The 57162-nt window shown below is 67.8% G+C and carries 49 protein-coding genes and 1 pseudogene (1 of these 50 only partly in view); 25 read left to right on the plus strand and 25 right to left on the minus strand.

Translation table 11 applies throughout. The features are described 5' to 3' along the window. Positions 1-97: 97 nt before the first annotated feature. The 3 genes from AC3WRR_RS09075 to AC3WRR_RS09085 all read right to left on the minus strand — a co-directional run bounded on the left by AC3WRR_RS09075 (position 98) and on the right by AC3WRR_RS09085 (position 3718). Positions 98-502 (minus strand): nuclear transport factor 2 family protein, encoded by a 405-nt coding sequence (locus AC3WRR_RS09075; protein ID WP_010812866.1) that lies wholly within the window; start codon positions 500-502, stop codon positions 98-100. Between the two features lie 140 nt (positions 503-642). Continuing rightward, positions 643-2205, minus strand: coding sequence for a MocR-like pyridoxine biosynthesis transcription factor PdxR (gene pdxR, locus AC3WRR_RS09080; protein ID WP_011617530.1), 1563 nt, complete (start codon positions 2203-2205; stop codon positions 643-645). Between the two features lie 76 nt (positions 2206-2281). Next, positions 2282-3718, minus strand: a complete 1437-nt coding sequence (locus AC3WRR_RS09085) for an amino acid permease (protein ID WP_010812868.1) — start codon at positions 3716-3718, stop codon at positions 2282-2284. Between the two features lie 334 nt (positions 3719-4052). Here AC3WRR_RS09085 and AC3WRR_RS09090 point away from each other — a divergent pair, with 334 nt between their 5' ends. From AC3WRR_RS09090 to AC3WRR_RS09100, 3 genes are read left to right on the plus strand one after another with little or no spacing between them, the layout of a single operon-like run. Then, positions 4053-4883, plus strand: coding sequence for an IclR family transcriptional regulator (locus AC3WRR_RS09090; RefSeq protein ID WP_011617529.1), 831 nt, complete (start codon positions 4053-4055; stop codon positions 4881-4883). Between the two features lie 48 nt (positions 4884-4931). Beyond that, positions 4932-5948 (plus strand): AAA family ATPase, encoded by a 1017-nt coding sequence (locus AC3WRR_RS09095; protein WP_011617528.1) that lies wholly within the window; start codon positions 4932-4934, stop codon positions 5946-5948. Next, the gene (locus AC3WRR_RS09100) at positions 5945-7666 is read left to right on the plus strand and encodes a cobaltochelatase CobT-related protein (RefSeq protein WP_492296737.1); all 1722 of its coding nucleotides are present in this window, start codon (positions 5945-5947) and stop codon (positions 7664-7666) included. Before AC3WRR_RS09095 ends, AC3WRR_RS09100 begins: the two co-directional genes overlap by 4 nt. A 103-nt stretch (positions 7667-7769) precedes the next feature. Here AC3WRR_RS09100 and AC3WRR_RS09105 read toward each other — a convergent pair whose 3' ends face one another. The 8 genes from AC3WRR_RS09105 to AC3WRR_RS09140 form a co-directional block, all read right to left on the minus strand. Beyond that, positions 7770-8540 carry a TSUP family transporter gene (locus tag AC3WRR_RS09105; RefSeq protein WP_439669239.1) on the minus strand — a complete coding sequence of 257 codons (771 nt, stop codon included), beginning with the start codon at positions 8538-8540 and terminating at the stop codon, positions 7770-7772. Then, positions 8537-9571, minus strand: coding sequence for a phosphate acetyltransferase (pta, locus tag AC3WRR_RS09110; protein WP_011617519.1), 1035 nt, complete (start codon positions 9569-9571; stop codon positions 8537-8539). The genes AC3WRR_RS09105 and pta overlap by 4 nt, the downstream gene beginning before the upstream one ends. 122 nt (positions 9572-9693) lie before the next feature. Then, a complete protein-coding gene (gene xsc, locus AC3WRR_RS09115; protein ID WP_037023447.1) occupies positions 9694-11460 on the minus strand; it encodes a sulfoacetaldehyde acetyltransferase in 1767 nt (588 codons plus the stop codon). 403 nt (positions 11461-11863) lie between these two features. Next, the gene (locus AC3WRR_RS09120; RefSeq protein ID WP_439672008.1) at positions 11864-13039 is read right to left on the minus strand and encodes a c-type cytochrome; all 1176 of its coding nucleotides are present in this window, start codon (positions 13037-13039) and stop codon (positions 11864-11866) included. Between the two features lie 31 nt (positions 13040-13070). After that, positions 13071-13949 carry an ABC transporter ATP-binding protein gene (locus tag AC3WRR_RS09125; RefSeq protein WP_492296740.1) on the minus strand — a complete coding sequence of 293 codons (879 nt, stop codon included), beginning with the start codon at positions 13947-13949 and terminating at the stop codon, positions 13071-13073. Continuing rightward, positions 13943-15001 (minus strand): ABC transporter permease, encoded by a 1059-nt coding sequence (locus tag AC3WRR_RS09130; protein WP_492296742.1) that lies wholly within the window; start codon positions 14999-15001, stop codon positions 13943-13945. The genes AC3WRR_RS09125 and AC3WRR_RS09130 overlap by 7 nt, the downstream gene beginning before the upstream one ends. 4 nt (positions 15002-15005) lie before the next feature. Beyond that, complete coding sequence (locus tag AC3WRR_RS09135; RefSeq protein WP_010810346.1) at positions 15006-16022, minus strand: ABC transporter substrate-binding protein; 1017 nt, start codon at positions 16020-16022, stop codon at positions 15006-15008. A 41-nt stretch (positions 16023-16063) separates the two neighbouring features. Beyond that, entirely contained in the window at positions 16064-17161 is a 1098-nt protein-coding gene (locus AC3WRR_RS09140) for an LLM class flavin-dependent oxidoreductase (protein ID WP_439672005.1), read from the minus strand. A 228-nt stretch (positions 17162-17389) separates the two neighbouring features. Between AC3WRR_RS09140 and AC3WRR_RS09145 the strand changes: the two genes are divergently transcribed. The 3 genes from AC3WRR_RS09145 (at position 17390) to AC3WRR_RS09155 (ending at position 20951) form a co-directional block, all read left to right on the plus strand. After that, on the plus strand, positions 17390-18601 hold the full coding sequence (locus tag AC3WRR_RS09145; protein ID WP_492296744.1) for an acyl-CoA dehydrogenase family protein: 1212 nt from the start codon (positions 17390-17392) through the stop codon (positions 18599-18601). Positions 18602-18714: 113 nt separating this feature from the next. Continuing rightward, a complete protein-coding gene (locus tag AC3WRR_RS09150; RefSeq protein WP_454749679.1) occupies positions 18715-19332 on the plus strand; it encodes a cysteine dioxygenase family protein in 618 nt (205 codons plus the stop codon). Then, a complete protein-coding gene (locus AC3WRR_RS09155) occupies positions 19329-20951 on the plus strand; it encodes a rhodanese-related sulfurtransferase (protein ID WP_492296746.1) in 1623 nt (540 codons plus the stop codon). The genes AC3WRR_RS09150 and AC3WRR_RS09155 overlap by 4 nt, the downstream gene beginning before the upstream one ends. A gap of 139 nt (positions 20952-21090) precedes the next feature. On the opposite strand, the pseudogene AC3WRR_RS09160 reads toward AC3WRR_RS09155, so the two are convergent. After that, positions 21091-21446, minus strand: a pseudogene (locus AC3WRR_RS09160) (type II toxin-antitoxin system PemK/MazF family toxin). After that, on the minus strand, positions 21439-21669 hold the full coding sequence (locus AC3WRR_RS09165; RefSeq protein ID WP_492296748.1) for an antitoxin of toxin-antitoxin stability system: 231 nt from the start codon (positions 21667-21669) through the stop codon (positions 21439-21441). The pseudogene AC3WRR_RS09160 and the gene AC3WRR_RS09165 overlap by 8 nt, the downstream one beginning before the upstream one ends. Positions 21670-21824: 155 nt before the next feature. Between AC3WRR_RS09165 and AC3WRR_RS09170 the strand changes: the two genes are divergently transcribed. From AC3WRR_RS09170 to AC3WRR_RS09185, 4 genes are all read left to right on the plus strand, one after another. Further along, positions 21825-22229 (plus strand): hypothetical protein, encoded by a 405-nt coding sequence (locus AC3WRR_RS09170; protein ID WP_010810337.1) that lies wholly within the window; start codon positions 21825-21827, stop codon positions 22227-22229. Between the two features lie 215 nt (positions 22230-22444). Further along, positions 22445-23899 (plus strand): TolC family protein, encoded by a 1455-nt coding sequence (locus AC3WRR_RS09175; protein WP_058696509.1) that lies wholly within the window; start codon positions 22445-22447, stop codon positions 23897-23899. 2 nt (positions 23900-23901) lie between these two features. Continuing rightward, the gene (locus AC3WRR_RS09180; RefSeq protein ID WP_058696508.1) at positions 23902-25062 is read left to right on the plus strand and encodes an efflux RND transporter periplasmic adaptor subunit; all 1161 of its coding nucleotides are present in this window, start codon (positions 23902-23904) and stop codon (positions 25060-25062) included. Positions 25063-25068: 6 nt separating this feature from the next. Further along, positions 25069-28185: an efflux RND transporter permease subunit gene (locus tag AC3WRR_RS09185; RefSeq protein ID WP_439672001.1), complete on the plus strand. Its 3117-nt coding sequence runs from the start codon at positions 25069-25071 to the stop codon at positions 28183-28185. 161 nt (positions 28186-28346) lie between these two features. Here AC3WRR_RS09185 and AC3WRR_RS09190 read toward each other — a convergent pair whose 3' ends face one another. Beyond that, positions 28347-28715, minus strand: coding sequence for a hypothetical protein (locus tag AC3WRR_RS09190; protein WP_058696561.1), 369 nt, complete (start codon positions 28713-28715; stop codon positions 28347-28349). A 115-nt stretch (positions 28716-28830) separates the two neighbouring features. Then, positions 28831-31284 (minus strand): DUF3772 domain-containing protein, encoded by a 2454-nt coding sequence (locus AC3WRR_RS09195; protein ID WP_011617509.1) that lies wholly within the window; start codon positions 31282-31284, stop codon positions 28831-28833. Positions 31285-31730: 446 nt separating this feature from the next. On the opposite strand from AC3WRR_RS09195, the gene AC3WRR_RS09200 reads away from it, so the two are divergent. Further along, positions 31731-32399 (plus strand): alpha/beta hydrolase, encoded by a 669-nt coding sequence (locus AC3WRR_RS09200; RefSeq protein ID WP_492296750.1) that lies wholly within the window; start codon positions 31731-31733, stop codon positions 32397-32399. Between the two features lie 20 nt (positions 32400-32419). Here AC3WRR_RS09200 and AC3WRR_RS09205 read toward each other — a convergent pair whose 3' ends face one another. From AC3WRR_RS09205 to AC3WRR_RS09215, 3 genes are all read right to left on the minus strand, one after another. Next, positions 32420-33145, minus strand: a complete 726-nt coding sequence (locus AC3WRR_RS09205) for a GntR family transcriptional regulator (protein WP_454749674.1) — start codon at positions 33143-33145, stop codon at positions 32420-32422. Between the two features lie 68 nt (positions 33146-33213). Then, positions 33214-34542 carry an MFS transporter gene (locus AC3WRR_RS09210; RefSeq protein ID WP_011617506.1) on the minus strand — a complete coding sequence of 443 codons (1329 nt, stop codon included), beginning with the start codon at positions 34540-34542 and terminating at the stop codon, positions 33214-33216. Positions 34543-34671: 129 nt separating this feature from the next. Beyond that, positions 34672-36327, minus strand: coding sequence for a GMC family oxidoreductase (locus tag AC3WRR_RS09215; protein ID WP_010810328.1), 1656 nt, complete (start codon positions 36325-36327; stop codon positions 34672-34674). 130 nt (positions 36328-36457) lie between these two features. Between AC3WRR_RS09215 and AC3WRR_RS09220 the strand changes: the two genes are divergently transcribed. Further along, the gene (locus tag AC3WRR_RS09220; RefSeq protein ID WP_058696504.1) at positions 36458-37282 is read left to right on the plus strand and encodes an IclR family transcriptional regulator; all 825 of its coding nucleotides are present in this window, start codon (positions 36458-36460) and stop codon (positions 37280-37282) included. Positions 37283-37300: 18 nt separating this feature from the next. On the opposite strand, the gene AC3WRR_RS09225 is transcribed toward AC3WRR_RS09220, so the two are convergent. Then, positions 37301-38344, minus strand: coding sequence for a LysR family transcriptional regulator (locus AC3WRR_RS09225; RefSeq protein WP_234788061.1), 1044 nt, complete (start codon positions 38342-38344; stop codon positions 37301-37303). Positions 38345-38479: 135 nt separating this feature from the next. On the opposite strand from AC3WRR_RS09225, the gene AC3WRR_RS09230 reads away from it, so the two are divergent. The 3 genes from AC3WRR_RS09230 to AC3WRR_RS09240 are packed head-to-tail and all read left to right on the plus strand — an operon-like array spanning position 38480 to position 42021. Then, entirely contained in the window at positions 38480-39469 is a 990-nt protein-coding gene (locus AC3WRR_RS09230) for a Bug family tripartite tricarboxylate transporter substrate binding protein (RefSeq protein WP_010810325.1), read from the plus strand. A 26-nt stretch (positions 39470-39495) separates the two neighbouring features. Next, positions 39496-40995, plus strand: coding sequence for a M81 family metallopeptidase (locus AC3WRR_RS09235; protein ID WP_010810324.1), 1500 nt, complete (start codon positions 39496-39498; stop codon positions 40993-40995). 33 nt (positions 40996-41028) lie between these two features. Next, entirely contained in the window at positions 41029-42021 is a 993-nt protein-coding gene (locus AC3WRR_RS09240; RefSeq protein ID WP_492296752.1) for a tripartite tricarboxylate transporter substrate-binding protein, read from the plus strand. Positions 42022-42064: 43 nt separating this feature from the next. On the opposite strand, the gene AC3WRR_RS09245 is transcribed toward AC3WRR_RS09240, so the two are convergent. Continuing rightward, positions 42065-42682, minus strand: a complete 618-nt coding sequence (locus tag AC3WRR_RS09245) for a uracil-DNA glycosylase family protein (RefSeq protein ID WP_439671994.1) — start codon at positions 42680-42682, stop codon at positions 42065-42067. 13 nt (positions 42683-42695) lie between these two features. Then, complete coding sequence (locus tag AC3WRR_RS09250; RefSeq protein WP_010810321.1) at positions 42696-43454, minus strand: IclR family transcriptional regulator; 759 nt, start codon at positions 43452-43454, stop codon at positions 42696-42698. Positions 43455-43632: 178 nt separating this feature from the next. On the opposite strand from AC3WRR_RS09250, the gene AC3WRR_RS09255 reads away from it, so the two are divergent. The 10 genes from AC3WRR_RS09255 (at position 43633) to AC3WRR_RS09300 (ending at position 53622) form a co-directional block, all read left to right on the plus strand. After that, complete coding sequence (locus AC3WRR_RS09255) at positions 43633-44412, plus strand: enoyl-CoA hydratase/isomerase family protein (RefSeq protein ID WP_011617503.1); 780 nt, start codon at positions 43633-43635, stop codon at positions 44410-44412. Further along, positions 44409-46034, plus strand: coding sequence for an acyl-CoA mutase large subunit family protein (locus AC3WRR_RS09260; protein ID WP_010810319.1), 1626 nt, complete (start codon positions 44409-44411; stop codon positions 46032-46034). Before AC3WRR_RS09255 ends, AC3WRR_RS09260 begins: the two co-directional genes overlap by 4 nt. Continuing rightward, positions 46031-46447: a cobalamin B12-binding domain-containing protein gene (locus AC3WRR_RS09265; protein ID WP_010810318.1), complete on the plus strand. Its 417-nt coding sequence runs from the start codon at positions 46031-46033 to the stop codon at positions 46445-46447. Before AC3WRR_RS09260 ends, AC3WRR_RS09265 begins: the two co-directional genes overlap by 4 nt. Next, positions 46444-47571, plus strand: a complete 1128-nt coding sequence (locus AC3WRR_RS09270; protein WP_010810317.1) for a CaiB/BaiF CoA transferase family protein — start codon at positions 46444-46446, stop codon at positions 47569-47571. The genes AC3WRR_RS09265 and AC3WRR_RS09270 overlap by 4 nt, the downstream gene beginning before the upstream one ends. Beyond that, complete coding sequence (gene meaB, locus AC3WRR_RS09275; protein ID WP_010810316.1) at positions 47568-48470, plus strand: methylmalonyl Co-A mutase-associated GTPase MeaB; 903 nt, start codon at positions 47568-47570, stop codon at positions 48468-48470. Before AC3WRR_RS09270 ends, meaB begins: the two co-directional genes overlap by 4 nt. Before the next feature lie 37 nt (positions 48471-48507). Next, the gene (locus tag AC3WRR_RS09280) at positions 48508-48843 is read left to right on the plus strand and encodes a hypothetical protein (RefSeq protein ID WP_010810315.1); all 336 of its coding nucleotides are present in this window, start codon (positions 48508-48510) and stop codon (positions 48841-48843) included. 106 nt (positions 48844-48949) lie between these two features. Continuing rightward, the gene (locus AC3WRR_RS09285; RefSeq protein ID WP_037023437.1) at positions 48950-50122 is read left to right on the plus strand and encodes an ABC transporter substrate-binding protein; all 1173 of its coding nucleotides are present in this window, start codon (positions 48950-48952) and stop codon (positions 50120-50122) included. Positions 50123-50218: 96 nt separating this feature from the next. Continuing rightward, positions 50219-51319 carry an isopenicillin N synthase family dioxygenase gene (locus AC3WRR_RS09290; RefSeq protein ID WP_011617500.1) on the plus strand — a complete coding sequence of 367 codons (1101 nt, stop codon included), beginning with the start codon at positions 50219-50221 and terminating at the stop codon, positions 51317-51319. Between the two features lie 107 nt (positions 51320-51426). Continuing rightward, complete coding sequence (locus AC3WRR_RS09295; RefSeq protein WP_492296755.1) at positions 51427-52860, plus strand: aldehyde dehydrogenase family protein; 1434 nt, start codon at positions 51427-51429, stop codon at positions 52858-52860. A 9-nt stretch (positions 52861-52869) separates the two neighbouring features. Beyond that, on the plus strand, positions 52870-53622 hold the full coding sequence (locus AC3WRR_RS09300; RefSeq protein WP_010810311.1) for an SDR family oxidoreductase: 753 nt from the start codon (positions 52870-52872) through the stop codon (positions 53620-53622). Positions 53623-53650: 28 nt separating this feature from the next. Here AC3WRR_RS09300 and AC3WRR_RS09305 read toward each other — a convergent pair whose 3' ends face one another. The 4 genes in view from AC3WRR_RS09305 to AC3WRR_RS09320 are tightly spaced (at most 37 nt apart) and all read right to left on the minus strand, a layout consistent with a single transcriptional unit that may run on beyond the window. Beyond that, positions 53651-54475, minus strand: coding sequence for an IclR family transcriptional regulator (locus tag AC3WRR_RS09305; RefSeq protein WP_010810310.1), 825 nt, complete (start codon positions 54473-54475; stop codon positions 53651-53653). Positions 54476-54512: 37 nt separating this feature from the next. Beyond that, positions 54513-55670, minus strand: coding sequence for an alpha-hydroxy acid oxidase (locus AC3WRR_RS09310; protein ID WP_492296757.1), 1158 nt, complete (start codon positions 55668-55670; stop codon positions 54513-54515). Between the two features lie 13 nt (positions 55671-55683). Continuing rightward, positions 55684-56598, minus strand: a complete 915-nt coding sequence (gene dapA, locus AC3WRR_RS09315) for a 4-hydroxy-tetrahydrodipicolinate synthase (protein WP_492296759.1) — start codon at positions 56596-56598, stop codon at positions 55684-55686. A gap of 11 nt (positions 56599-56609) precedes the next feature. Further along, a protein-coding gene (locus AC3WRR_RS09320) for an ABC transporter permease subunit (RefSeq protein WP_011617497.1) crosses the window boundary here: on the minus strand, positions 56610-57162 show its 3' portion. It continues 1217 nt past the right edge of the window; only the last 553 of its 1770 coding nucleotides appear in the window; the start codon falls outside the window, past its right edge — the gene reads right to left on this strand; it ends in the stop codon at positions 56610-56612.

Consider the following 57162-nt stretch of genomic DNA (forward strand, 5'->3'; position numbering starts at 1 on the left):
GGTCGTAGGCGGGGTCGTACGGGCGGGCGGGAGCGGTGGACTGCTCGCCGGCAAGGAGGCTGCGGGGGGCTACGGCTTGCATGGCGCGTCTCCTCGGTCAGGCTGCGGGCGCTACGACGGGCGGGCGATCCTTGCGGTACGCGTTCTTGACCGCGATCTTGCCGTCGCGGAAGGTGAAGACGTCCACCATGCGCGCCTCGATGCGGGCGCCGTCGGCACGGGTGCCGCGGAAGGTGGATTCGCTCACGCCGCGGTCGCCCACGACAAAGTGGTCGCCATCGACCCACTGCGCGTCGGGGAAAGTCTGCCAGGCCAGCTGGAAGCCTTCGCGCACCGCGTCGCGGCCGATAAAGCTGCGGCCCAGCAGCTCGGGCCCGGCCACGCCGTGGAAGGCGCAGTCATCGGCCATGAAGCCCATCAGGGCCTCGATGTCGTGGCGGTTCCAGGCGTCGTTGAAGGCCTGCAGCAGTTCGATGCCGGCGGCGGTGTTGTCCTTGGACATGGGTTGGTCTCCTGAGTGTTGTCTGCCGGTCCGTGGGGAACCGGCCATGACTCGAGGATAGGGAAGCCGCGCGCGGCGCTGTAGCGCCAGTTCGGGACAATCGCTTGGGCCAGCGGCGGCAGACACCGCCGCGGGCTGGCTCAGGCCGCGGGACGGACCCGGGAAGTGACGGCGGCGATGGTTGTGGCGCCGCTGGCGGTGGCCTGCAGCTCACGCGCCACGCCCGCCAGCACGCGGATGCCGGGCTCGATGCGGTCCAGCGAGATCGACGAGTATCCCAGCCGGAAGCCATTGCGCGGCGCGGGCTCGGCCATGAAGAAGACGCTGCCGGGCTCTATCAGCACGCCCTGCAGCTCGGCCAGCCGCGCCAGCGCATCGGCATCGAGCCAGGACGGCCCCTCGATCCAGCATGAGGCGCCGCCGGCGATCGGCACCGCGCGGAAGTCAGGCATATGCGTGGCCAGCGCCGCCAGCACGGCTTCGGCGCGCTCGCGGTGCGCGGCCGCCAGCCGGCGCAGGTGCGCGTCATAGTGGCCCAGCGACAGGAACAGCGAGAACGCGCGCTGGATATACGCCGACGGATGCCGCAGCATCAGCCGCCGCGCGCCGCGCAGCTCGGCGATCAGTGCCGCCGGCCCGACGATATAGCCGATGCGCAGCCCCGGCGCCAGGCTCTTGGACAGGCTGCCGACATAGATCACGCGGTTGCTGCGGTCCAGGCTCTTGAGCGTGGGGGTGGGGTCGCCTTCGAAGCGGCTTTCGCTTTCGTAGTCGTCCTCGATCAGCACGAAGTCAGCTTCCTCGGCCTGGCGCAGCAGGGCCTGGCGGCGCGCCAGCGGCATGGTGACGGTGGTGGGGCACTGGTGGCCCGGGGTCACGTAGACGTAGTCGCAGGCGCGTTGCGCGTCAGACAGGGTCAGGCCGTCGCCGTCGACCGGCAGCGGCACCAGGTGGGAGGTGTGCGAGCCAAAGATATTGCGTGCGTCCGGATAGCCGGGGTCCTCGATCCCCACCGGCGTGTCGGGGCTGACCAGCAGGTCGGCCAGCAGGTACAGCGCCTGCTGCGCGCCCACGGTCACCACGATCTCGTCGGCGCCGGCCCACACGCCGCGGCGCGGCAGCACGCGGGTGCGGATCTGCTGCACCAGCGATTCGTCGTCGCGCAGGATCATGTCCTGGGCCCAGTCGTGGATGTCGAGCACGCTGAGCGCCTTCAGGCAGCATTCTCGCCAGTCCGCCGTGGGGAACAGCACCGGGTCGTACTGGCCGTAGATGAAGGGATAGGGGTAGTCGCGCCAGTTGGCGCGCTTGACGATATTGCGCTGCTGCGTGGGGCGGAACACAAAGCGCCGCTCCCAGTCCGGCTCGCCTGAGCGGGCGGGCACCGCCTCGCCGCGCAGCGAGGCCACGCCGCTCACGCGCGTGCCCAGGATCTCCGGGTTGACGAAGTAGCCGCTGCGCTCGCGCGCCACCAGGTAGCCTTCATCGACCAGCTGCTGGTAGGCCAGTACCACCGTGTTGCGCGCCACGCGCAGTTGCGCCGACAGCTCGCGGCTGCTGGGCAGCGGCTCGCCCTGCGGCAGCTGCTCGTCAAGGATGGCCGAGACCAGCATCTGGCGGATCTTGCCCTGCAGGCTCAGGCCCGAGTGGGCATGCTGCTGGAACAGCTGGGACCAGAGGGTGGTGGGAGACTTCAGGCTCATGGGGTAGGGGCGTTGCCTAGACGGCGAAGCGCGCCAGCATACCGCACCGGCGCGCCACGTCAGTCATGGTCAGTCATCAATACTCATGCAGGTCCGGGCGCGGCATCTCCGCCAGCGGCACTACCGGATCCACGCTACCGCGAAACAGGTGCCGCGCGGCGTAGGCCACCAGCAGGATGCCCAGGCTCACCACACCCAGCGCAAGCGGCGTGCGCTGGTCGGGGATGAAGGCCATCGCCACCACGATGCCGATCATGCCGACGATCGCCAGGTAGGTGAGGTACGGGTAGCACCACATGCGCACGCGCAGCTGGCCCGGCGCTTCGCGCTCCAGGCGGGAACGCAGGCGCAGCTGCGAGATCGCGATCAGGATGTAGACGAAGATCGCCACCGTGCCGTACGAGTTCACCAGGAAGGCAAACACCGTATCAGGCGAGACATAGGACATCACCACCGCACCGTAGCCGAACAGGGTCGCCACCAGGATGGCGCGCACCGGCACGCCGTTGCGGCTCACGCGGGCCAGCGACTTGGGGGCGTCGCCACGGCGGGTCAGCGCGAACAGCATGCGCGACGAGGCATAGAGGCCCGAGTTAAGTGCCGACAGCACCGCGGTCAGCACGATCGCGTTCATGATCTGCGCGGCCGCCGGCACGCCCATCACGTTCAGCGCGCTGACGTACGGCGTGGCGATGCTGTTGGAGTTCCACGGTACCAGGCAGACCACCAGCAGGATCGAACCCACATAGAACACCAGCACGCGCGTGATCACCGAGCTGGTGGCCTTGGCCACTGCCTTCTGCGGCTCGGCGGTCTCGGCGGCGGCGATGGTGACGATCTCGGCCCCGAAGTAGAAGCCCGTGGCGGCTACCGCTCCGGTCAGCACCGGTACGATGCCGTGCGGCATGAAGCCGCCGTTGGCGGTCAGGTTGGCCACCTGCATGCCATGGGCACCGGGCGCCAGGCCCAGCACATAGACGCCGGCGACGAACAGGAACACGATGATCGCGGCCACCTTGATTGACGCGAACCAGAACTCGAACTCGCCGAAGGACTTGACCGACACCAGGTTGGTCAGCGTCAGCATCACCAGCAGCACCAGGCTGATGATCCAGTTGGGCACGTCGGGCAGCCAGTAGCGCACCAGGTCGGCACCGGCCACGGCTTCCAGCGCCACCACGATGACCCAGAAGTACCAGTACATCCAGCCGGTCAGGAAGCCGGCCAGGTTGCCCACCGCCGGGCGGTCGCGCCAGGCTTCGCGCGCATACTCATAGAAACCGCCGGTGCCGGGCATGGCGCAGGCCATCTCGCCCAGCATGCGCATCACCAGCACCACCAGCAGGCCGGTGATCAGGAAGGAAAGGACCGCGGCAGGGCCGGCGGACTTGATGACGACGCCGCTGCCGACAAAGAGGCCTGCGCCGATCACGCCACCCAGCGCGATCATGGTCATGTGGCGTTGCTTCAGGCCGTGGGATAGCCCGTTGCCGGACTCTGGTTGTTGGATCATGTTGTGTCTCCTGTGCTGCGCTAGCTGTCGGTACTGCGTTGCAGCCAGTACAGCGTTTAAGGCAGGCGCCACGGCTTCTCTTCGGTATAGATGGCAGGGCAGTAATTGCCAGCCTGGGGCCGTGGTCGTTCAGTATTTGCAATCCCTGGGAGGGATGGCCTATCCGTACATGTCGACTTGTCTCCGGTGATCGCTTAAAAACTGGAACAAGAAGTTCCGAAAAATTGTTCTTTCACTGGAATGTAGGCCGTTCGCAGGGGAAGGTCAACCAGAAGTTTCGATAATTGATATGATTTGACTCTGAAAATGAAACTTACCTATGATGGAGCCAGGCATGAACGATATGCGCCTCGCCAAAAGTGACGCCAAGCCGGATGGAGACACGCCGGCACTGCGTTTGTTCGGCCTGCTCGAAGTCATCGCGGAGAAGGACCAGTCCTTCAACCTGCAGGCGCTGGTGGAAGAAACCGGACTGCCCAAGCCCACGCTGCACCGCATGCTGCAGCAGCTGGAGGCGGCGGGCCTGATCCAGCGCAACGGCGACGGGCGGCAATACGGCACCGGCCTGCGGCTGCGCCGGCTGGCGGAGAACCTGTTGCTCAACAGCACCTCGCACGGTGCGCGCCACATGGTGCTGCGCCGGCTGGTGGAAGAGGTGGGCGAGAGCTGCAACCTGACCGCGTTCTCCGGCGGCGAGGTGCTGTACCTGGACCGCGTGGAAACGGCGGCGCCGCTGCGCTTCTACCTGCATCCGGGCTCGCGCGTGCCCGCGCACTGCTCGGCCACGGGCAAGCTGTTCCTGGCGCAGCTGGCGCCGGCGCAGCGCCAGCGGCTGCTGGCCAACGTTGAGCTGGAACGCTACACGCAGAACACGCTGACCGACCACGCGCAGCTGGAAGCCGAACTGGAGCGCGTGAAGCGCGACGGCTACGCGATGGACGATGAAGAGTTCCTGCCGGGGCTGGTTTGCATCGGCGTGCTGGTGCCGGCCGTGGACGGCGGCAAGTCCAACCTTGGGCTGGCGCTGCAGGCCCCGGTGATGCGCGTGACGCGCGACAAGGTGCTGCAATTGCTGCCCGCGCTGCAGCGTGCGGCGGGCGCGCTGGCGGCGATCGAGGCCGACAGCGCCGGCAGCTGGCAGGGCGGCGCGGAAGAGGACGAATAGCGCGCACGGCGTCACGCGGATTGCTCCGCTTGCCGCAGTGCCGATGGCATGGCAGCAAGCAACAAGGAGCATGAGGTGACGCAAGACCAGTTTGGCAAGCCGGACCGGATGATTCCGGTGCGCAGCGCGTTCGGCATCGATTCCGGCCTGATGGTGCCGGCCTTCAGCCAGCGAGACGACCACGTGCCGGAGATCGATCCGGCCTACCGCTTCCAGCCCGAGGTGACGCTGGCAATCCTGTCCGGCTTCATGCGCGACCGGCGCGTGATGGTGCAGGGCCTGCACGGCAGCGGCAAGTCGACCCATATCGAGCAAGTCGCCGCGCGGCTGAACTGGCCTTGCGTGCGCGTCAACCTGGACGGGCATATCAGCCGGCTGGACCTGGTCGGCAAGGACGCCATCGTTATCCGCGACGGGCGCCAGGTCACCGAATTCCAGGAAGGCATCGTGCCGTGGGCGCTGCAGCGCCCGGTGGCGCTGATCTTCGACGAATACGACGCAGGCCGGCCTGATGTGATGTTCGTGATCCAGCGCATCCTGGAGCGCGACGGCAAGTTCACGCTGCTGGACCAGAACCGCGTGATCCGCCCGCATCCGTCTTTCCGTTTGTTTGCGACCTCCAATACCGTCGGCCTGGGCAACGTCAACGGCCTCTACCACGGCACCCAGCTGCTCAACCACGCGCAGATCGACCGCTGGAACGTGGTCGCCACGCTGGACTACCTGCCGCATGAAGAGGAGGCCGGCATCGTGCTGGCGCGCGTGCCGGAGCTGGACCACGACGCCGGGCGCGCGCTGGCCGATGCGATGGTGGCGCTGGCCGGGCTCACGCGCCGCGGGTTTGCCGCCGGCGATGTGTCGGCGCTGATGTCGCCGCGCACGGTGATCAGCTGGGCCGAGAACTGCCAGATCTTCCGCGACCCCGCGCTCGCCTTCCGGCTGACCTTCCTGAACAAGTGCGACGAAGCCGAGCGGCCGGTGGTGGCCGAGTACTACCAGCGTTGCTTTGGCCACCTGCCGGGCGAAGCCGCCGGCGTCAGCTCCGAGTCGGAGCCCGCGCGATGAGTGCGGCCACGGTCGCGCAGCAGTTGCGCCGGCGCCAGCGGCAGGATGAGCTGTCCGGTGCCGCGGTGCGCGCGATTACTGGCGATGCGGCGCTGCATTTCCGCGACGGCCAGCTCTGGCGCGCGATGCGCCCGGTGCCGCAGCATGCGCCGCACTTGCGCACGGACCTGGAAACTGACACGGCCACCTGCCTGCGCGGCGCGGCCGATGGTGCCGCCCTGCGCCAGGCGCATTCCGACGCCGCGCTGCATCGGCAGCTGTGCCCGGCAGATGCGGTCGAGCGCCTGGTCTTCGAACTGCTTGAGCAGCTGCGTTGCGAGACCCGCCTGCCGCGCGGCATGGCCGGCGTGGCGGCCAACCTGCGCCACCGCTTCATGGCGTGGTCGCGGGCCTTCCATCGCTCCGGGCTGACCGAGGGGCATCTCGGCATCCTGCTCTATACCGTGGCGCAGGTGTCGTGGTCGCGCCTGACGGGTGAGCCGGTGCTGGAAGAGACCGAAGACCTGATCGAAGCCACGCGCGCCGCCATCGTGCCGGTGCTCGGCACCGCGCTGGCCGGCCTGCGCGCGCAACGCCACGACCAGGCCGCCTACGCCGCGCACGCACTGGCGCTGGCGCGCGCGGTGGCGCAGATGATCCGTACCGAAGCCCCGCTTGCCGGCGAAGACGACGACAACGCAGCCTCGGCTGCGCGCGCCGGGTTTGCGCTGTGGCTGGATTTCGACGAACCGCCTGCGGAAGACTTTGCACTGGCCGACAGCGGCCACAGCCGCGTGCTGGCCAACGCCACCGACGGCTACCGCGTCTTCACCACCCGCTACGACCGCGAAGTGCGCGCCGCCACGCTGGTGCGCCGCGCCTTGCTGGACGAGTACCGCACGCGGCTCGACGCACGCATCGCGCGCGCGGGCGTGAACGTCGCCCGGCTGGCACGCCGGCTGCGCGCCGCGCTGTCGCAGCCGCGCGTGGACGGCTGGTCCTTCGGCGAGGAAAGCGGCCGTATCGACGGCCGCCGCCTGGCGCAGCTGGTCTGCTCCCCCTCCGAGCGCCGGCTCTTCCGCCTGGAAGCGCACAAGGCTCATGCCGACTGCGTGGTCGGCTTCCTGATCGACTGCTCCGGCTCGATGAAGGCGCAGGCCGAGCCGCTCACGCTGCTGATCGACATGCTCACGCGCGCACTCGACCAGGCCGGCGTGGCCACCGAGGTGCTCGGCTTCACCACCAACGCCTGGAACGGCGGCCGCGCCCGCGCCGACTGGCTCGCGCGCGGCCGCCCGCAGCACCCTGGCCGGCTCAACGAGACCTGCCATATGGTGTTCAAGGACGCGCAGCGAAGCTGGCGGCGCGCGCGCACCGACATCGCCGCACTGCTCAAGGCCGACCTGTTCCGCGAAGGCGTGGACGGCGAGGCGGTGGAGTGGGCCTGCGCGCGGCTGCACGCCAGCGGCAAGGCGCGCCGCATCCTGGTGGTGGTGTCTGACGGCAGTCCCATGGATACCGCGACCGGGCAGGCCAACGACGCCTGCTACCTCGACAACCACCTGAAGGCCGTGGTGGCGCGGCATGAGGCGCTGCGGGATGTGGAAGTGCTGGGGCTGGGGGTAGGGCTGGACTTGAGCCCCTACTACCGGCACACGCTGGCGCTGGACCTGTCGCAGCCGGTGGACATGGCGATGCTGGATGAGGTGGCGGGTCTGGTGGGGGCGAGAAGACGCTGAGGGGCGGTGAGGGCGCGGACACGCATCAGTGTGCGCTGTCCGATATTTCGCGATGTACGCGTTACGCGTACATCGCACGGAACACGTACGGCGGCCGCGGCCGTTACATCACCCACCCCACCATCGCCGGCAGCATCAGGCTGACCCCGATCCCGATCAGCACGCCGAACGCAAGGCGTCGCGTCGTCATCGGCGAGAACGGCGGCGGAAAACGCCGCCCCAGCAATGTGGCGATCACCACCACCGGCACGGCAATGGCGGCCTGCACGCACACGGCGGCATCGAGCTGCCCCTGCCAGGCCGAGAACAGCGTGCGCACGGTGGAGGTCACGGTAAAGACCAGGATCAGCGCGCAACGGATTTCAACCGGCTTCATCGGCTGGCGGTAGAACTGGAAAATCAGCGGCGGGCCGGAGACGCCGAACATGCCACTCAGCAGTCCGCCGAATACCCCGCTGACGAAGAAGGTGCCATCGCCGGAGCGTTGCGCCAGCGGCGCGGGCTTGAGTGCGGCGCTGAGGCCGCCATACAGGATCACGGCGCCCAGCAGCAGTTGCAGCAGGGTGGCTGCGCTGGAACTCAGGTACTCCAGCACCAGCACGCCAACCACTACCGACGGCAGGATGCCGATGGCTGCCGCGGCGACGGCGCGCCAGTCGATATGCTGCAGCTTGCCTGGCAGCGCGCAGGCGCTGTTGGCCAGCGTGACCAGGCTCACCACCGCGGCCACGGTGGCCACGGGCGCCAGCCCCAGTCCGCTGGTGACGCCCATCACGATCATGCCAAGGCCAAAGCCGGTCACCGTCTGGAAATAGGTGCCGGCACCGAGCAGGGCCTGCAGGCCCAGCAGCGGCAACAACAGTTCTGCCTTCATGCCGCCGCCTGCTCGCCCTTGCTGGCCTGTTCCGCGGTGGCTTGCGCCTGGACCACGGTGACGGCGATGACATGGAACACATCGTCCGCGCTGCAGCCGCGCGAGAGGTCGTTGGCGGGCTTGTTCAGCCCCTGCAGCATCGGCCCGATGGCCTTGGCGCCACCGACCCGCTCGGCCAGCTTGTAGCCGATATTGCCGGCTTCCAGGCTGGGAAACACCAGCACGTTGGCGTGGCCGTTCACCTGCGAATGCGCGACCTTGCGCGCGGCGATCTCGGCGACGATGGCGGCATCGAGCTGCACGTCGCCATCGATGGCCAGGTCCGGGCGTTGCGCGCGCACGCGCTCGGTGGCGGCCACCACCTTGTCCACTGCCGCATGGCTGGCGCTGCCACTGGTCGAGAACGACAGCATGGCCACGCGCGGCTCTTCCATCAGCAGCGTGCGTGCGCTGTCGGCCGCGGCCATGGCGATATCGGCAAGCGCATCGGCATCCGGATCCACCACCAGCCCGCAGTCGGAGAAGATCAGCCCGCCCTTGAGCGTGTGGAAAGGCTCGCACAGCATCATCAGGAAGAAGCTCGACACCAGCCGGAAGCCGGGTGCCAGCCCGATCAGCTGGATCGCGTTGCGCACCACGTCGGCGGTGGTGTGGTCGGCGCCCGCCACCGAACCGTCGGCGTGGCCAAGGCGCACCATCAGGTTGGCGAAGCACAGCGGATCGAGCACGGCGCGCTTGGCTTCATCGAGCGTCATGCCCTTCTTCTGGCGCAGCGCAAAGAGTTGCTGCGCGAACGAGGGCGTGAGCGCCGAGGTCGATGGGTCGACCAGCGTCATGCCGTCCAGCCCGATGCCGTGGATGGCCGCGGCGGCGTTGATCTGGCGCGTGTTGCCGACCAGCACGATGCGCGCGATGCCTTCCTGCGACGCGCGCTGCGCGGCCTGCAGGATGCGCGGGTCTTCGGCCTCGCACAGCACGATGCGGCGAGGCGCGGCGCGGGCGCGGTCGATGATGCGGAGGATGGCTTTCATGGTGGTTGGCTCGGTAAAACTGAAAAAAGGGCCAGCGACCTGCGCTATGCCCTTGGTGTTCTCCCCTCTCCCGCAAGCGGGAGAGGGAGCACGCCGTCAGCTGGCGGTGTGCAGTACTTCGATCAGACGTAGTCCTTGTACTTGTCCAGGTAACGCACCGGCTTGGCCAGCGCATCGCGGCGGAACGGGTCGCCCAGTTCACGCGTGCACATGATCTCGATGATCGTGGTCTTGCCATGATTCATCTGCAGGTCGATGGCGCGCTTCAGGGCCGGGCCGACATCTTCCAGCCGATCCACCACGATGCCTTCCGCACCCATCGCCTTGGCGATGCCGGCAAAGCTCTGGTTGTCCAGCTCGCCCGCCACAAAGCGGCGGTTGTAGAAGTCCACCTGGTTCTTCTTCTCCGCGCCCCACTGGCGGTTGTGGAACACCACCGCGGTCACCGGGATGTTGTGGCGCACGCAGGTCATGGTTTCCATCAGGCTCATGCCCCAGGCGCCGTCACCGGCGTACGACACGGCCGGGCGGTGCGGTGCCGCGACCTTGGCGCCGATGATGGTCGGGAAGGCGTAACCGCAGTTGCCCCAGCTCATCGCCGCGAAGAAGCTGCGCGGCTTCTCGAAGCGCAGGTAGCTGTTGGCCACCGAGTTGATGTTGCCGATGTCGGTGGACACCATCACATCTTCCGGCATGGCCTTTTCCAGCTCGCGCAGCACCTGGCGCGGATGCAGGTAGTGGCCGCCGGTGGGCGTGCGCTCCTGCTTCTGCTCTTCGATCATGTCCAGGCTGTACGGGTCGCGCTCATGGGTCCAGTCGTCCAGCTCCTTCTCCCACGCGGCCTTTTCGTTGGCGATTTCGGTGGCGCGGGCCTCGCGGCTGGCGTCGCAGGCCAGCGTGCGGCCGGCCAGGCGCTGGCTCAGCGCGACCGCGGCGGCCTTGGCGTCGCCGCAGATGCCCACCGAGATCTTCTTCACCAGGCCCAGCATCTTGTGGTCGGCGTCGATCTGGATGATCTTGGCGTTCTTCGGCCAGTAGTCCATGCCGTGCTGCGGCAGCGTGCCGAACGGCCCCAGGCGCGAGCCCAGCGCGATCACCACGTCGGCGCGCGAGATCAGCTTCATCGCCGCCTTCGAACCCTGGTAGCCCAGCGGGCCGCACCACAGCGGGTGGCTGGCCGGGAACGAGTCGTTGTGCAGGTAGCTGTTGACCACCGGTGCGCCCAGGCGCTCGGCCAGGGCCTTGCACTCTTCGATCGCATCGGCCATCACCACGCCGCCGCCCGAGATGATCACCGGGAATTTGGCGTTGGCCAGCAGCTCGGCCGCTTCGTTCAGGCTCTGCTCGCCGCCGGGGCCGCGGTCGAGGCGGCGCGGCTGCGGGATCTCGACGTTGACCTTGCCGTAGAAGTGGTCACGCGGGATGTTCAGCTGGGTCGGGCCCATTTCCGCGGTGGCGCGGTCGAAGCAGCGGGCGGTGAACTCGGCCATGCGGGCCGGGTTGGTGACGTGGCCCTGGTACTTGGTGAACTCCTGGAACATGGGCAGCTGGTTGGCTTCCTGGAAGCCGCCCAGGCCGATGCCCATGGTGCCGGCTTCGGGCGTGACGATCACCACCGGGCTGTGGGCCCAGTAGGCAGCGGCGATCGAGGTCACGCAGTTGGAGATGCCGGGGCCGTTCTGGCCGATCACCACACCGTGGCGGCCCGACACGCGGGCGTAGCCGTCGGCCATGTGGCCGGCGCCTTGTTCGTGCACCACCGGGATCAGGCGGATGCCCGCCGGCGCGAAGATGTCCATCGCATCCATGAAGGCCGAGCCCATGATGCCGAACATGTCGGTCACGCCATTGGCGGCCAGCGTTTCAACGAAGGCTTCCGACGGGGTCATGGTCTGCGGGCCGGCCGGGACCTGGCTCTCCTTCGCGGCGGCCGAGCCACCGGAAACGGCGGGATTCGAGGTGGTATCGAGGTCGCGCATGGCGTTGTCTCCTGATGAGGGTCTTATAAAGTGGAACAGGACGTTCCGGAAAATTGCTTGCTGGAGGAAATGTAGGCGGAAGACTTTGGTTGGTCAATAGGAAGTTTTGATTTACGGAATGAAATTGATGAAAAATTGAGACAAGATGCGGTTTTGAGTGCCTCGTACGGCATTTATAGGGGTCCGTTGGCCGTTCCAGAGCGGCGACGGAAGGTGCGCCGCGGGCGAGGGCTCACCTGCGGTGGCGGAAACAAGGGGGGAGGAGGGTCAGGCGTGCGGCACTCGGATGGCTGCGTGCCGGCCTGGGGGCGGTTCAGTGAATGAAGCCGCCCTTGACGAAGCGCACCGGCTCGGCGTCCATGCGCAGGAGCAGCGCAGTCAGCCCGTCAGTCGCGGGCGAAGGCGCGCGCTGTGCGCCGGCGTCCGGTCCCGAGACGCAGACCAGGTCTGCGTCGGACCATTGCCGCCCCGGAGTGCCGCGGGCGCGCAGCCAGCCGCCGCGGTCGGCCAGCAGCTGGGTGCCGGCCAGGCGCGAAGGCGATTGCCCGGCGATTGCCGCCACGGCCTGCCAGGCATGCGAGGAGACCGCGGCGCAGCCGGCACGGAAGCGCGGCACCTGCGCCGGCGGTTGCCCGTCAGGCGTGACCAGCACGGTCAGGAAGCGGGGATCCTCGAACGGCAGCGATGCCATCCCGTCCACCGCCACCAGCCGCACGCGCTGGTCGCCGCGCCATTGCGACAGCGCCAGCGGCGCGGCATCGGCGCAGCGGATTGCCATCTCCGGCAGCCGCAACGGCACCGGCCAGTTGCCCTCGGCACCACCGCCGGCCGACAGCGCTTTCATGTAGTCGATCACAGCCCAGGCCTCGCGGAGGCCGAGCACATTGCCGAAGGCCGGCATGGTGGGCTGGCCGTGACGGTCGCGCATGCCGGCCAGCACATGCCAGAACAGCTCGCCATCGACGCGGCGCGCCAGCAGCGGGCTGACCAGCGTGGGCGGCCACTGCGCCAGGCTGGCGGCCAGCGGCCCTTCTCCGCGCCCGTCCGCGCCGTGGCAGCTGGCGCAATGCTGCGCATAGACCCGGGCGCCGAGCGCGATGGCATCGACGGAGAAGCGGGTAGGGCTGGCGTGGAAGCTGGTCGGCGCAGCCGGCACCAACAGCAGCGCTGCGCTGGGCCAGGGGGCCGCCACCAGGGCGAGCGCACCGGCGGCCAGCAGCACGCCGCGATGGCGTCGCCAGGCCAGCGCGGCGGCAATGGCCAGCACGGCAAAGACAAGGGCGCACAGGCTCAGGCCGACCTGGCGCGCGAGGCCCAGGTCGATCAGCAGGGTTTCGCCCGCCACGCGCCGTGCCCACGGCCAGGCTGGCTGGCCGTGGCTGTCGCCGGTCAGGCCAAGGGCATGCCATAGCGACAACAGGGCCAGCTGGAATTTCTCGATCAGAACCAGCAGTGCATTGAGCCATGCCTGCGGCGGCGGGCCGTTCATCTGGCGGCCCGCGAGGTGAAGCGCAACGCCATTACCAGCTCGCGTCCAGCCCCAGGTGGCGCAGCGCTTCGTGCCGCAGCCCGGTCAGCCGCGGATCGCCGCGATGGCGCGGGTAGGGCAGGTCGACCCGGATCTCCGCCGCGATGCGTGCCGGACGCTGGCTGAAGATGATCACGCGCTGCGCCAGGAACAGCGCTTCCTCCACGTCGTGCGTGACCAGCAGCGCCGAGAAGCGCGAGCGTTGCCACAGTTCGACCAAGTCGCTCTGCATTGCCAGCCGCGTCAGCGAATCCAGCTTGCCCAGCGGCTCGTCCAGCACCAGCAGGCGCGGATCGTTGACCAGCGCGCGCGCCAGCGCCACGCGCTGCGCCATGCCGCCCGAGAGCTGGTGCGGGAAGGCGCGGGCGAAGGTCTCCAGCCCTACGCGCCGCAACGCATCATCCACGCGCGGGCGCTGGCTTGCCAGCACGCCGCGTGCCTGCAAGCCCAGCGCGACGTTGTCCCAAACGCGCCGCCACGGGTACAGCGTGGGGTCCTGGAACACCACGATGCGCGACGGGTCAGGCTCGGCGATCGAGGTGCCGTCCTGCAGGATCTCGCCGGAGGAGGGCTGGTCCAGCCCTGCCACCAGCCGCAGCAGCGTGGACTTGCCGCAACCGCTGGGCCCCAGCAGCGCGACGAATTCGCCCGGTGCGACGCTCAGGTCGACGTCGTCCAGCACCTGCAGCCCGTCGCTGCCGCTGCCGAACCAGTGGCTGACCTGATGGATGTCGATGCGGGCACCGGTCTGGGCTTCCGCGGTGTCGTCTGCCGCCGCGTTAACTCCCCACTCCCGCGTGCGGGAGTGGGGAGCCTTCTTCACGTGCGTGTAGGGTCTCGATGCTTTCAACCGCTCAACAACACTCACCATTTCACCGTCCCCTTCTGCCACGACAGCACCCGGTCACGCGCCACGAACAGCAGCGTGATCACGCCCGAGAACAGCAGCGCCATCACGATCAGCGCCGCATACATATTGACGTAAGAAGCCCAGCCCTGCGCCCACGTCAGGTACCAGCCCAGGCCCGACTTCACGCCCATCATCTCCGCCGTCACCAGCACCGAGAACGAAGCGCCCAGACCCATGAACAGGCCGACGAATACCTGCGGCAGCGCCGCCGGGATCGCCACGCGCAGCACCAGGAACCAGCCCGAGGCGCCCATGGTGCGCGCCACGTCGTAGTAGCTCTTGTTGACGCCGGCCACGCCTGACCAGGTCAGCACCGCCACCGGGAAGGCGGTGGCCAGCGCGATCAGGAACACCGCGGCGGAATAGCTCGACGGGAAGAAGTAGAAGGTCAGCGGCAGCAGCGCGGTCGACGGCAGCGGGCCCAGCACGCGCAGCACCGGATGCACCCAGTAGCCGATGCGGCGCGACCAGCCGATCGACACGCCCACCAGGAAGCCGGCCAGCCCGCCATAGGCCACGCCCAGCCCGAGCAGCCTGAGCGTGTTCAGCGCGCTGTCGCCGAGGCGCCGCCAGTCGTCGGCATAGACCTCGATCAGCGCCTGTGGCGGCGCGAAGAAGGGCGTGGGCAGGATGGCGGTCTTGGCGGTCAGGATTTCCCACGCGGCCAGGGCCACGGGCAGCGCCACCAGCCACGGGCCGGCGGCGCGCAGCGTGGCCAGCGCGCGTTGCGCGGCCCGGACCCGCTGGCCGGCCAGCGCAACCAGTGCCAGCAACGCGGCGCCTGCCAGCGCCGCAATCCCCAGCGCTGTCGTATAGGCCCAGTCGCTGAAGCCCACCGCCTGGTTGGGCCACAGCCATGTCAGCGCGCCGAACGCGGCCCACGCCAGCGCGGCGAGGATGCCGGTGGCCCAGACCGGGCCGGACGCGCGCGCGCTTGCGGCGGCATGCGGCACGGGGGCCGCGGCTGGCTTGCGCGCAAGCCCGGCGTCGAATGCAGGTTGGCTTGTCGTCATGGCATCACCCCAGCACATTGGCGTAGACGTGCTGCGCCAGGCGTTTGGCATCGGTGGTCTTCTTCAGCACGCCGATGCGGCGGAAATCATCGGCGTAGAAGGCGATCTCGTCGCGCAGGTCGACGCCGGTCGGGTGGTGGGTATAGGTCAGCGTGGCGTAGAGCTTGCGCAGGTCTTCCGGATTGATCTTGGGCGAGTACCTGGCGAAGACCCTGGCGGCCTCGTTGGGGTTCTCGTTGACATAGTCGGTGGCCTGCACGATGGCGCGCGCCAGCGACGTGGCCGCGGGGCGGTCGTTGCGCACCAGTTCGCCGCGGGCGCCGACCACGCAGCAGACCTTGCGTGCGTACTCGCCGGTGAGGTTGGTGGCCAGTTCCACGTAGGCGCCGTTGGTGCGCTTTTCCAGCAGGTAGAGGTTGGGGTCGCCGTCGGCGATCGCCTGGATCTCGCCCTTGTCCACCGCCACGCCCAGCAGGTCGGCCGGGTACTGGCGCCAGGTGATGTCCTTGTCCGGGTCGATACCGTTCTTGGCCAGCAGGATGGTGAAGAAGTGTTTGCCCGGTGCCGCCAGGTCGCTGACGCCGACTGTCTTTCCCTTCAGCTGCTGCAGGCTGGTGACCCCCGCCGCTTTCGATCCCACCAGCCGCACGCAGCCGCCGTGCGAGCTGCCGATGATCTTGACGTCGAAGCCGGCTTCCAGCGGCTTGAGCCAGCGGTGGATCATGCCGACCGCGGCATCGGCCTTGCCGGTGGCGATCGATTCCAGCAACTGGTCGGTCGAGCCGCTGTAGTTGATCAGGTCGACCTGCAGGCCGTTCTTCTCGAAGAAGCCCTTCTCCTGCGCCACCACGATCGGCGTCAGGCAGAAGGCGTTCTGGTTCCACGCGAAGGTCAGCTTGCGCGGCGCCGACCAGGCCTGTCGGCCCAGGATCAGCGACGGCGCGGCGATGGCCGCGGCACCGGCCAGCCGCAGCACGCTGCGCCGGCGCGGGTCGGCGTGATTGTTGTTGTCCTGGCTCATGGCGAGACTCCCCGTCTTCGTTGTGTGGTGTGGCGAGGCCATCAGGCGGCCTTGCGCTCCGCCTGCTGCGCGGCGTCGTGCTGCGCCACCAGCTCGCGCACGCGCGGGATCAGCTCGCGGCCATAGTCGATGGCGTCTTCCAGCGGATCGAAGCCGCGGATCAGGAAGGTGGTGACGCCCAGTTCGTAGTACGCGAGCAGGGCCTGCGCCACCTGCTCCGGCGTGCCGATCAGCCCGGTGGAGTTGGAGCGCCCGCCGGTCTCGCGCGCGATCGCGGTCCACAGGCGCTGGTCGACCCGGTCGCCTTGGTCGGCTGCAGCGAGCAGGCGCCGTGCGCCTTCGCTCTGTTGCGGGCCGCCGCGGCTGTAGCCGGCCTGCACGCGCAGGGCGCGGGTGTGCTCCAGGATGCTGTCGGCGCGGGCCCAGGCTTTTTCTTCGGTCTCGGCCAGCACCGGGCGGAACGACACCGAGAAGCGCACCGTGCGGCCGTGCTGCGCGGCTTCGGCACGCACGCGGCCGGTCAGCTCGCGCACCTGCTCGAGCGACTCGCCCCACAGCGCGTAGACGTCGGCATGCTTGCCGGCGACGGCCAGCGCCGCTTCCGAGGCGCCGCCGAAATAGATCGGCACATGCGGCTGCTGCGCGGGCTTGACCTCCGAGAAGCCCTGGGTAAAGCGGTAGAACCGGCCTTCGTGGTCGAACGGCGCGGGCTCGGTCCAGATGCGGCGCAGGATGTGCAGGTACTCGTCGGTGCGCGCATAACGCTGGTCATGGTCGAGGAAGTCGCCGTCGCGCTGCTGCTCGCTGTCCGAGCCGCCCGAGATGAAGTGCACCCCGAGGCGGCCGCCGCTGAACTGGTCGAGCGTGGCAATCTGGCGCGCGGCCAGCGTCGGCGCGGTAAAGCCGGGGCGGTGCGCCAGCATGAAGTGGATGCGCTCGGTCACGCTGGCCGCGTAGGCGATGGTCAGCGTGGCCGACGGGCCGGTGGAATGGTGCGGCACCAGGATGCGGTCGAAGCCGGCCTGCTCGTGGGCCTGGGCAAACGCGCGCACATAGTCGCGATCGATCACCGGGCCTGACGGCGGATGGATCTCGGACTGCTTCTGGCTCTGGATCATGCCGATGAAATCGACGCTCATGCGCGTTCTCCTGTATTCGGTGAGGGCGGCAGCGTGACCGCCCGGATGGTGTTGGGCTGAGGCAGAAAGTACGACAGGCGCGCGCGCTCGCTAACGAATAAAAACGACGGTCCATATTCAATAAGCGTCGTTTTCGTAATGCGGTGCCGGCGCTACGCTAGGCGGCATTCGGTGCGGGCCGCGCGCCGGCAGCGCGCCTCGTCGTTGTCCTTCCCGGAGTCTTTTTCCATGTCATTAACGTCCACCCCGCGCAGGCTGCCCAGCAGCGAAGCGCGCCTTGGCGAGGTGCTGGCCGGGCTCTGCGCGCGCTTTGCCGCCAGTGCCGGCGCGCACGATGCCGCTGCCAGCTTTCCGCACGACAACTTTGCGCAGTTGCACGCCAATGGCCTGGTTGCGCAGGTGGTGCCGCACGCGCAGGGCGGCGGCGGGGCAGGCCTGGCGCAGGCGCGCCGCATCGTGGCCGCGGTGGCGGGCGGCGATGCCGCAACCGCGCTGGTGCTGACCATGACCTACCTGCAGCACCGCGCGATCGCCCGCGCCGATTCGCACTGGCCACAGACCGTGCGCGACCAGGTCTTTGCCAGTGCGGTGCAGGACGGTGCGCTGATCAACGCGCTGCGGGTGGAACCGGAACTGGGATCGCCGGCACGCGGCGGCCTGCCGGCCACGGTGGCCACGCGCGTGGCCGACGGCTGGCGCATCAGCGGGCGCAAGCTGTACAGCACCGGCATCCCGGCGCTGCGCTGGCTGGCGGTCTGGGCGCGCACCGATGAGCCTCAGCCGCGCGTGGGCGTGTTCCTGGTGCCCGGACCGGCGGCCGGCATCGCGGGCGTGCGCATCGTCGAAAACTGGAACCACCTTGGCCTGCGCGCTTCAGGCAGCCATGAGACCGTGCTCGACAACGTCTGGATCCCCCCTGACCACGCGGTCGATATCCGCCCGCCGTCAGCATGGGCGCCGACCGGTGCCAGCCAGGCCGACATCGACGCCAACGCCGACCAGCAGGGCTGGATGATCGTGCTGCTGGGCAGCCTCTATGACGCGGTGGCACGCGCTGCCGCCGCATGGATCGGCGATTTCGTTCGCGAGCGCGCGCCCGGCAGCCTGGGCGCACCGCTGGCCACGCTGCCGCGCGTTCAGGAAGCCATCGGCGAGATCGCCGCGTTGCTGCGGGCCAATCAGGTGTTGCTGGACGATGCCGCCGCGCGCACCGACGCGGGCGAGGCGCCCACGCCGGCCGACAGCGGGCTGCTCAAGTACACGGTGACCGGCAATGCGATCCGCGCGGTGGAACTGGCACTGCAGCTCTCCGGCAACCACGGCTTGAGCCGGAACAACCCGCTGGAGCGCCACTACCGCGACGTGCTGTGCAGCCGCATCCATACGCCGCAGAACGATTCCATCCTGGTCGCCGCCGGGCGGGCGCAGCTTGGCCTGTAAGCGCGGGCCTGCCTGGCCGTGCTATGTTTGCAGCAGCACCGCCCCGCGGAGGGCCGCAGCGCAGGCGCCCGCCGCGCCGGCAAACCAGAACGAGACACTCCGGAGTCATTCCCATGGGCAGCACCCCCACCCCCAACCCGCTCGCGCCGCTGCGCGACTTCATCACCGGCCTGGCCGCGCTGCTGGACCAGCAGCCGGACGAGCCCCGCATCCTGCGCGAAGGCGGGGCGCTGCTGGCAAGGCTGGTTGCGCGCGACAACTGGCTGCCCGATGCCTGGGCCCAGCCGCATCCCGAGTACTACCAGCAGCACCTGCTGCATTGCGATTCCGCCGAACGCTTCTCGGTCGTCAGCTTTGTCTGGGGACCGGGCCAGCGCACGCCCATCCACGACCACACCGTATGGGGCCTGATCGGCATGCTGCGCGGCGCGGAAGACTCGCAGCCATTCGTGCTCGACGCCGGCGGCCGGCCCGTGCCGCATGGCGACGCCGTGCGCCTGCTGCCCGGGCAGGTCGAGGCCGTGTCGCCCACGGTCGGCGATATCCACCGTGTCAACAACGTGCATGACGACCGCGTCTCGGTCAGCATCCACGTCTACGGCGCCAATATCGGCGCGGTGCGCCGTTCGGTCTATGCCGAGGATGGCACGCGCAAGCCCTTTATCTCCGGCTATTCCAACCAGACCCTGCCCAACCTGTGGGACCGCTCCCGCGAAGTTGCCCAGTCATGACCAAGATTACTGCTACGCAAGCTGCATCGGTTTTCCCGACCTATTCGCCCGAGGACGTGCGCAAGGCCCTGCTCAACCACGACGAAATCGCACTGATCGATGTGCGCGAGGAAGACCCCTTCGCGCAGGAACACCCGCTGTGGGCGGCCAACTTCCCGCTGTCGAAGCTTGAGATCGAAGCGTGGGCGCGTATCCCGCGCCGCGACACGCTGATCGTCGTCTACGGCGAATACGCCGGCACCGACCTGGCGCCGCGCGCCGCGGCCGTGCTGCGCGAGCTGGGCTATACGCGCGTGCATCTGCTGGAAGGCGGACTGCGCGCCTGGATCGACGGCGGCGGCGAGGTGTTCCGCGACGTCAACGTGCCGAGCAAGTCGTTCGGCGAAGTCGTCGAAGCCAGGCGCCACACGCCGTCGCTTGCCGCCGAGGAAGTGCAGGCATTGATCGACACCAAGGCCGATGTGGTGATCGTCGATGCGCGCCGCTTCGACGAGTACCAGACCATGAGCATTCCCACGGCGACCAGCGTGCCGGGCGCCGAACTGGTGCTGCGCGTGCGCGAGCTGGCGCCCGATCCGAACACGCGTGTGATCGTCAACTGCGCCGGGCGCACGCGCAGCATCATCGGCACCCAGTCGCTGGTCAACGCGGGCATTCCCAACCCGGTGGCGGCGCTGCGCAACGGCACCATCGGCTGGACCCTGGCTGGCCAGCAACTGGACCATGGCGCCAGCCGCCGCGCGCCCGCCGCGGTCAGCGATGCCAACCGCGACAGTGCCCGCCGTGGCGCGCGCGAGATCGCCGACCGGGCCGGCGTTCGCCGCATTGCGCTGGCCCAGATCGAAACGCTGCAGCAGCCCGGGCGCACTGTGTACCGCTTCGACGTGCGCACGCCTGAGGAATTCGCAGACAGCCACCTGCCGGGCTTTGTCAATGCGCCGGGCGGCCAGCTGGTGCAGGAGACCGATCATTCCGCTCCGGTGCGCGGTGCGCGCATCGTGCTGGCGGATGATGACGACGTGCGCGCCAGCATGACCGGCTCATGGCTGGCGCAGATGGGCTGGGACGTCTGGGTGGTGGAACCGGCGACAGCGGCGGAACGTAGCGAAACCGGCGCGGTCAGCGCACCGGTGCCGGCGTCAGCGCCGGTATCGACCGTCACTGCAGCCGAACTGGCCAAATGGATTGACGCAGGCGACGGCAGCACCGCTGTCCTCGACTTCACCACCAGCGCCAACTACGTCAAGCGCCATATTCCCGGCGCCTACTTCGTCATTCGCGCGCAGCTTGCGGACGCGCTGCCGCGCATCCCGCAGCCCAGGCGCTACGTGCTCACCTGCGGATCGAGCCTGCTGGCGCGCTTTGCCGCGGCCGACCTGCAGCGCCTGACGGATGCGGAAGTGCTGGTGCTGGAAGGCGGCACCCAGGCGTGGATTGCAGCGGGGCTGCCGCTGGAAAGCGGGGAAACGCGCCTGGCCTCGGAACGCACTGACCGCTACCGCCGGCCGTATGAGGGCACTGACAACCCGCGCGAGGCGATGCAGGGCTACCTGGACTGGGAGTTCGGCCTGATCGCGCAACTGGAGCGCGACGGGACGCATGGGTTCAGGGTGGCGTAGGGCGCGGTGGCAGGTCATGTCTTGAGCATGCCCGGGTAGTGCTCTTGCAGCCAGTTGTGCATGGCTGCCTCCCCATCCATCGCTGCATATCATGCACTGTCACTGCATGATATGCAGTGGTGCAGAGGCGAAAGGGAGCTCAAAGCTTAAGGAGGAGTCGCAATGCCTCCTCCACTTCACTCATGTAATCAGTCCCCAATCTCGCGACCGGCCGCCGATGAACCGGCGATTGGACACCGCTCGGACCTGATCGATCAGCAGGTCCGTCTCATAGGCCAGGCCAGGCAGCTTGCCCAGCGCGACCCGCAACGGAAAGCAATCCTCGCGCTCGATTTGTGATGTGCCCGGCACGATGATCGTGGTCGGGTGGCCGGCGTCGTTGAGCAAATCCGTCTGGATGACCAGCGCCGGCCGGTTGCGCTTGGCCGGCTCTTCCCGATGGGTCTGTGGGTTGAGGTCGACCTCCCAGATCTGCCCGCGCTTCAGCTCAGTCAAGCCCGTCTCCGGCCGATGCGTCCATTTCCTCGCTGGCGGCCAGGTGCTTTGCCGAGAGCTTGCGGGAAAGCACGGCGATACGGGAGGCCATTTCCCGTTCGTTCTTCTCGCGCACGGCGTCGCGGATGTAGTCGGAGGCTTTTTGTCCCGATGCCTTTGCCAGCGCGCGAGTCTGGTCGGCCAGTTCTTCGCCGGCGCGGAAGGACAAGGTCGTTCCTTGCAAGCCCTTTCAGGCGCCCGATCTCTCTACAGCAAGGGAACGAACGTAACGATTCCCTGTCAATCGTAATCGTTCAGTTACAATGCTGTCCTGCAGCATCCTGCCGGCCAGGCCCCGACTGGGGACGGCCGGCGGATGCCGTCAATGCCCCCGATTCAATGCGACTGTTGTTCCTGCTGCTGACTGCCATGTGTCTGTCGCTGCTCTCCTTCGGAGCAGTGGCGGACGCGCGCGCGGCGCTGCAGGCGCAGGCCAGCGTTGACCTGGTGGACCTGGCGGCGGCACAGCCTGTCGACGACCTGGGCCGCATCATCGTGCCCGGCGACGACGGCTTGCATGACGACGATATCTGCGACGACCCGCCCCCCGGGTATTGCAATATCTGGTCGGCGGACCTGCTCGACCCCCTCGACCTGCTCGACGAGATCGAGGAATCCAGTGCCCTGATTGCCTTGCCGCCAGTGAAGCTGCTGCTGCCCTCCGGCGATGTCGCCCAGCATCCGCCTGGCCGCGCCGAGCCGCCGCCTTCGGCCTTCTTCCGGCCACCCATTTCCCGCGCCTGAGCGTTTCCTGCGCCCGCACCGCACGCGCTGCAGCATGCCGCCTCCGTGCCGCGGGCCGCGCCCCCTTGCCTGATATCGCCAGCCTGCCTGTTGCCTGACCGCGCGGGCAAGCCGCTGCCGTTGTGCGTCCTGCCGTGATCGCGTCCAAGCGACCGCTCGCCCGGGGCGGGCGGCAGCATGGCGACAGGCAGCCGTATTGCTTGCTTTCCCGACTCATGACAACAACCAAGCTGACCCTGATCGCGTCGCTTTCGCTGATCGCGCTCGCCGCTGCACCGACCCATGCCGGCGCACAAGGCGGGGTGTCCCCGAAGCCAACGGACGCGGCCGGTGCCGCGCCAGCCGCCCCCGCGCCCCTGACCAAACCTGCTGCCGCACCCATGCCGGGCTCCGCCATCCTGGCGGCTGCGGCGGTGCCGAAGCCCGCATCCGCCGCAGCGGCCGGCGCCCAGGCGGGACCCGCCTACTCGCTGCCCCAACTGCTCGAGCTGGCCCAGTCCACCAACAAGGGCGTGGCCGCCGCCGAGGCCGGTGTCGATGCCGCCAGCGCGGCAATCAGCAGCGCACGTGCCTATCCCAACCCGCAGGTGGAAGTGATGTACGGCCGCTTGTCCGGCAAGCAGCCGGGCGTGACCAGCGGCAATGCGCCCAGCTACGCCGTGGTGCAGAAGCTGGACTACCCGCACCAGCGCAGTCTGCGCGAGGCCATGGCCACCCGCGGGCTGGAGTCGTCGCAGGCCATGCGGCAAGGCTTCCGGGCCGACCTGGCCGCCCGCGTGAAGACTGCCTACTACGACGTGCTGCGCCGCGAGAGCGAGCTGCATGCCGCCGAGGAAGACCTGGCGATGATGCGCCAGATCCATTCGCGGGCGCGCCTGCGCGTGGAGGTGGGCGAGGCGCCGCGCTATGAACTGATCAAGGCCGAGACCGAACTGCTGGCCTCGCAGAAGAGCCAGCAGACTGCCGGGCTGCGTGTCAACCAGGCCAAGGCAGCGCTGCGCCAGCAGGTGGGCGGTGCCATGCCGGGCCAGTTTGCGCTGGCCGGCACCCTGGGCCAGTCGCCCGACGTGCCGCCGCTGCCGGTGCTGCGCGACACCATGACCGCCAGCAATGCCGAGCTGGTCCAGCGCCGCATGGAGCTGGAGCGCGCGCAGCTGGGCGTGAACTACCAGAAGTCGCTGCGCTGGCCCGAGGTAGCGGTGCGCGCCAGCACCGACCGCCAGCCTGACAACAACGTCTCGCAGATCGGGCTGGTCCTGACCATCCCGCTGTGGGACCGCCGCAGCGGCCCGGTGGGCGAGGCCACGGCGCAGGCCACGCAGGCGCGCAGCGCCCTGGAAGCGCGCGAGTTCGAGCTGACGCAGGAGCTGGAAGCCGCCTACCGCCAGTACGAGATCAACCAGGCCCAGGTGACGGCGCTCGAGTCCGGCATCGTGCGCGAGGCCGAGTCGGCGCTGGGCGTGGCCGAGTCCGCCTACCGCTTCGGCGAGCGCGGCATCCTGGACTACCTCGATGCCCAGCGCGTGCTGCGCGGTGCGCGCAATGACCTGATTGCCGCCCAGTACGACCTCCAGGTGGCCGCCATCCAGATCGAAAAGCTTATGTCGACCGCCCCGGGCGCTACCGCAGCGCCGGGCCTGCAGCCGACCTCCACCATCGAACAGAAATAACCATGCGCCCCAATTTCCTGCTTTCTCTGACGGCCGCTGCCGTCCTGACGTTCAGCCTGGCGGCCTGCTCCGACAAACCTGAGCCCGTCGCCGAAGCGCCCAAGCTGCCGCCGGGCGTGATCCAGCCCGAGGGCAACCTGCAGAAGGGGCTGAAGGTGGCGCCGGTGGCTACTTCCCCGTTCAGCGAGATGCTGCGCGTGGCCGGCCGCGTCGACTTCGACGAGCAACGCGTGGCCCGCATCGGCGCCAGCGTGACCGGCCGCGTGACCGACCTCTATGCCACCCTGGGCCAGGAAGTGAAGGCCGGCCAGGTGCTGGCGCGCCTGCACAGCAGCGAGCTGGGCGCGGCGCAGATGGCCTTCCTGAAGAGCGAGGCCCAGACCGAGCTGCAGGGGCGCAACGCCGAGCGCGCGCGCCAGCTGTTTGCCGCCGACGTGATCGGCCGCGGCGAGCTGCAGCGCCGCGAGAGCGAACTGGCGATTGCCTCGGCCGAGATGCGCGCCTACCGCGACCAGTTGCGCGTGCTGGGCATGTCGCAGGCATCGATCGCCGAGCTGGCCAGGAGCGGCAGCATCAACTCGCATTCGCCGGTGTTTTCCAGCATCAGCGGCACCGTGGTCGAGCGCAACGTGGCGCAAGGACAGGTGGTGCAGCCGGCCGATGCGCTCTACACCGTGGCCGACCTGTCGCGCGTGTGGGTGGTGGCCGAGGTACCCGAGCAGCAGGCCGCCCAGGTGGCCGAAGGGCAGAGCGTCGACATCGAGGTGCCTTCGCTTGGCAACGGTGCGGGCAGCAAGAGCATCACCGGCAAGCTGATCTACGTCGGCCGCACGGTCAACCCGCAGTCGCGCACGGTGCTGGTCCGCACCGAGCTGGAGAACCGCGAAGGCCGCCTCAAGCCTGCCATGCTGGCCAGCATGCTGATCGCCGGCAAGCCGGTCGACCAGCTGGTGATCCCGGCCGCCTCGGTGGTTCGCGACGGCAACGACGAGCTGGTCTATGTCGAGATGCCGGGCAACAAGTACCGCCTCACCAAGGTCAAGCTGGGCGCCGAGAGCGACGGCATGCGCGTGGTGCAGAACGGTGTGAAGGCCGGCGACCGCATCGTGGTCGATGGTGCCTTCCATCTCGACAACGAGCGCAAGCGCCTCGAGCAAGGGTAATCGGCCATGATGAAATCCCTAGTCGAAGCCGCCATCAAGCAGCGGCTGGTGGTGTGCGTGATTGCCGTGGTGCTGTTCTTCTTCGGCCTGCGCGCTGCCACCAAGCTGTCGGTGGATGCTTTCCCCGATGTCACCAACGTGCAGGTGCAGATCGCCACCGAAGCCGCGGGCCGCTCGCCCGAGGAAGTCGAGCGTTTTGTCACCGTGCCGGTGGAAATGGCCATGACCGGCCTGCCCGGCCTGGAAGAGATGCGCTCGCTGAACAAGGCGGGCCTGTCGCTGATCACGCTGGTGTTTACCGACGCCACTGACGTGTACTTTGCCCGCCAGCTGGTGATGGAGCGCCTGATCGAAGTGGGCGGGCGCATGCCGGAAGGCGTGTCGCCTGTGCTGGGCCCGGTTTCCACCGGCCTGGGCGAGGTCTACCAGTACACGCTGGACCGTGCCGACGACGGCAACCGCGAACTGACGCAGGAAGAGCTGGCCGAGCGCCGCATCGCCCAGGACTGGGTGGTGCGCCCGCTGCTGCGCTCGATTCCGGGCGTGGCCGAGATCAACTCGCAGGGCGGCTACGTGCGCCAGTACCAGGCGCTGGTCAACCCGGAACGCATGCGCCACTACCAGATCTCGACCCAGCAGGTGTATGAGGCGCTGGCGCGCAACAACGCCAACTCCGGCGGCGGCGTGCTGCCGCATTATGCGGAGCAGTACCTGATCCGCGGCGTGGGCCTGGCCCGCGGCGTGGATGACCTGGGCAGTATCGTGCTCAAGGAGATCAACGGCACGCCGGTGTACCTGCGCGACGTGGCCAACGTCACCATCGGGCATGAAGTGCGCCAGGGCGCGCTGGTCAAGAACGGCCAGACCGAGGCGGTCGGCGGCATCGTCATGATGATGCGCGGCGGCAATGCCAAGGAGGTGGTCAGCCGCGTGAAGGCGCGCGTGGCCGAGATCAACGAGCGCGGCATGCTGCCGGGCAAGCTGCAGATCGTGCCGTACTACGACCGCAGCGAACTGGTCGACTCCGCACTGTGGACCGTGACCAAGGTGCTGCTGGAAGGCGTGGTGCTGGTGGTGATCGTGCTGTTCCTGTTCCTGGGCGACGTGCGCTCGTCGGTGATCGTGCTGGCCACGCTGGTATTGACGCCCTTGCTGACCTTCATGGTGATGAACGAGGTGGGCCTGTCGGCCAACCTGATGTCGCTGGGGGGGCTGGCCATCGCCATCGGCCTGATGGTGGACGGCTCGGTGGTGGTGGTCGAGAACGCGTTCGAGCGGCTCGGCCACAAGGAGCCGGGCCTCACCAAGACCGAGATCCTGGTCAAGGCCGTGCAGGAGGTGGCCACGCCGGTGATCGTGGGCGTGGGCATCATCATCCTGGTGTTCCTGCCGCTGATGACGCTGTCGGGCATGGAAGGCAAGATGTTCGCGCCGCTGGCGTTCACCATCTCGATCGCGCTGGCGATCTCGCTGTTGCTGTCGCTGACGCTGTCGCCGGTGCTGTCGTCGTACCTGCTCAAGGGCGGCGCCGAGCACGACACGCATGTGATCGCCTTCATGAAGCGCCACTACCTGCGCCTGCTGCACTGGGCGCTGGGCAACAGCCGCAAGACGGTGATCTGCGCGGTGGCGGCCTTCGTTGCCACGGTGGCGATCGTGCCGCTGCTGGGCACCTCGTTCATTCCGGAGATGAAGGAAGGCTCGATCGTGCCCGCGCTCGACCGCGTGCCCAACATCTCGCTGGAAGAGTCGATCAAGCTGGAGAAGGAAGCCAACAAGCTGGTGCTGAGCGTGCCGGGCGTGAAGTCGGTGGTGTCCGGCGTGGGCCGCGGCGAAAGTCCGGCCGACCCGCAGGGCCAGAACGAGTCGACTCCGATCGCCAGCCTTAAGGACCGCGGCGAGTGGCCCGACGGCTGGACCCAGGACGATATCGCCAACGCCATCCGCGAAAAGCTCAAGGCCATTCCCGGCGTGCAGATCGTGATGGCGCAGCCGATCTCGGACCGTGTCGACGAAATGGTTAGCGGCGTGCGTTCTGACGTGGCGGTGAAGGTGTTCGGCGACGACCTGGACAAGCTGCGCGAGCTGGCGGGCGAGATTTCGCGCGTGGCCGGCGGCATCCAGGGCTCGCAGGATATCCGCATCGAGCGCGTGTCGGGGCAGCAGTACCTGTCGATCGAGATCGACCGCCAGGCGATTGCGCGCTACGGGCTGAACGTGTCCGACATCCATGACGTGATCGAGATTGCCATCGGCGGCAAGCGTGCCACGGACATCTTCGAAGGCGAGCGCCGCTTTGCCGCGGCGGTGCGCCTGCCGGAGGAGTTCCGCAACAACGAGCAGGCCATCCGCCAGCTGCTGGTGTCCACCCCCAACGGCACCCAGGTGCCGCTGCAGAGCGTGGCCAAGATCGAGGTCAACGACGGTCCGGCCCAGATCAGCCGCGAAATGGCCAAGCGCCGCGTGGTGGTGATGATCAACGTGAAGGACCGTGACCTCGGCGGCTTCGTGGCCGAGCTGCAGCAGGCCACCGACGCCAAGGTGAAGTTGCCCGAAGGCTACTACCTGGAGTGGGGCGGCCAGTTCCAGAACATGGAACGCGCCATGGGCCACCTGAAGATCATCGTGCCGGTGACCATCGCCGCGATCTTCTTCCTGCTGTTCCTGCTGTTCAACTCGCTGCGCTTTGCCACGCTGATCATCACGGTGCTGCCGTTTGCCTCCATCGGCGGCATCATCGGGCTGTTCGTCACCGGCGAATACCTGTCGGTGCCGGCCTCGGTGGGCTTTATCGCGCTGTGGGGCATGGCGGTGCTGAACGGGGTGGTGCTGGTGTCGTATATCCGCACGCTGCGCGACTCGGGTTTGTCGCTCGATGAAGCGGTGGTGCAGGGCGCGACCCAGCGTTTCCGCCCGGTGATGATGACCGCGACCATTGCGATGCTGGGCCTGGTGCCGTTCCTGTTCTCGACGGGGCCGGGCTCGGAAGTGCAGCGTCCGCTGGCGGTGGTGGTGATCGGCGGGCTGATTACGTCGACGCTGCTGACGCTGGTGATGGTGCCTACGCTGTATCGCTGGTTTGACGATCGCAAGCCGGATCCGACCAGGGATGTGCCGGTGTAAGGCAGCACAGACCTTCAAGTCCCGCTGGTTTGCTCCCTCTCCCGCAAGCGGGAGAGGGAGCACGCAAGTGGTCATTCAGAACCCTGCGCGCTTGCCAGCCGTTACAAGACAAACGCCCCATGCTTGGCATGGGGCGTTTCTTTTTTGCACAGCCGCCTTATTCAATAGCCGTAATACGGCTGCTGCTGTTCGTAATACCCCGACGGCTGCGGGCCGCAAGGCACATAGGCACGGTCGTAGTCGCGGTAGCAATACCCCGGCGGCGCTGCCGGCGGTGCGTATGAGACGGGAGCCGGCGCGTAGGTCACCGGAGCCGGTGCGTACGTGACGGGGGGCGGTGCCGCCATGACCGGCGTCGAGGCCAGGGCCGCGCCAAAGGCCAGGCCGACCAGCGCGCCGACAGCCAGCACCGCTCCGGCATTCGAGCCGCCGCCGTGGTGGTGGTGGCGGCCGCGCGCGGACGCCGGGCCGGCTGCCACCAGCGCCACGCTCAGGGCAACCGCTGCAACGATTCGGGTGGAGGGGCGCATATCGGACTCCTTCTGATGCAGCTTGTGTGCATTCATGATGCACGCAAAGCGCCCCTCAAGGTGTTTCTGCGCGGCCGGCGACTTGTTAGGGTTGTAACGGCTGCTTTAATGCCGGTCAGCCGGCGGCCAGCGCGCGCTCGGGCTCCTGCCCGAATGGCGGCATGTTTTCCAGCCGCAGCGATTGCGGCACCGACAGCGAGATGTCCGCGGCGCGCAGGCGCTTGAGGATTTCGAACAACAGGTCGCTGCGCGTGTTGGCGGCGATGCGCGGGCTGCCGACATAGCCCGTCACCGACAGCGTGATGCCGTTGGGCGCCAGCTGGCTGAACATGACCGAGGGTGCCGGCACGTCCAGGATGCTCTCGTTCTCGCGGTAGACGTCCAGCAGCAGGTCGCGCAGCTGTTCGGGGTCGGTATTCAGGGGGAAGGTAAGTTGCAGCGACGCCACTCCCTGGGTGCTGTTGCTCATGGTCACGTTGCGCAGGTTCTGCGAGATCAGCTGCGAGTTGGGCACGATCACGGTGGAGCGGTCGCCCAGCTGGATTTCGGTAGCGCGCACGTTGATGCGGCGGATATCGCCCTCCACGCCGGCAATGCTGACCATGTCGCCCACCTTGACCGGACGCTCGGTCAGCAGGATCAGGCCGGAGACGAAGTTCTTCACGATCTCCTGCAGGCCGAAGCCGATACCCACCGACAGCGCGCTGACGATCCACGCCAGGTTGTCCCAGCGCACGCCCAGCAGCGACAGCACCAGCAGCACCAGCAACACGTAGCCGACATTGCTGTACAGCGTAATCAGCGAGGCGCGCAGGCCCGGCTCCTTGCAGACCTTGGGCAGCAGTTCTCCATCGAGCCAGCGCCGCACCGAGCGCAGCAGCCAGATGCCGACCCCGAGAGCGACCAGCGCATTCAGGATGCGGTCGGGCATGATGTTGAGGCTGTGCAGCTTCTCGCCGCCCAGCACCATTACCAGGCTGTTGAGCAGGTCCGCGGGTGTGGTGCCGAAGCCGCCGGTCAGCAGCGCCAGCACCGCCACCAGCAGCAGCACGCTGGCGCCGATGCCTGACAGGATGGTGGAGGCCTGCTCCAGGTGCGAATCGTCCACGCCGAACAGCTGCTTGATGACACGGCCGCTGGCGTAGTTGGTCGAGAGCAGGCTTTCGCAGACGTCGCGCGTGACCTGGGTCAGCAGGTACAGGCTGCACAGCACGATGTCGAACCAGACCAGCTCGTAGGTCAGGAAGCGCGCAAAGCTGATGTAGCCGGCCAGCAGCGCCACCACCGACACCAGCACGATGACCGACACGCCGGCGTGGATCATGCCCGCCAGCGTGGCGCGCGCCTCGGGCCGCTCGCCGGCGGCCGCCAGCAGGTTGCGCACGCGGTTGGCGCGCAGCAGCGCGGCGCCGATGGTCAGCACCACCACCAGCGAGACCAGCCCGCGTCCCAGCAGCGTGACCTGCACGCTGGTATCGGCAATGCGGTTCAGCTGCTCGAGCGTGCCGGCCAGCAGCAACAGGCCGGCCAGCACGGCGGGGAACGGCTTCATCGCCAGCGCCACCGGATCGGCCAGCGCCGGCAGGCGCCAGGAGGGATGGCGCGTGCACAGCAGCGCGCGCCCCAGGCCCGCGATCAGCGCGCTGGTCAGCGTCAGCTTGAGCAGCTGGCCGTACAGCTCGACCAGGTCCGGCGGCAGTTCATAGCTGCGCGTGAAGGCGTTGTAGACCAGCTGCACCGCCAGCCCGGTGGTGCACACGGTGGCCAGCGTGGTGGACAGTGCCAGGGCGCTGCGGCGCAGGCGCGTCTCCGGCAGCTTGTGCAGGCAGAACCACGCCAGTGCCCGTTCCGCCAGGCGCCGGCCCAGGGTCCATACCGCCAGGGCCAGCAACAGCAAGGCGATGGTGGCGGCGCGCTGTGACGGCTGCCAGGCCAGTTGCGCCATCGGCACCACCTGGTCGGTAAAGGTGGCCAGGCGCGCCTGGTCTTCCTGTGTCGGGCTGACCAGCGGCTTCCAGAACTGCGGGTTCAGGATGCTCTCGGAGCGCAGCGCGAGCTGGTCCTTCATCTGGCCGCGCTGCAGCCGCGCCAGCTGGTCGCTCAGGTTGGCGATGTTCGCCTTGCTCTCTCCTGCCTGCTTGAGTTGTGCGTCAAGCTGGGCACGGCGCGCATTCAGATCGGCGCGCTGCCTGACCACCGCCGGCGCTTCCTTGGTGGTGGCGGCCGCCGGTGGCGGGCCCAGCACGTCCAGCTGCGCCTGCAGCTGCGCCCGCTGCGGCGTCAGCGCCGAAGACAGCTTGTCGACGTCGGCATCGAGCTTCTGCAGCGTTTCTTCGAGTTCATGCAGCCTGGTGTTGCCTTCCGGGTCGGAGGCCTGCTGCTTGATGCGGTCCTGCTCGGTCTGCAGGCGCTTGAGTTCGGCGGCGGCCTCGCCGTGGCTGATGGCGGGCGCCTGCTGGGCGCCGGCCTCGGAAGCCGCTTCTGATGCCGGGGCGGCCAGTGCGGCCGGCGTCAGGTGGCATAGCGCAGCGAGCGCAAGGCCCAGTGCGAGCCGTGAAACTTTGCTCATGGCGGAATCTCGTCGGATGGTGACTTGCGGCGGCCCCGGCATCGGCAACGGCATCGCGCTGGCACGCGTCGGGTGCGGCGGCGATGGGATGCGGGAACGGCCGGAGCACCGGCAATGAACACGGGAAGGGAGCCGCTCGCTGGCGCTCCCTTCAGCGAAGTCTGGTCAGGGCACGAAGCGCGGCGGGCTGCCTGGCAGGCCGGTGTGCGGGACACGGGACGTGCTGACCGATGGCGGCGGGACCAGAGGACACGAAAAACGGCCTTGCCGCGGTTCGCGAAATTATACGAAAGCGGATACGCCACCCAGCCGTTCCTTGTGTCGGATAGCGCACGGGGTGACATTTTGATACGGATACGCGCGCGGTGGCGCGTGGTCTGCGGGAATCGCATTACCATCACGGTCTTTCGGGCCGCAGGCGGCCCATTTCATTACCAGGAGATGGCATGGCTGTTCCGTCAGGCACGGAAAAGGCGCAGCTCGGCGGCGAGGCCGGGCAGATCGAAATGTTGGTGGACCGTCCCGCCGGCGCGCCGCGAGGCATCGCCGTGGTCGCGCATCCGCATCCGCTGCTGGGCGGCTCGGCCACGCACAAGGTGCCGCACCAGTTGGCCAAGGCGCTGGTGGCACGCGGCTTCCTGACCGTGCGGCCGAATTTCCGCGGGGTCGAGGGGTCCGCGGGGCAGCATGACCAGGGCAGCGGCGAGGCGCAGGACATGCTCGCCGTGGTCGCCCATCTGCGCGAGGCCCATCCCGGCCTGCCGCTGGCACTGGCCGGCTTTTCCTTTGGTGCGTTCGTCATGGCCAATGCCGCCGCCACGCTGGCGGCGCGGTCCGTGCCGATCCGCCACCTGGTGCTTGCCGGCACGCCTTACGGCACCGTCAAGGCGCACCGCAGCTATTACACGCCGGCCGTTCCCGCCGATTGCCTGGTGGTCCACGGCGAGCGTGACGAGCGCGCGGAACTCGGCGCGCTGTTCGACTGGGCGCGCCCGCAGGGGCTGCCCGTGGTAGTGGTGCCGGGGGCGGACCACTTCTTTACCGGCAAGCTGCCGCTGCTGGTCCGTATCGTCGGCGGCTACCTGGATCGTCCCGAGGCCGGGGCGGCCGCCTGACGGCTTAAGGGCGCCAGGCCTCAGGCGTTCGGCATCGCCGGTGCGCCGCCGATCGGGTCGGGATGGATCTGCATCAGCGCGGCGCGCTTCTCCAGCAAGTGCTGGCGCAGGATGGCCGCCAGCCGCTTGCCGTCGCGGGCTTCCAGCGCGTGGATCATCTCTTCGTGATCGTGCACGGCGCGGTCCCATTTGTCGGTCTGGTGGTTGGAGCGGAAACGCATCGCCTTGAGCCGCCGGTTGAGCGTCAGGTAGGTCTGCTGCAGCGTCTGGTTGCGCGCGGCACCGGCGATGCGGTCGTGGATCTCCTGGTTGCGGGCGTAGTAGCCGGGCAGGTCGTTCTGCGCGCGGCAGGCCAGCATGGCGTAGTGCAGCGCCTTGATCTCGGCCAGCTCCGGCGGCGTGATGCGCTCGCACGCCAGCTCCCCGGCAAACGCCTCCAGGCCGCTCATCAGCTCGAAGGCTTCCCGGGCCTCGGCCTCGCTCATCCGTGACACGCTCGCGCCGCGGTTGGGCGAGATCTCGATCAGCCCCTCGGCGGCCAGCACCTTCAGCGCCTCGCGCAGCGGCGTGCGCGAGATGCCCAGCGTTTCACACAGCTCGCGCTCATTGAGCTTCATGCCCGGCGGCAGCACCCCCTCGACGATAAAGTTGCGCAGGTGGTCGACCACGGTGTCGTGCAGCCGCTGGCGCACGACCCTGGGCAGGAGCGGGGCGGCGGCTGCACCGGTGCCGTCCGGAGTTTGCATGCAATGTCCCTGTCATTGGCGTTGCGCCATTCTAAGACATTGCCGGCGGGCGGCGGCCCGCTGCGCGCCTAGCGTGCCGGACCGCGCAGCGGCATGCCGTTTTCGCGCGGTGCCTGGGAGCCTTCGCCCCGTCCGATCAGCGCCACCGACAACGCCGACACCACCCCCGCAAAGGCAACGTAGGCGCAGATCTGCCAGGGCTTGCCGCCGCCCGACTTGAGCAGTGCCGTGGCGATGATGGGCGTGATGCCGGAGGCGAAGATTCCCGAGAACTGGTAGACGAACGAGATCCCGGTGTATCGCACCCTGGCATCGAACAGCTCGCAGAACAGCGCAGCTTCCGGGCCATAGACCGCGGCGTAGAGGATGCCGAACGGCACCACGATGGACAGCCACAGCAGCATGGTGTTGCCGCCGCTGTTCAGCATCAGCCAGAACGCCGGGAAGGCGGACAGCGCCGTGATCAGCGAGCCCCAGAAATACACGCGGGTGCGGCCGATGCGGTCGGACAGGTGGCCGAAGAACGGAATGAAGAAGCACATCGCAATGGCCGCCGCCATTACGCCGACCAGCGCTTCAGTCCGGCTGATATTGATGGTCTGGGTCAGGTAGGTGATCGAGAACACGCCGAAGATGTTGAAGAAGACCCCGTCGATATAGCGTGCGCCCATGCCCTTGAGGATATTGCCCGGGTAGCGCCGCATCATGTCGACAAAGGGAATCTGGGTCTCGGCATTGCGCTGCTTGATCACGGCGAATTCAGGTGTCTCCTTGACGTTGAGGCGGATATACATGCCCACGAACACCATCCCCGCCGAGATCAGGAAGGCCACGCGCCAGCCCCACGCCAGAAACTGCGTATCGGTCAGGGTCAGCGACAGCAGCGCCACCACGCCGGATGCCAGGCACAGTCCGATCGCCAGCCCGATCTGCGGCAGCGACGCATAGAAGCCCCGTTTGCCCGGCGGTGCGTACTCATAGGCCATCAGCACCGCGCCGCCCCATTCGCCACCCAGGCCGATGCCCTGCAGCACGCGCAACAGCAGCAACAGGATCGGCGCCAGGATGCCGATGCTGTCATAGGTCGGCACCAGCCCGATCAGGAAGGTGGACACGCCCATGATCATCAGCGTGATCACCAGCATGCTCTTGCGGCCGACCTTGTCGCCAAAGTGCCCGAAGATCACGCCGCCCAGCGGCCGCGTGACAAAGCCCACCGCAAAGGTGGTGTAGGCCAGCATGGTGGCCACCAGCGGGTCATTGCCGGGGAAGTACAGCTTGTTGAAGACCAGGCCGGCGACCACGCCGTACAGGAAGAAGTCATACCATTCGATGGTGGCGCCGATCACGGACGCCAGCGCGACCTTGCGGATCGCCTGTTCGTTGGGGCTTGTCATGCTTGTCTCCTCTGGTGATGGGCGGCGTCCTCTGGAAGGATGGTTATGGACGCCGGATGCACTGCAGGGTTTGGCCTTGTTATGGATGCCTGGCCTTGGTTGTTCGCAATCAGGATTGGCGCAGGCCGCTCAGGCGGCTGCTGCCATCTTGGTTGCCACGTCGACGGGATGCACTTCCCGCCGTGCGTCTTCGCGGATGAAGTCGGCCGCGCGCTCGGCCATCATCACCACCGGCACGTTGGTGTTGCCCGAGACCAGCGTAGGCATCACCGAGCAGTCCACCACGCGCAGCCCGCCCACGCCATGCACGCGCAGGCGCGCATCGACCACTGCCAATGGATCGGCGGCGGGCCCCATTTTCGCGGTGCCCGACGGATGGAAGATGGTGGCACCGTACTCGCGGCAGAAATGCAGGATCTCGTCGTCGCTGCGCACCTCGTCGCCCGGCCGGAACTCGCGCTTCATCAGGCCGCGCATCGGTTCGGCCTGCGCCACGCGCCGGGCGTAGCGCACCGCTGCCACGGTGCAGCGCCGGTCCAGCTCGGCCGACAGGTAGTTGGGCTGCATCGACGGCGGCTCATAGGGATCGGTCGAGCGGATCCGCACCGTGCCGCGCGACTCGGGCCGCAACTGGCATACCGAATAGGTGCAGCCGGAGAAGGGATGCACCGTGCCGCCCGCCATGTCGGCGGACAGGGTCGAGAAATGGAACTGCGTGTCCGGCGTGGCGCTTTCCTGCGGCAGTGCGCGGCAGAACATCGCGCCCTGGTTGATGCCGATCGCCAGCGGCCCCTTGCGCATCAGCAGCCATTCCAGGCCCATGCGCGCCTTGCCCGTCAGCGAGCGCAGCTGGTCGTTGGTGGTGATCGGCTTGGCCACCTCGTAGATCAGTCGCACCTGCAGATGGTCCTGCAGGTTCTCGCCCACGCCCGGCAGGGCATGCACCACCGGTACGCCCAGGTCCTGCAGCAACGGCGCCGGGCCGATGCCCGACAGCTGCAGCAACTGCGGCGACTGCAGCGCGCCCGCGCACAGGATCACCTCGCGCCGCGCCCGCAGGATATAGGGCTGGCCATGCTGGGTGTAGCGCACGCCCACGGCACGCTTGCCTTCGAACAGGATCCCGGTGGTGTGGGCATCGGTCTCGACGCGCAGGTTCGTGCGCCCGCGCGCCGGGCGCAGGTAGGCCACCGCGGTGGAGCAGCGCCAGCCGTTGCGGGTGGTGAGCTGGTAATAGCCCACGCCCTCCTGGTCGCCACCGTTGAAGTCGGTCTTGCGGGGCAGGCCCAGCGCCTGGCCGGCGCCGATGAAGGCATCGACCAGCGGATGCTGCCGGTCGATCGAGGTCGCGTTCAGCGGGCCGTCGGTGCCGCGCGTGGGGCCGGCGCCAAGGTCGTTGTTCTCGAGCTTGCGGAAGTAGGGCAGGCAGTTGTCCCAGCTCCAGCCCGGATTGCCCAGCGTTTCCCAGTGGTCATAGTCCTCGCGCTGGCCGCGTACGTAGATCAGGCCGTTGATGGCGCTGCTGCCGCCCAGCGTGCGGCCGCGCGGCCAGTAGATGCGGCGATCGAGCATGTTGGGATCGGGATCCGTATAGAAGCCCCAGTTCACTTGCTTGTGGAACATGGTCTTGCCATAGCCGATCGGGATATGGATCCACGGGTAGCGGTCGGGCGGGCCGGCCTCCAGCAGGCAGACCGAATAGCGGCCGTCTTCGCTGAGCCGGTTGGCCAGCACGCACCCGGCCGAGCCGGCGCCTACCACGATGTAGTCAACGGTTTGCGACATCGTCGCTGTCTCCTTTTTTGGCCGGCAGGCACGTAACCATCCGGCTTGGATCTATAATCTGAAACATTCTGTTCCGGATTTTATTTTTCAAAGCCGGAATGGAAAGCTCAATCGCGAGGAGACGCCGGTTGTGAAACAGAACGTGCAATTCCCGTTTCAGAATCGCACTGCAGCAGAAGACGGGGCGGTGGAGGACGATGCACGCAGCCTGCGCGTGCTGATGGTGCTGTCCAGCCTGGCCAGGGCGCAGCACCCGCAGACGTTGTCCCAGCTTTCGCAGCGGTTGCATGTGCCCAAGGCGACACTGATGCGCCTGCTGGCCGCCATGGAGCGCACCGGCTTCGTGGTCCGCATGCCCGCCGAGCGCGGCTATGTGCCCGGCCCGGGCGCCGCGTCGCTGGCACTGCAGACCCTCAGGAGCCCGCCGATGCTGCGCGAGTGCCGCGCCATCCTGGCCAGGCTGGTGGCGAGCCTGGGCGAGACCTGCAACCTCACCGCGCTCGACGGCGACCGGGTCCTCTATGTGGAGCGGGTCGAGACGCACGAGCCACTGCGCCTGCAGCTGTCGCCCGGCATCCACGTGCCGCTGCACTGCACCGCCAGCGGCAAGCTGTTCCTGTCAGCGATGAACCGGCTGGAGCGCCAGCACATGCTCAGGCGGCTGGACCTGGCCCCGCACACGCCGCGCACGCTGTCCGATGTGCCGGGACTCAACACCGAGCTGGACCGGCTGGGCGCGCGCGGCATCGGCGTGGACCACGAGGAATTCGTGCGCGGCATGTGCGCGGTGGCAGTGCCGGTGCGCGAGCCGGATGGAGAGGGTTCAGGCCGGGTGGTGGCCGCGATTGCCTGTCATGCGCCGACTGCGCGGGCTTCGCTTGAGGCGCTGCTGCAGGCGGTGCCGACGCTGCAGGGCGCGGCGAGGGAGATGGCTGCGGTGCTGTGCGCGCACTGAGCCGGACCGGCTTCCCGTTCAGCGCTTGCGAACGCCAGCCGCCGCCACCGCGCGCGCGGCCAGCAACGGCACTGGCTCGGCCACGAGGGTCTCGCCGGCGCGACGCATGACGAGCTCGCGAAACAGGCGCGCCGGCGTGCGTGGCGTGAGTTCGTCGTTCCAGACCGCGACCACCGGCTCCACGCGGCTGCCGAGTTCGAAGCGAAGCACTCGCGCCACCTTGGCCAGGGTGAGCTGCGCGGCAATGCGCTCGGGGAACACCGCGAGGAAATGACCCGCCTGCAACAAGCTGGCCGTGGCGGCCACATCGCTGGTGCGGATGCCCAGCGAGGGCGCCGGCGCCCCTAGGGTATGAAACGCCGTGTGCAGCAGGTGAAGCATGCGCGAGCCGGCCACCGGAATGCACCATTGCTGCCCGGACAGTTCCCGCGCCGCCAGCTTGCGGCGCGTGAGCAGCGGATGGTCCAGGCTGGCGACAATCACCACCTTCTGCGCCGGGACTACCGGTGCCGTGCGCAGCGCGGGTAGCGACAGGCGCGGATCGTCATAGGCGAACAGCAGGTCCAGCGAGCCATCCACCAGTTGATCCGCCAGTTCGCCGATGCCGCCTTCGATCACGCTGATCTCCACGCGCGGATGGTCACGGTAGAAGTCGCTCATCGCCCGCGCCAGGAAGGGCTGCACCGACATCGTCCGGAACGCGATGCGCAACGCCCCCTGGCTGCCGGCACGCACTGCCTGCAGCGATTCGGCGAGCCGTTCGAGCTGCGCCAGCAAGACCGCCGCATGGGCTGCCATCTCCCGTCCGGGCTCGGTCAGGTGCAGGCCGCGGCGGCTGCGCTCGAACAGCGGCATACCCACGATGTCTTCGATCTCGGCCAGGGTCTTGGACACCGCGGCGGGGCTGACATGAAAGCGCGCGGCGACGGCTGCGGCGGTTGGCATCTCGCTCAGCGCCAGCATGATGCGCAGGTGGCGCAGCTTGAGGCGGCCAAGCAGGGTATGGGCGAAGGCTTCGGCGGGCATGGGGCAGGCGACGATCGGCGGGGCCGGGTGGCTCATTCTACAAGTTAACCATTTGCTCAACAAACAGCGATTTTTATTCGCTTTTGGTATCGGAACCGATCCCATATAGTCGGCGCATCACCTGATTCATTCCAAGCCATCACGAGGCAATCAGACCTCAGGAGGAGACCCATGGAAACCATGAGCCATTTGCGCTCGATCATGCGCGGCATGCTTGCCGGCGCAGCCTTGCTCGCAGCCACTTGCGCAACTGCCGCACCCGCGTGGCCCGACCGGCCGCTGCGCCTGGTGGTGCCGTTCCCGGCCGGTGGTTCCTACGACATCATCGGCCGCACACTCGCGCGCAAGCTGGAACAGCGGCTGGGGCAGCCGGTGATGGTGGAGAACATCGCCGGTGGCGCGACCGTGCCGGGTGTGTCGTCGGTGCTCAAGGAGAAGGCCGACGGCAACACGCTGCTGCTGGCCAGCGACGGCACGCTCAGTATCAATCCGTTCACGATCAAGGGCCTGCGCTATCGCCCCGAGACCGACCTGACGCCGGTGACCATCGTCAGCACCGTGCCGCACTGGATCATCACGCGCGCCGACCGCAAGGAGATGACGCTGGGCGAGCTGAAGACGCATATCCAGCGCAATCCCGGCAAGGTGTCGATCAGCATCAACGTCGTCGCGGGGGCTGCGCACCTCGGCCTGGCCGACTGGAAGCGCCGCAATGGCCTGGATTTCACCATCGTTCCATACCGCGGCTCGCCGCCGGCCATGGCGGACCTGATCGGCGGCCAGACCTATGCGCATGTCGATGTGATCGGCTCTTCGGTCAATTACGTCCAGGATGGCAAGGCCAGGCCCCTGGCCACGCTGCAGGCGGAGCCCGTCACGCAGTTTCCCAGCCTCGAAACGCAGAAGGCGGGCGGCACGGATGTGCTGCAGGTACGCGGCAACCTGGCGCTGGTGGTCAAGGCGGGTACGCCGGCCCCGGTCATCGACCGGCTCTACAGGGAAGTGAAGGCCAGCGTGCAGGAAGCGGACTTTGCCGCGCGCCTGCAGACGCTTGCCTATGAGCCGGTCCTTTCCACCCCCGAGCAGGCCCGCCGCTTCCTGCAAGCGGAAACGATCCGCTACGGCGCCATTGCACGCGCAGTCGATCTCGAATCCAACTGAACCCTTCACGCTGTCGGAGCCAGTCCATGCGTTTTGTCATTGCCCTGATGCGGCATGAAACCAATACCTTTTCGCCGATTGCCACGCCATTGAGCGCGTTCAACCGCGGCAGCACCGCTGGCCCGCTCTACGGCGACGACGCGGTGCGTGCGTGCCAGGGCACCAACAGCGCCGCGGCCGCGTTCATCGACCTGGTACGCCGCCAGGGCGACGAGTTCGTGATGCCCCTGATGGCGAACGCGGTGCCCAGTGGCATGGTGACCGCACAGGCATTCGAGTCGATGGCGGCCAGCATTGTCGAGGCGGTGGGCGCAGGCTGCGATGCCGTGATGCTGGACCTGCACGGCGCCATGGTGGCCGAGGGCTATCCGGATGCCGAAGGCGAACTGCTGGCACGCATCCGTGCCGCCGCGCCCGAGGTGCCGATCGCGGTATCGCTGGATTTCCACGCCAACTTCAGCGCTGCGCTGGTTGACAATGCGACCGTGATCGCCGGCTACTGCACCTATCCCCACGTGGACGTGTACGAGACCGGCGCACGCGCCGCCCGTACCCTGATGGCGGCGCTGCGAGGCGAGGCCCGCCCGGTCCTGTTGTGGCGCACGCTGCCGATGCTCACCCACATGCTGCGCCAGACCCCGCGCGCGCAACCCATGAAGGACATCATGGAGCGTGCGATGGCGGCCGAGCGCGATGGCGAGGTGCTCAACGCCTCGGTGTTTGGTGGTTTTCCGCTTGCCGATATCCCGCATACCGGCCTGGCCGTGGTGATCGTGGCGGATGCCGCCAGGGTCGACGCAGGGCGGCGCCTGCTCGACGAGCTCTGCGGCATGGCGTGGGAACGCCGGGCTGATTTTGTTTTTCCGATCGAGCCGATGGAGGAATCCATCGCGCGCGCCAAGACGCTCACGCAGGGCCCGGTCGTGCTGGTCGACCATGGCGATAACTGCGGCGCTGGCGGGCCGACGGATGAAATGACGGTGCTGGGCGAAGTCCTGCGCCAGGGGCTCGAAGGCGTGGTCGCCGGGCCGTTCTGGGACCCGGGCGCGGTGGCGGAACTGATTGCCGCCGGCGTCGGGCAGTCCGTCACACTGGATGTGGGCGGCAAGACCGACATGCCCGCGCTGGACCTGAAGGGCCGTCCGCTGCGGCTGAGCGGCCGGGTGCAGTGCATTACCGACGGCAACTACCAGGTCACCGGCCCGATGTTCACAGGCATGAAGCTGAGCCTGGGCCGCACCGTGGTGCTGGATGTCGCCGGCACGCTGGTCGTGATCTGCGAGAAGCCGCAGGAGCCGTTCGATACCGGCGTGTTCACGCATGCGGGCATCGACCTGTCGCGCCGCAGGTACATCCTGATCAAGTCGCGCCAGCACTTCCGCGCAGGGTTCGAGCCGATCGCCAGCGAGATCGTGCTGGTGGCCGGCCCCGGAGTCTGCAGCTCTGACTACAGCCAGTTCCCGTTCCGCAACCTGCGCCGCCCGATCTATCCGCTGGAAGTGCACACTGCGCTCGAGGCCGCCTGAGCGCATCCGCCGCCGTCAACCGGAGTAATCCGTATGCTATTTCCGAACCCCTTGCGACGGCTGGCCGCCGCGCTGGCATTGGCCCTGGGTGCCAGTGCCGTTCCTGCCATGGCTGCCCCCGCCAGCGGCGACGCGCCCGTGCGCATCGTGGTCGGCTTCGCGGCCGGTGGCGCGCTGGACATCTTCGCGCGCGCGCTTGCTGAAAAGCTGCGTGTTTCGCTCGATACGCCTGTCCTGGTCGAGAACCGCCCCGGCGCATCGGCGCGGCTGGCGCTGGAGAACGTCAAACGCGCGCCGCCAGACGGCAAGACGGTGCTGATCTCGCCCGCGCCGCCGTTCACCATCTTTCCGCTGACCTACAAGCGCCTGGCCTATGACCCCGACAAGGATCTGGTTCCGGTCGCCTACCTGGCCGATGTGCCGCTGGTGGCGTCCGCCAGCGTCAACCAGCCCTATCGGACCATGCCGGAATACCTGGCATGGGTGAAGCGCAACCCGGACAAGGGCGGTGTCGGGCTGGTCACGCTCGGCGGCAGCATTCATTTCGGGGTGCTGTCGCTCAGCAAGTCGATTGGCGTGCCGTTGCTGCCCACTGCCTATCGCGGCGCCGTCATGATGCTGACCGATGAGATCGGCGGCACGCTGCCGCTGGGTATCGATGCGGTGGGGGGCCAGATGGAGCTGTACCGGGCGGGCAAGATCCGTTTCCTCGGCGTCACCGGGACCCGCCGGTCGGCGCTGCTGCCTGATGTGCCAACGCTGGCGGAGGCGGGCGCGCCGGGTTTCGAGGCGGCGTCAGGCTGGTACTCGGCTTTTGTGCCGGCGGGGACGCCGCCGGCTGCGGTGGCGAGGATCGAGAAGGCGCTGCTGGATGCCGTCAAGGATCCCGTGGTGCGCGACAAGATGTCGGCGCTGGGCATGGAGATGAACGGCAAGCCGGGGGATGCCCTGCGCAAGCTCATCCAGGCGCAGCGCACGCAGTGGGGCCCGGTGGTCGCGGCTTCGGGCTTTACGGCCAGCGAATGAGGCGAGCGGGCCAGGCGACGGTGGCGCGGGTATCGCTTGCTGCCTACCCTGATTGCGCAGGGCCGTGCCGCAACAGCCGGCCAACCCGCTCACGCAACATCGGCAGCACCTCGTCCTCAAACCAGGGATGCTGCTTGAACCACGGCTGGTTGCGCGGTGACGGATGCGGCAACGGCACGAAGCCGGGCGCGTAGTCCTTCCATGCCCTGACGGTCTCGGTCAGCGTTGGCTTGCGGCGCGCCCCGAGGAAATGGCGCTGCGCGTACTGGCCGACCAGCAAGGTCAGCTCGATCGACGGCAGTTGCGCCAGCAGCCGGTCGAGCCACAATGGCGCGCACTCGCGGCGCGGCGGGTTGTCGCCGCTCTTGCCGCGTCCGGGATAGCAGAACCCCATCGGGATGATCGCGAACTGCGATTCGTCGAGGAAGGTGGCGGCATCGACCCCGAGCCACTGCCGCAGGCGGTCGCCGCTCGCATCGTTCCAGGGAATGCCGGTTTCATGCACGCGTATCCCCGGCGCCTGGCCGACGATCAGGATGCGCGCGTCGGCCCCGACGCGCACGATCGGGCGCGGGCCCAGCGGCAGGTGTGGCGCACAGGCGCGGCAAGCCCGCACTTCGGTCAGCAGGGCATCGAGCGAGGCGTAGCGGGGCCGGCTCATCGTCACTGCGCCATCACGCGTGGTTGCCTGCCACCTGCCGCGACAGGAAGCTGCAGGTGGCCACCAGCACTTTCGCGCACTCAGGGATGCACGTCTCCATCCGGTTCTTCGGCCCTGCCACGGCAATGGCCAGGGTCTCATTGTTCAACGTGAGGAAGGTCGCGACGGCCCAGACGTCGCTGACGTTCTCGCCGCGCGTGACGAAGTAGCCGGCGCGCCGGCTTTCCTGGATGTCGCGCACGAGGGCCTCCGGGTCGGTCTTGGTGGCCATGGTGATGGCGGGCAGTTCCCGGCCGGCCAGCCAGCCGCGCAGCTCCTGCTCCTTCAGGCCGCCCAGGATGGCCTTGCCGATGGAGCTCGAGTGCAGCGGCTTGAACTCCCCCGGCTTGGCCGTGTAGCGGATCGCGTGCACGCCTTCGATGACCTGCAGGTAGATCACGGATTCACCCTGCCGCTTGCCAAGGATCACGGTTTCCCGCGTGGCGTCGCGCAGCCGCTCCAGCACCGGCGTGGCGCGTTCCACGAACGGGTCTTTCTCGGTGATGTCGCGCGCCACGTCATAGATGCGCCGGGTGGGATAGAGCGCGCGCGGACGGGTGAGGGAATAGAGGTAGCCGCGTGCCATCAGGGTCGAGACGATGGCGTGGCAGGTGCTCTTGGGAATGTCTATCGCCTCCGCCAGCTCCGTCAGCGACAGCGGCCGCTGGTTTGCCTGGAAGGCTTCAAGGATATCGATCACCCGCTCGATGGCGGTCACCGTGACGCCGGACATAGTCCCCTCCTTTCGCTTGCACCTGGCTGGAAGAAATTCGGCCGGCTGAACAAACGCCGGCGGCGTGGCCGTATTCCGCTGCATTGTACTCATTTGTTCGAGATACGGAACTAGCGTTCTTGTGCCGGAATAAACCCCCGCCTAGCATCCATTCAAACCAGTCGGGAGGCAGAACAGCGTGTACGCAGCTAAGGACATCACCGTGGAGGAGCGCGCCGGCGGCGCGCTATGGATCACGATCGACCGGGCGCAGAAACACAATGCGCTGGCCCGCCACGTGCTGGCGGGATTGGCGCAGGTGGTGAGCGCCGCGGCGGCGCAGCCCGGGGTGCGCTGCATCGTGCTGACCGGCGCCGGCCAGCGCTTCTTTGCGGCAGGCGGCGATCTGGTCGAGCTGTCCGGCGTGCGCGACCGGGAGGCTACGCTGGCCATGAGCGAGCAGGCGCGCGGTGCCCTGGATGCGGTGCGCGACTGCCCGCTGCCGGTGCTGGCCTACCTGAACGGCGATGCCATCGGCGGCGGCGCCGAGCTGGCATTGGCCTGCGACATGCGGCTGCAGTCGGCGAGCGCGCGCATCGGCTTTATCCAGGCGCGGCTGGCCATCACCTCGGCCTGGGGCGGCGGCCCCGACCTGTGCCGGATCGTCGGCGCGGCGCGGGCCATGCGCATGATGAGCCGTTGCGAGCTTGTCGATGCGCAGCAGGCGCTGCAGTGGGGCTTGGCCGATGCGGTGGTCACGGACGGACCCGCCGGCAAGGACATCCACGCCTTCCTGCAACCGCTGCTGGGCTGCGCCCCGCAGGTGCTGCGCGGCATCAAGGCGCAGACCGCGGCCAGCCGGCGCGGCGAGTCGCATGACGCTGCCCGCACCATCGAGCAGCAGCAACTGTTGCATACCTGGCTCCATGCGGACCATTGGAACGCTGCCGAGGGCATCCTCTCCAGGAGGGCCCAATGAGCAACGCTGAGCTGTCCATGACGGATGCGGGCGCCGAGCCGGCCTTGCGGCCGGTCAGCCAGAGCGGCATCGAGGTTCCGGCGAGCGTGGATGCGGCGGCGGTCCATCCGGACAGGATCGGGGACCCCGGCAGCTACCCGTTCACGCGCGGCATCTTTCCCGATGGCTACCAGGGCCGGCTGTGGACCATCCGCCAGTACTCGGGATTCGGCACCGCGGAGGAGTCCAACGAGCGCTACAAGTTCCTGCTGGCGCAGGGCCAGACCGGCCTTTCAGTGGCGCTGGACCTGCCGACCCAATGCGGCTTCGATCCGACCCACCCGATGGCCCGGCCGGAAATCGGCAAGGTCGGCGTGTCGCTGTCGAACCTGAGCGAGGCCGAGATCCTGTTCGACGGCCTGGACCTGTCAAGGATCTCGACCTCGTTCACCATCAACGGCACGGCCGCGATCGTCTATGCCATGTACCTGGCCGTCGCAGACAAGCAGAACGTGCCGCGCAGCAAGCTGACCGGCACGATCCAGAACGACATCCTGAAGGAGTACGTCGCGCGCGGCACCTGGATCTTCCCGGTGCGGCCGTCGATGCGGCTGATCGCCGATTCGATCCTCTATTCGAACGAGGTCTCGCCACGCTTCAACCCCATCAGCATCGCCGGCGCCCATGTGCGCGACGCGGGGGCCACCGCGGCCGAGGAAATGGCGTACACCCTGGCCAACGGACTGGCCTATGTGGACGAGCTGCGTGCCCGGGGCGGCGACGTGGAGAAGTTTGCCAAGCGCCTGTCCTTCTTCTTCTACGTGCACATGGACTTCTTCGACGAGATCGCCAAGTTCCGGGCGGGCCGCCGGCTCTGGGCGCGCCTGATGAAGGAGCGCTATGGCGCCAGGGATGCGAAGGCCCAGCATTTCCGCTTCGGGGTCGTCTGCGGGGGATCGTCGCTGGTGGCGCCCCAGCCTTACAACAACGTGGTGCGGGTGGCGGTGGAGACCATGGCCGCGGTGCTGGGCGGGGCCCAGTCGATCTTCACCTGTGCCTTCGACGAGGCCTTCCAGATCCCGACCGAGTTCTCCGCCGAGCTGGCCGTGCGCACGCAGCAGATCATCGCCTATGAAAGCGGCATCGGCCGGACCGTCGATCCGCTGGGCGGCAGCTACTTCCTGGAGCAGCACACCGACCGGATGGAGGCGCAGATCGTCCACGTGATGGACGAGATCGAGGCGTACGGCGGCGTGATCCCTGCCATCGAGGATGGCTGGATCCAGATGCGGCTGGCCGAGCGGGGCCTGCAGCGCAAGCTGGACACCGATTCCGGCCAGACCGTCATCGTCGGCCAGAACCACTTCAGGAAGGAGGGGGAGGAGATCCGGGTCGGCGAGGTGTTCACGCTGGATCCGACCGTCGCGCAGCGGGCCCTGGAGAAGTTCCAGCGCGTGCTGGATACGCGCCAGCAGTCAGCCGTGGACGCATCGCTGGCCCGGCTGACGGCCGCGGCCGCCAGGGACAGCGAGAACGTCATGCCCTATCTGGTGGATTGCTGCCATGCCTATGCCACGGTCGGAGAGATGGTGGCTTGCCTGAAGCAGCAATGGGGCGAATTCAAGGAGCCGGTGAACCTATGAACACCTTGCAAGCCGCCGGCGCGTTGTCCGGCAAGCGGATACTGATTGGCAAGCCCGGCCTGGACGGCCACGATATCGGCGCGAAGATCATCGCGCTGACGTTGCGCAATGCCGGTGCCGAAGTCATCTACACCGGCCTGCGCCGCAGCCCATTGCAGATCGCGCAGGTCGCTGTCGACGAGGGCGTTGACGCAGTCGGCCTGAGCATCCTGTCTGGCAGCCACAAGGAGCTGGTGGGGGAGGTCATCGCCCAGCTGCGCGAACTCAATGCGCATGACATCAAGGTCTTTGTCGGCGGCACCATTCCCGCCGAGGACCAGCCCTTCCTGCGGACGCTGGGGGTCACCGCTGTGTTTACCGCCGACATGCCGCTGGAGACGGTGGTCAGCAATCTGGGCAGGAGCCTGGCGTGAGCGCGCCCCTTGCCGGCATCCGCATCATCGAAGTCGGCCACATGCTTGCCGGGCCCTACTGCGGGCTGATGATGACCGACCTGGGCGCCGAGGTGATCAAGATCGAGACCCCGGAAGGTGATATCGGCCGCACCATCAGCCCCCATTTCATCGGCCCGCACAATGCCTACTTTGCCAGCCTGAACCGCAACAAGAAAAGCGTGGTGCTCGACCTCGCCAGCGAGGCAGGGACGCTGGCACTCGGGCGGCTGTTGCGGCAATCCCATGCGCTGGTGACCAACCTGCGTCCGGCGGCGGTGCGCAAGCTCGGGCTCACCTACGAGGTGCTGCGCCAGTGGAATGAGCAGCTGGTCTGCGTGGCCGTCACCGGCTACGGCCTTGACGGCCCCTATTCGGACAGCCCGGCATACGACTATGTGATCCAGGCCATGACCGGGGTCATGGCCTTGACGGGAGATCCGGCGGCACCGCCCACCAAGGCCGGCTACTCGGCGGTGGACAACTCGGCTGGCCTGGTTGCCGCAGTGGGCTTGCTGGCGAAGATCGTGCAGGGGCGGGGTGGGCAGGTGGACGTGGCCATGTACGACGTGATGCTGTCACAGCTCAACTACCTTGCCGGGGCCGCCCTGAACGCGGGGGAGACCATCGAGCGGCTGGCCGACTCGTCGCATCCCTACCTGGTGCCCGCACAGATCTTCCCGACCGCCAAGGGCTGGCTGACGCTTTTCATCACCCATGACCGCTTCTGGAAGACCTTCTGCGAGGAGGTGGACCGGCCGGCGTGGACCACGGATCCGCGCTTTGCCACCATGGCGGGCCGCCGCGCGCACCGTGCCGAGGTGATACCCGAGATTGCCGAGGTGCTGCGCTCCGCCCCGGCGGCGCAATGGGTGCGGCGCCTGGGGCCACAGGGCGTGGTGGTGTCGGAGGTGGGCACATTGAATGAGGCGTTGGGCAGCGACATCACCGCTGCGCGCTCGCTGATCGTGGCGCTGGGACAGGGCGAGTTGCCGCTGCGCGCGGTGGCAAGCCCGATCCGCTTCTCGGATTACGAGCCGAGCTATGGCCTGCCGCCGTTGCTTGACGAGCATCGCGATGAAGTCCTGGGCAAGGTGGCGCCATGAACCCGTCCTCGCTCGACCGGGGCGCGCTGGGCCGGACGCTGACCCGCATCGCCAACGCCACGCCCGCGGAGCTGGTGCAGCGAGCGCAGCGGGATACCCCGCTGCATCCGGCCAGGCGCATCGGCATGACCGGTGCGCCCGGCGCGGGCAAGAGCACCCTGTTGGGCCACCTCGCCATGGCGCGCGCGTCTAAGGGGCGCCTCGGCGTGCTCGCGGTGGATCCCAGCAGTCCCAGGAGCGGCGGCGCCATCCTCGGGGACCGGATCCGCATGGATGAGCTTGGCACCAGCCCGGAACTCTACATCCGCTCGCTGGGCTCGCGCGGCACCTCGGATGGCCTGGCTGACAACCTCCCGGAGATGCTGGATGCGATGGATGACTTCGGCTTTGCCGAGGTGCTGCTGGAAACGGTCGGTGTCGGCCAGACGGAATACGCGGCGCGCGCGCAGGTCGATACGCTGGTGCTGCTGTTGTTGCCGGACAGTGGGGACATGGTGCAGGCGATGAAGGCGGGAATCATGGAAATGGCCGATATCTTCGTCGTCAACAAGGCAGACCTGCCGGGCGCCCAGCGCATGGCCACGGATATCCGGCGCATCGGCGCCATCACGCGGCATGCGCAGGGCGCGTGGGTTCCGCCGGTGCTGCTGACCGCGGCATCGCGTCCCGCCTCGGTCAGTGCCCTGTCCGATGCCATCGACCGGCACCAGGCGTGGCTGGCTGCCGCCGGGCGGCAGGCGGCCTTGCGCAGGCAGCGGGCCCGCTACCGGCTGAAGCGCCTGCTCGAGGTCCAGGTCGCCGAGGTGGTAGCCAATCAGGACGATGAATTCCTGGCCCTGCCACTGCGGCAGCAGCTGTCCCAGGCCTGGACCCAGCTGGGCAAAGCCATTGGCGCGTAGCGCTGCCAGTCCGAACAACGCCGGAGCCGCAAGCACCATGTCGCGCGAAAGAATCAAGGCACTCAAGAAAACCATCCGCACCGCCGGCCGCGCCGAAACCCCGGCGCACCAGGTGCCAGATGTGCGGGCGGCCGCGCTGGCGCTGCTGCGGCACAGCGTCAGGATGCGGCACGAGCGGCTGGCGGTAATCCGCCTGCTGGACGCGATCAGGCTGCGTGCCGACATAGACGGGGAACTGTGGCGCTATTTCGAAACGGTGGAAAGCGTGCGGGCAAATCCGGGGCAGTTGCGCAGGCTCAGGAAAGCGCACCTGTCCGCATTGGCCAGCCCGGCCGGGGCAGAGGCAGCGCCACCAGGCGGGATGCGGGCGTGAACGGATGCAGTGCAATCTGTCGACAGGAGGGGAGATGCGGATAAATAGAAAACGAGTGCCTGAAGGCCGGGCAAGGCGGATCAGGTGGCCGGCTGCGTTGCTGGGCATGGCCGGCCTGGCCCTGGCCGGACCGGCTGCGGCCCAGTTCAGCGACGAGTCGGTGAAGATCGGCGTGCTGGCGGACATGTCAGGGCTTTACTCTGACATGGGCGGCAACGGCCTGGTCGAGGCAGTGCGGATGGCGATTGCGGATGCCGGCGGCGAGATCAACGGCAAGCGCATCGAGCTGGTCCACGCCAACCATGCCGGCAAGCCCGATACCGCGGCCACGCAGGCCCGCGAGTGGTTCGACCGGCAAGGGGTGGACATGATCATCAGCGGGCCCAGTTCCGGCACCAGCCTGGCGGTGGCCAAGGTCGCAGCGGAAAAGCAGCGCCCGGTCATGGTGACCGGCGGCGTGGCGGCGCAGCTGACCAATGAGGAGTGCTCGCCCTATACCATCCACTATCTCTATGACACCGTGGCCCTGGCCAGGGGCACCGGTGCCGCCATGACCAGGCAGGGCGGACGGTCGTGGTACTTCCTGACGGTGGACTATGCCTTTGGCGCCTCGCTGGAGAAGGAGACCGCGGCGGTGGTCACCGCCGGCGGCGGCAAGGTCCTGGGCAGCGTCCGGCATCCTTTGTCCGCCTCCGATTTTTCCTCCTTCCTGCTGCAGGCCAAGGCATCGCGGGCCCAGGTCCTGGGGCTGGCCAACGGCGGCGGCGACACCATCAATGCGATCAAGGCGGCCAACGAATTCGGCATCTCCAGGTCGATGAAGATCGCGGGGCTGATGCTGTTCATCACGGATGTGCACGCCCTCGGCCTGGGACTGACCCAGGGCATCACCCTGACCGAAGCCTGGTACTGGGACCAGAGCGATGACTCAAGGAAGTGGGCAGGGCGGTTCCAGGACAAGATGAAGAAGAAGCCCACCAGCATGCAGGCGGCCAGCTACTCGGCGACACAGCACTATCTGCGCGCGGTGAAGGCTGCCGGCACGGACGCCGCCGCGAAGGTGATCGCCGGCATGAAGGCCACCCGCATCAACGATATGTACGCCCAGAACGGCTATATCCGCGGAGACGGACGCATGGTGCACGATCTGCGCCTGATGGAAGTGAAGAGCCCGGCTGAATCACGCCAGCCGTGGGACTACTACAAGGAGGTGCAGCGGATTCCCGGGGAGCAGGCCTTTGCTTCCAGGGCGGAATCCCGATGCGCGTTCTGGAAGTGAGATGTGTGCAGTGGAAGTTTGATCAAGCCGATCCACCGTATCGGCGGGCAAGGCAGCACGTTCCCCGTATCAGTCAAACCATAGGAGACACCGATCATGACAGCAATGCCATCCCGGGCTGCGGCCCAGCCGTTGCAGGCCGCTCCCTCAGAGCAGGTGCGCGCAGCCATAGCGCGCGGGACCGACCTGCCCATTCTCGACCTGGGCCCCTACCTGGCTGGCGTGCCCGGCGCGCTTGAGCAACTGGCCGCCGACGTCAAGCTGATCCAGGAGGAGCTGGGGTTCTTCTCGGTGATCAATCACGGCATCCCGCACGCCCTGATCGACGAGTCGTTCCGCCAGACCGCCAAGCTCTTCGAGATCCCGATGGAAGAGAAGCTCAGGCACCGGGTCGGCTATCACCACCAGGGCTACCTGCCGCCGAAGGCATCCATCCTGAAGTCCGAGGCGATCCGGACCAAGATTGCGGAGAACACCAAGAAGGATACCAATTCGGCCTGGCTTTTCATGCGCAACCGCACCGAGGACGACCCCAAGGTGCGGGCCAATGTTCGTCATCGTGGCCTGAACCAGTGGCCGGAGAGCCTGCCGGAGTTCCGCCAGACGCTGTACGACTACCAGTTGTCGATGGAGCGCCTGGCGCTGAAGTTCCTGCCCATCTACGCCAGGGCGCTGGAGCTGCGCGCGGACTATTTCGACAGCATGTTCAAGGCGCCGGAATACTACCAGCGCTGCGCCTACTACCATCCTGAGGAACACCTCGACGAGGGCCAGTACGCGCTGGCGCCACATTCCGACGGCAGCTTCCTGACCTTGCTGCCGATGACCCCGGTGCCCGGCCTGCAGGTCATGACCCCGTCGCGCGAGTGGCTGAGTGTCAGCTACGTCAAGGACGCGCTGATCGTCAACACCGGCCAGATCCTGAACCGCCTGTCCAACGACCGCTTCATCGCCACGCCGCACCGCGTGGTCAATCCGCCGATGAAGCGCTATGCGCTGACCTTCTTCTTCTACCCGGACGATGACGCCAATGTCGGGCCGATTCCGGAATGCGTCAGGCCCGGGGACGAGATCAGGTATGACTCGCGCTCGTTCTATGACTTCTTCGTGCCCTACCTGGACGATCTCTATCACTACAACGACGCGGAGTTCATGAAGGAGTCGGAGTCGCCGGGCTCGCTTGCGCGGAGCCAGTAGGGGAGCAGACCGATTTCCATGGGCTGAGGCGGTACCGCTGGCCTGCGCGAGGCGCACAGGCCGGGAGTGGCCGCGGTGACGATTGATGTGCTGTTCAGGAGCGGCGGGTGAAGACGTTACTCATCGGAGGGAAATGGCTCGGCGCCATCGATGGCGAGACCATCGACGTGATCGATCCCAGTGACGGCATGGCGTTTGCGAAGATCAGCCGCGGCCGCGCCGCGGATGTGCAGCAGGCGGTGAGCGCGGCGCAGGATGCCTTGCAGGGCGAGTGGGGCAGCAAGACCGCGACCGAACGCGGGCGCATCCTGCAGCGGCTGGGACAAGGCATTCTCGATCACGCGGAAGAGCTGGCGGCAATCGAGGCGCAGGACACCGGCAAGCCGATCTCGGCCGCGCGCGCCGATGCCAGGGCGGTGGCCAGGTACTTCGAGTTCTACGGTGGCGCCGCCGACAAGATCCACGGTCAGACGATTCCGTACCTGGACGGATACAACGTGAGCGTGGTGCGCGTCCCGCATGGCGTGACCGCCCACATCATTCCCTGGAACTACCCGGCGCAGATGATGGGGCGCACGCTGGCGCCGGCACTGGCGATGGGCAATGCGGCGGTGCTGAAGCCATCGGAGGATGCGTGCCTGAGCGTGATCCGGATTGCCGAGCTTGCCATGGAAGCCGGGCTGCCGCCCGGGGCCCTCAACCTGGTGACCGGGTATGGCGCGGAGGCAGGCGCCGCGCTGACATCGAACCCCGGCATCCATTTCGCCACCTTTACCGGCTCGCCCGAGGCCGGCGCCCTGGTGCAGCAGGCAACCGCGGCCAACCACGTCCCCTGCGTGCTTGAGCTGGGCGGCAAGTCGCCGCAGATCGTCTTCGACGACGCGGACCTGGACAAGGCGGTGCCGGCCGTGGTCAAGGCCATTGTCCAGAACGCCGGGCAGACCTGCTCGGCGGGCAGCCGGCTGCTGGTGCAGCAAGGCATCTACGATCGCTTCGTCGGCATGGTGGCGCAGGCCTTCCGTGCCCTGCAGGCGGGCGTGCCGGCCGCCGATCTGGATTGCGGGCCGATCGTCAGCGAGCGGCAGTACCGGCGTGTGATGGGGCTGGTGGAGGCCGCGCGGGACAGCGGCGTGCCGGTTATCGCCGAAGGCGGGTTTGCGGCGGATTTGCCCCGGGGTGGGTACTTCGTCAGGCCGGTCCTGTTCGGTCCGGTGCCGCGCGACCACGCGCTGGCGAATATCGAGGTATTCGGGCCAGTGCTGTCGGTGATGCCGTTCACGGACGAAGAGGATGCCATCCGGCTGGCCAATGCCACCGACTACGGCCTGGTCGCCGGCGTGTGGACCGAGAACGGCAGCCGGCAGATGCGGGTCAGCCAGCGGCTGCAGAGCGGGCAGGTCTTTATCAATTGCTACGGTGCCGGCGGTGGGGTCGAACTGCCCTTCGGCGGCGTCAAGAAGAGCGGGTACGGCCGGGAAAAGGGCTTCCTCGCGCTGGAAGAGATGAGCACCACCAAGACCATCGTGCAGCACTACCAATAGGGAGACGACATGTCGGAGCTATCAGACCAGGTTGCCATTGTCACGGGCGCAGGCAGCGGCTTTGGCGCCGCGATTGCGCGGGCCTTTATCCAGGCGGGAGCGAAGGTCGTGCTGGCCGATATCGATCGCGATGCCGTGCAGAGACTGGCGGACGAGTTGGGGCCGAATGCCAGTGCGGCCGCGTGCGACGTCACCAGCCCGGCGCAGATCAACGCCGCGGTGCAGCACTGCTGCGACCATTTCGGCGAGCCGGACGTGGTCGTCAACAATGCCGGCACCACGCATCGGAATCAGTCGATGCTGGAAGTCGACGAAGCGGTCTTCGACCGCGTCTTCGCCGTCAACGTCAAGTCGATCTACCACATGGCACGCGCGGTCGTGCCGCTGATGAAGCAGCGCGGCAAAGGCGTGATCCTCAATATCGGCTCGGTCGGCAGCCACCGGCCGCGCCCGGGGCTGACCTGGTACAACAGCTCGAAGGGCGCGGTGAGCGTGATGTCGAAATCGATGGCTGTTGAACTGGCCGCGCACGGGATCCGGGTCAACCTGATCTCGCCCGTGATGGCGGCGACCGGGCTGCTGCAGGACTTCATGGGGGTTGCCGACACCGCCGAGAACCGCGCCCGCTTTGTTGCCACCATACCGCTGGGGCGAATGTGCGAGCCGGCCGACGTGGCCAATGCCGCGGTCTTCCTGGCAAGCCCGGGTGCCCGCTTCCTTACCGGCATCGACATGCCCGTTGACGGAGGCCGGGCCATCTGAGCGAAGCCGGCGGCGTTTCCGGCATCGCTCATGCCGTCTGGAAACTCATCCGCTTTGCCTGCGAGATCGACATGGCCGCCACTTGCACATGCGGGGCCAGCTTGGCCTGGGCGGTTTCCAGCGTCCAGCGCGTGGACGGGACTGAGATATTGATGGCCCCGACCGGCAGCCCGCGGTGGTCGGTGATTGCGGCTGCGACGGAGATGTCGCCGACCACGGTCTGGTTCATGGCCACGGCATAGCCGCGTTCACCGGCCTCGCGGATCGCCGTCATCAGCTTGTCGGGGTCGGTTTCAGTGAACGGCGTGATGGGGTTCAGTGCGGTCGCCCGCACCACCTCCAGGCGCTGCGCTTCGGGCAGCTTCGACAGGATCGCAATCCCGGACGCGGTGTACACGGCCGGGAGCCGGTACCCGACCCCGAAATCGACGTTGATCAGGTGCTGCCCGGGGAAGCGGGCCAGGAACACGATTTCGTGCCCGTCGAGTTCCTGCAGGTTGGCGGTTTCTCCCAGCGTGCGGCTGATATCGAGCAGGTAGGGCGATGCGCGCTCGACCAGGTCGTTGGAGCGCAGGTAGTTGTACGACAGGCCCAGTGCCTTCGGCGCAAGCCCATACATCGCCGAATCGGGCAGGCGCCGGATGTAGCCCAGCTGTTCCAGTGTGTGCACCAGCCGCTGGGTGGCGCTGCGGTCGAGATCGGCCGCCCGGGCGATTTCCGCCATCGACATCAGGCGGCGGTCCGGGCCGTGGAAGGCTTCCAGCACCTGGAAGGCCTTTTCCACCGAACCGACGAACAGGGACGAACGCTCGCGCCTTGTGCGCAGCCCGTTGCCTTCATTACCTGAATCCACACAACCTCCTGCTCGTCCTTGTCATTGTTTTCATGGCTTACAGTGCGGCCAGCCGCGCGGCATGGTCGTCCGAGAGCGCGGCAGTGTCCAGCCTGGCTGCCTGCGGAACGCCGAGCAGCCGCAGCGTGGTCTCGAATTCTCCACGCAGGATGGCCAGGACTTCCGCCACGCCGCGGGGACCGCGCGCCGCCAGCCCGTACAGCGGTGCGCGCCCCACCAGCACGCCGCGGGCGCCCATTGCCAGCGCCTTGGCGATGTCGGCGCCGCGGCGCACGCCGCCATCGACGAATACGTGCATCCCGCCCGCCGCCGCGACGATGGCGGGCAGCATCTCGACCGCGCTGGGCGCGCCTTCCAGCTGGCGGCCGCCGTGGTTGCTGACCACGATGCCATCCAGGCCCTGGCGGGCGGCGATTTCCGCGTCGGCCGGCGTAAGGATACCCTTGATGATGACGGGCCCGTGCCAGTGCCGGCGCAGCCAGGCGATGTCGTCCCAGCACAGCGACATGTCCATCTGCCGGCTCAATCCCGCCGCCTGCGCCTTCAGGTCGTTGGCCATCCCGCTGCTGCGGGCCAGGTTGACCAGCTGCGGCGAGCCGCCCTGGCGCAGCATGCGCAGGCACCAGCGCGGATGGGCCGCCAGGTCGGCCAGCAGCCGCGGCGTCCACGGCACCGGCATGCGAAAGCCGTTGCGGATGTCATGGTCGCGCTTGCCGTGCACCATGGTGTCGACGGTCAGCATCAGCGTGCTGAAGCCGGCGGCGCGTGCGCGCGCCATCATGCTCTTGGCGATGGCGCGGTCGCGCTGCACGTAGAGCTGCAGCCACAGGTCGCCGTCGCTGGCTGCGCGCACGTCTTCGATCAGCGAGGTCGATGCAGTCGACATCACGAAGGGCAGTCCTTCAGCGTGTGCGGCCCGTGCCAGCGCCTCTTCGGCCTTCGGCCAGTACAGTCCGTTCAGCCCCGTGGGGCCCACCAGCAACGGCAGGCGGTACTTGCGGCCGAAGATCTCCATGCCGGGATCGATCTCCGTGACGTCGCGCAGCACGCGCGGCCGGAACAGCAGTGCCTGGTATGCGGCCAGGTTGCGTGCCAGCGTGCGCCCGTCCTCCGCGCCTCCCTCCAGATAGTCGAAGGCGAAGCGCGACAGCCGGCGCCGCGCCAGGTCCCGATAGTCCTTGATGGCCGGCAGCATGATCGTCGGCGCCTCAGGCGAGGGCGGCCTCGGCTTGCAGCCGCTGCGTCAGTTCGGCACGCAGCTGTGCCTGCAGCCCGGGTGCCGGCGCTACCAGCGGTGCCAGCACCTTAGGCGCGGTCACGCCCACCAGGTCGAGCACGGATTTCAGCGGCCCAGGATTGGTTTCGGAGAAGGCCAGGTCCAGCAACGGAATCAGCTGGCGGTGCAGGCGTACCGCTTGCGCGGTGTTGCCGGTCACGCCGAGCTCATAGATGGCGCGCCAGGTGCGCGGCAGCACGGAGGCGGTCACGACCACGCCACCCCTGGCACCCGCCGCCATGTGCAGCGGGAACAGGCTGTCCTCGCCGCTGAACACGCTGAAGCTGTCGTCGACACCCGCCACCACCTTGAGGAAGTGGTACATGTCGGTGTTGCAGGCTTTCATGCCGATGATGTTTTCGTGGCGCGACAGCTCGTGCAGCACCTCCGGCGCGATCGCGATCCGCGTGCGGTAGGGGATCTCGTAGATCATGACCGGCACCGGAGAGGCGTCGGCATAGCGCAGGAAGTAGTCGCGGATGCCTTGCTGGGTCGGCGAGGTGTAATAGGGCGTCAGCACCATCAGGGCAGAGGCGCCGACGCCGGCAAAGGCCTTGCCCGCATCCAGCGCATCGTGGAACCCCGGGTCGAGCACGCCGGGAATGACGGGAACCTGGCCAGCCGCTGCTTCGACACAAAGGGCTGCCATGCGGACGCGCTCCTCGCGCGACAGGGCACCGTATTCGCCGGTGCCGCCCAGCGGCACCACGCCGGCAACGCCGTTGGCCAGCAGGTAGGCCATCAGCTTGCGCGTGGGGTCCTGGTCGATCCTGTCGTCGGCCGTCACGGGCGTCGGGATGGCGGGGAAGATGCCGCGCAGGTCGGCGGCGGTAAGCTTGTTGTTCATGGATAAGGTTCTCAGCGCCCGGCGCTCTTGCGGCGCAAGCGCTCGGCGCAGGTGATCAGGAGGGTAACGAAGACGAACAGGCAGGTAGACACCGCGGCAATCACCGGTGAAAGCTGCAGCGTCACCTCGTCCCAGAACTGCTTGGGCAGGGTGGCGCTCAGTCCGCCAGAGGCAAACAGGGCGATCGTCAGCTCATCGAACGAGGTGGCGAAGGCGAACAGGAAGGACGAGAACAGGCCGGCGGCGAGGATCGGCAGCGTCACGTAGCGCAGCGTCTGCCAGGGCCTGGCGCCCAGGCTTTGCGCCGCCAGGTCGAGCCGCGTGTCGTAGTTGCGCAGCACCGCCATCATCGTCATGACGACGTAGGGCACGGCAATGACGGTGTGGCCGATCATCAGGCCGAGCGAGGTGCCGACCAGCCCGACCCTGGCGAAGAAGTAGAACATCCCCACCGCGATGATCATGCGCGGGATGATGATCGGCGACAGCACGAACGCCAGCAGCAGCGACTTGCCCCGCATCTGCGAGCGCGCCAGCAGGAACGCCACCGGCGTGCCGACCAGC

The organism is Cupriavidus sp. FW305-3-2-15-C-LB2 (assembly GCF_058787575.1).

Excerpts from the sequence above, each read along its gene's own strand:
- AC3WRR_RS09190 (WP_058696561.1), bottom strand. The coding sequence starts at position 28,715 with ATGCGCCCCTCCACCCGAATCGTTGCAGCGGTTGCCCTGAGCGTGGCG.
- AC3WRR_RS09090 (WP_011617529.1), top strand. The coding sequence starts at position 4,053 with ATGAACGATATGCGCCTCGCCAAAAGTGACGCCAAGCCGGATGGAGAC.
- AC3WRR_RS09170 (WP_010810337.1), top strand. The coding sequence starts at position 21,825 with ATGCGACTGTTGTTCCTGCTGCTGACTGCCATGTGTCTGTCGCTGCTC.
- AC3WRR_RS09095 (WP_011617528.1), top strand. The coding sequence starts at position 4,932 with ATGGCAGCAAGCAACAAGGAGCATGAGGTGACGCAAGACCAGTTTGGC.
- AC3WRR_RS09300 (WP_010810311.1), top strand. The coding sequence starts at position 52,870 with ATGTCGGAGCTATCAGACCAGGTTGCCATTGTCACGGGCGCAGGCAGC.
- AC3WRR_RS09085 (WP_010812868.1), bottom strand. The coding sequence starts at position 3,718 with ATGATCCAACAACCAGAGTCCGGCAACGGGCTATCCCACGGCCTGAAG.
- AC3WRR_RS09185 (WP_439672001.1), top strand. The coding sequence starts at position 25,069 with ATGATGAAATCCCTAGTCGAAGCCGCCATCAAGCAGCGGCTGGTGGTG.
- AC3WRR_RS09285 (WP_037023437.1), top strand. The coding sequence starts at position 48,950 with ATGGCCGGCCTGGCCCTGGCCGGACCGGCTGCGGCCCAGTTCAGCGAC.
- AC3WRR_RS09100 (WP_492296737.1), top strand. The coding sequence starts at position 5,945 with ATGAGTGCGGCCACGGTCGCGCAGCAGTTGCGCCGGCGCCAGCGGCAG.
- AC3WRR_RS09135 (WP_010810346.1), bottom strand. The coding sequence starts at position 16,022 with ATGAGCCAGGACAACAACAATCACGCCGACCCGCGCCGGCGCAGCGTG.
- AC3WRR_RS09235 (WP_010810324.1), top strand. The coding sequence starts at position 39,496 with ATGCGTTTTGTCATTGCCCTGATGCGGCATGAAACCAATACCTTTTCG.
- AC3WRR_RS09195 (WP_011617509.1), bottom strand. The coding sequence starts at position 31,284 with ATGAGCAAAGTTTCACGGCTCGCACTGGGCCTTGCGCTCGCTGCGCTA.
- AC3WRR_RS09205 (WP_454749674.1), bottom strand. The coding sequence starts at position 33,145 with ATGCAAACTCCGGACGGCACCGGTGCAGCCGCCGCCCCGCTCCTGCCC.
- AC3WRR_RS09075 (WP_010812866.1), bottom strand. The coding sequence starts at position 502 with ATGTCCAAGGACAACACCGCCGCCGGCATCGAACTGCTGCAGGCCTTC.
- AC3WRR_RS09180 (WP_058696508.1), top strand. The coding sequence starts at position 23,902 with ATGCGCCCCAATTTCCTGCTTTCTCTGACGGCCGCTGCCGTCCTGACG.
- pta (WP_011617519.1), bottom strand. The coding sequence starts at position 9,571 with ATGAAAGCCATCCTCCGCATCATCGACCGCGCCCGCGCCGCGCCTCGC.
- AC3WRR_RS09250 (WP_010810321.1), bottom strand. The coding sequence starts at position 43,454 with ATGTCCGGCGTCACGGTGACCGCCATCGAGCGGGTGATCGATATCCTT.
- AC3WRR_RS09140 (WP_439672005.1), bottom strand. The coding sequence starts at position 17,161 with ATGAGCGTCGATTTCATCGGCATGATCCAGAGCCAGAAGCAGTCCGAG.
- AC3WRR_RS09175 (WP_058696509.1), top strand. The coding sequence starts at position 22,445 with ATGACAACAACCAAGCTGACCCTGATCGCGTCGCTTTCGCTGATCGCG.
- AC3WRR_RS09230 (WP_010810325.1), top strand. The coding sequence starts at position 38,480 with ATGGAAACCATGAGCCATTTGCGCTCGATCATGCGCGGCATGCTTGCC.
- AC3WRR_RS09125 (WP_492296740.1), bottom strand. The coding sequence starts at position 13,949 with ATGGTGAGTGTTGTTGAGCGGTTGAAAGCATCGAGACCCTACACGCAC.
- AC3WRR_RS09155 (WP_492296746.1), top strand. The coding sequence starts at position 19,329 with ATGACCAAGATTACTGCTACGCAAGCTGCATCGGTTTTCCCGACCTAT.
- AC3WRR_RS09105 (WP_439669239.1), bottom strand. The coding sequence starts at position 8,540 with ATGAAGGCAGAACTGTTGTTGCCGCTGCTGGGCCTGCAGGCCCTGCTC.
- AC3WRR_RS09210 (WP_011617506.1), bottom strand. The coding sequence starts at position 34,542 with ATGACAAGCCCCAACGAACAGGCGATCCGCAAGGTCGCGCTGGCGTCC.
- AC3WRR_RS09240 (WP_492296752.1), top strand. The coding sequence starts at position 41,029 with ATGCTATTTCCGAACCCCTTGCGACGGCTGGCCGCCGCGCTGGCATTG.
- AC3WRR_RS09145 (WP_492296744.1), top strand. The coding sequence starts at position 17,390 with ATGTCATTAACGTCCACCCCGCGCAGGCTGCCCAGCAGCGAAGCGCGC.
- AC3WRR_RS09265 (WP_010810318.1), top strand. The coding sequence starts at position 46,031 with ATGAACACCTTGCAAGCCGCCGGCGCGTTGTCCGGCAAGCGGATACTG.
- AC3WRR_RS09150 (WP_454749679.1), top strand. The coding sequence starts at position 18,715 with ATGGGCAGCACCCCCACCCCCAACCCGCTCGCGCCGCTGCGCGACTTC.
- AC3WRR_RS09245 (WP_439671994.1), bottom strand. The coding sequence starts at position 42,682 with ATGAGCCGGCCCCGCTACGCCTCGCTCGATGCCCTGCTGACCGAAGTG.
- AC3WRR_RS09280 (WP_010810315.1), top strand. The coding sequence starts at position 48,508 with ATGTCGCGCGAAAGAATCAAGGCACTCAAGAAAACCATCCGCACCGCC.
- xsc (WP_037023447.1), bottom strand. The coding sequence starts at position 11,460 with ATGACCCCGTCGGAAGCCTTCGTTGAAACGCTGGCCGCCAATGGCGTG.
- AC3WRR_RS09290 (WP_011617500.1), top strand. The coding sequence starts at position 50,219 with ATGACAGCAATGCCATCCCGGGCTGCGGCCCAGCCGTTGCAGGCCGCT.
- AC3WRR_RS09310 (WP_492296757.1), bottom strand. The coding sequence starts at position 55,670 with ATGCTGCCGGCCATCAAGGACTATCGGGACCTGGCGCGGCGCCGGCTG.
- pdxR (WP_011617530.1), bottom strand. The coding sequence starts at position 2,205 with ATGAGCCTGAAGTCTCCCACCACCCTCTGGTCCCAGCTGTTCCAGCAG.
- AC3WRR_RS09215 (WP_010810328.1), bottom strand. The coding sequence starts at position 36,327 with ATGTCGCAAACCGTTGACTACATCGTGGTAGGCGCCGGCTCGGCCGGG.
- dapA (WP_492296759.1), bottom strand. The coding sequence starts at position 56,598 with ATGAACAACAAGCTTACCGCCGCCGACCTGCGCGGCATCTTCCCCGCC.
- meaB (WP_010810316.1), top strand. The coding sequence starts at position 47,568 with ATGAACCCGTCCTCGCTCGACCGGGGCGCGCTGGGCCGGACGCTGACC.
- AC3WRR_RS09260 (WP_010810319.1), top strand. The coding sequence starts at position 44,409 with ATGAGCAACGCTGAGCTGTCCATGACGGATGCGGGCGCCGAGCCGGCC.
- AC3WRR_RS09130 (WP_492296742.1), bottom strand. The coding sequence starts at position 15,001 with ATGACGACAAGCCAACCTGCATTCGACGCCGGGCTTGCGCGCAAGCCA.
- AC3WRR_RS09225 (WP_234788061.1), bottom strand. The coding sequence starts at position 38,344 with ATGAGCCACCCGGCCCCGCCGATCGTCGCCTGCCCCATGCCCGCCGAA.
- AC3WRR_RS09120 (WP_439672008.1), bottom strand. The coding sequence starts at position 13,039 with ATGAACGGCCCGCCGCCGCAGGCATGGCTCAATGCACTGCTGGTTCTG.
- AC3WRR_RS09200 (WP_492296750.1), top strand. The coding sequence starts at position 31,731 with ATGGCTGTTCCGTCAGGCACGGAAAAGGCGCAGCTCGGCGGCGAGGCC.